Source organism: Paenibacillus sp. FSL E2-0177, assembly GCF_037992975.1.
Taxonomy (GTDB): Bacteria; Bacillota; Bacilli; order Paenibacillales; family Paenibacillaceae; genus Paenibacillus_AQ; species Paenibacillus_AQ odorifer.
Genome location: NZ_CP150307.1, coordinates 6,632,220 through 6,689,890, shown reverse-complemented (window position 1 = coordinate 6,689,890; position 57,671 = coordinate 6,632,220). Strand labels below are relative to the sequence as shown.

General features: G+C 46.2%; 52 protein-coding genes (2 of these 52 cut by a window edge). 32 read left to right on the top strand and 20 right to left on the bottom strand.

Annotated features, from left to right (window positions below; all coding sequences use genetic code 11):
- Positions 1-1,624 carry the 3' portion of a CHASE3 domain-containing protein gene (locus MHI25_RS29755; RefSeq protein ID WP_081393515.1) on the top strand. Its footprint begins 1,094 nt before the window's first position, so only the last 1,624 of its 2,718 coding nucleotides appear in the window; its start codon lies beyond the left edge, outside the window; the stop codon is at positions 1,622-1,624.
- A 457-nt stretch (positions 1,625-2,081) separates the two neighbouring features.
- On the opposite strand, the gene MHI25_RS29750 is transcribed toward MHI25_RS29755, so the two are convergent.
- Positions 2,082-3,122: a stalk domain-containing protein gene (locus tag MHI25_RS29750; protein WP_076305819.1), complete on the bottom strand. Its 1,041-nt coding sequence runs from the start codon at positions 3,120-3,122 to the stop codon at positions 2,082-2,084.
- Between the two features lie 191 nt (positions 3,123-3,313).
- Between MHI25_RS29750 and MHI25_RS29745 the strand changes: the two genes are divergently transcribed.
- The 3 genes from MHI25_RS29745 to MHI25_RS29735 are packed head-to-tail and all read left to right on the top strand — an operon-like array spanning position 3,314 to position 6,634.
- Positions 3,314-5,887, top strand: a complete 2,574-nt coding sequence (locus tag MHI25_RS29745; protein WP_340394729.1) for a DUF2339 domain-containing protein — start codon at positions 3,314-3,316, stop codon at positions 5,885-5,887.
- Positions 5,888-5,921: 34 nt separating this feature from the next.
- Positions 5,922-6,230, top strand: coding sequence for a hypothetical protein (locus tag MHI25_RS29740; RefSeq protein WP_340394728.1), 309 nt, complete (start codon positions 5,922-5,924; stop codon positions 6,228-6,230).
- The gene (locus MHI25_RS29735; protein WP_340394727.1) at positions 6,227-6,634 is read left to right on the top strand and encodes an HAD family hydrolase; all 408 of its coding nucleotides are present in this window, start codon (positions 6,227-6,229) and stop codon (positions 6,632-6,634) included. The genes MHI25_RS29740 and MHI25_RS29735 overlap by 4 nt, the downstream gene beginning before the upstream one ends.
- A 93-nt stretch (positions 6,635-6,727) precedes the next feature.
- Here the strand turns inward: MHI25_RS29735 and gdhA are convergent, their stop codons facing one another.
- Positions 6,728-8,113 (bottom strand): NADP-specific glutamate dehydrogenase, encoded by a 1,386-nt coding sequence (gene gdhA, locus MHI25_RS29730; RefSeq protein WP_036682144.1) that lies wholly within the window; start codon positions 8,111-8,113, stop codon positions 6,728-6,730.
- A gap of 238 nt (positions 8,114-8,351) precedes the next feature.
- Here gdhA and MHI25_RS29725 point away from each other — a divergent pair, with 238 nt between their 5' ends.
- The 3 genes from MHI25_RS29725 to MHI25_RS29715 all read left to right on the top strand — a co-directional run bounded on the left by MHI25_RS29725 (position 8,352) and on the right by MHI25_RS29715 (position 9,439).
- Positions 8,352-8,630 carry a hypothetical protein gene (locus MHI25_RS29725; RefSeq protein ID WP_038573758.1) on the top strand — a complete coding sequence of 93 codons (279 nt, stop codon included), beginning with the start codon at positions 8,352-8,354 and terminating at the stop codon, positions 8,628-8,630.
- A 259-nt stretch (positions 8,631-8,889) separates the two neighbouring features.
- Positions 8,890-9,090 carry a cold-shock protein gene (locus tag MHI25_RS29720; protein ID WP_019914790.1) on the top strand — a complete coding sequence of 67 codons (201 nt, stop codon included), beginning with the start codon at positions 8,890-8,892 and terminating at the stop codon, positions 9,088-9,090.
- 118 nt (positions 9,091-9,208) lie between these two features.
- Positions 9,209-9,439 (top strand): cold-shock protein, encoded by a 231-nt coding sequence (locus MHI25_RS29715; RefSeq protein WP_036682139.1) that lies wholly within the window; start codon positions 9,209-9,211, stop codon positions 9,437-9,439.
- 69 nt (positions 9,440-9,508) lie between these two features.
- On the opposite strand, the gene MHI25_RS29710 is transcribed toward MHI25_RS29715, so the two are convergent.
- The 5 genes from MHI25_RS29710 to MHI25_RS29690 form a co-directional block, all read right to left on the bottom strand.
- On the bottom strand, positions 9,509-9,970 hold the full coding sequence (locus tag MHI25_RS29710) for a VOC family protein (protein WP_076278269.1): 462 nt from the start codon (positions 9,968-9,970) through the stop codon (positions 9,509-9,511).
- Positions 9,967-10,530 (bottom strand): NADPH-dependent FMN reductase, encoded by a 564-nt coding sequence (locus MHI25_RS29705; protein ID WP_340393074.1) that lies wholly within the window; start codon positions 10,528-10,530, stop codon positions 9,967-9,969. The genes MHI25_RS29710 and MHI25_RS29705 overlap by 4 nt, the downstream gene beginning before the upstream one ends.
- 153 nt (positions 10,531-10,683) lie before the next feature.
- A complete protein-coding gene (locus tag MHI25_RS29700; RefSeq protein ID WP_340033791.1) occupies positions 10,684-11,376 on the bottom strand; it encodes a response regulator transcription factor in 693 nt (230 codons plus the stop codon).
- A 16-nt stretch (positions 11,377-11,392) separates the two neighbouring features.
- Positions 11,393-13,066 carry a GAF domain-containing sensor histidine kinase gene (locus MHI25_RS29695; protein ID WP_340394726.1) on the bottom strand — a complete coding sequence of 558 codons (1,674 nt, stop codon included), beginning with the start codon at positions 13,064-13,066 and terminating at the stop codon, positions 11,393-11,395.
- Between the two features lie 152 nt (positions 13,067-13,218).
- Positions 13,219-14,610, bottom strand: a complete 1,392-nt coding sequence (locus MHI25_RS29690; RefSeq protein WP_076124068.1) for an MATE family efflux transporter — start codon at positions 14,608-14,610, stop codon at positions 13,219-13,221.
- 263 nt (positions 14,611-14,873) lie between these two features.
- On the opposite strand from MHI25_RS29690, the gene hxlA reads away from it, so the two are divergent.
- The 3 genes from hxlA to MHI25_RS29675 all read left to right on the top strand — a co-directional run bounded on the left by hxlA (position 14,874) and on the right by MHI25_RS29675 (position 16,524).
- Positions 14,874-15,506 (top strand): 3-hexulose-6-phosphate synthase, encoded by a 633-nt coding sequence (gene hxlA / locus MHI25_RS29685; protein WP_036682127.1) that lies wholly within the window; start codon positions 14,874-14,876, stop codon positions 15,504-15,506.
- Between the two features lie 7 nt (positions 15,507-15,513).
- Positions 15,514-16,062, top strand: coding sequence for a 6-phospho-3-hexuloisomerase (gene hxlB / locus MHI25_RS29680; protein WP_076191679.1), 549 nt, complete (start codon positions 15,514-15,516; stop codon positions 16,060-16,062).
- Between the two features lie 84 nt (positions 16,063-16,146).
- A complete protein-coding gene (locus MHI25_RS29675; protein WP_036682121.1) occupies positions 16,147-16,524 on the top strand; it encodes a helix-turn-helix domain-containing protein in 378 nt (125 codons plus the stop codon).
- Positions 16,525-16,619: 95 nt separating this feature from the next.
- Here the strand turns inward: MHI25_RS29675 and pepT are convergent, their stop codons facing one another.
- From pepT to MHI25_RS29655, 4 genes are all read right to left on the bottom strand, one after another.
- Complete coding sequence (pepT, locus tag MHI25_RS29670; protein ID WP_076181937.1) at positions 16,620-17,852, bottom strand: peptidase T; 1,233 nt, start codon at positions 17,850-17,852, stop codon at positions 16,620-16,622.
- Between the two features lie 95 nt (positions 17,853-17,947).
- A complete protein-coding gene (locus MHI25_RS29665) occupies positions 17,948-18,601 on the bottom strand; it encodes a sortase (RefSeq protein ID WP_340394725.1) in 654 nt (217 codons plus the stop codon).
- A 36-nt stretch (positions 18,602-18,637) separates the two neighbouring features.
- The gene (locus MHI25_RS29660) at positions 18,638-19,714 is read right to left on the bottom strand and encodes a hypothetical protein (protein WP_340394724.1); all 1,077 of its coding nucleotides are present in this window, start codon (positions 19,712-19,714) and stop codon (positions 18,638-18,640) included.
- 477 nt (positions 19,715-20,191) lie between these two features.
- Positions 20,192-21,205: an LLM class flavin-dependent oxidoreductase gene (locus tag MHI25_RS29655; RefSeq protein ID WP_081383185.1), complete on the bottom strand. Its 1,014-nt coding sequence runs from the start codon at positions 21,203-21,205 to the stop codon at positions 20,192-20,194.
- A 258-nt stretch (positions 21,206-21,463) separates the two neighbouring features.
- Here MHI25_RS29655 and MHI25_RS29650 point away from each other — a divergent pair, with 258 nt between their 5' ends.
- The 5 genes from MHI25_RS29650 to pgmB all read left to right on the top strand — a co-directional run bounded on the left by MHI25_RS29650 (position 21,464) and on the right by pgmB (position 29,630).
- Positions 21,464-22,468: a LacI family DNA-binding transcriptional regulator gene (locus MHI25_RS29650; RefSeq protein WP_036682112.1), complete on the top strand. Its 1,005-nt coding sequence runs from the start codon at positions 21,464-21,466 to the stop codon at positions 22,466-22,468.
- A 335-nt stretch (positions 22,469-22,803) separates the two neighbouring features.
- The gene (locus MHI25_RS29645) at positions 22,804-24,225 is read left to right on the top strand and encodes an ABC transporter substrate-binding protein (RefSeq protein WP_076181946.1); all 1,422 of its coding nucleotides are present in this window, start codon (positions 22,804-22,806) and stop codon (positions 24,223-24,225) included.
- A gap of 173 nt (positions 24,226-24,398) precedes the next feature.
- A complete protein-coding gene (locus MHI25_RS29640; RefSeq protein WP_340395718.1) occupies positions 24,399-25,487 on the top strand; it encodes a sugar ABC transporter permease in 1,089 nt (362 codons plus the stop codon).
- Positions 25,487-26,578, top strand: a complete 1,092-nt coding sequence (locus MHI25_RS29635; RefSeq protein WP_248548939.1) for a carbohydrate ABC transporter permease — start codon at positions 25,487-25,489, stop codon at positions 26,576-26,578. Before MHI25_RS29640 ends, MHI25_RS29635 begins: the two co-directional genes overlap by 1 nt.
- Before the next feature lie 46 nt (positions 26,579-26,624).
- Positions 26,625-29,630 (top strand): beta-phosphoglucomutase, encoded by a 3,006-nt coding sequence (pgmB, locus tag MHI25_RS29630; protein ID WP_340394723.1) that lies wholly within the window; start codon positions 26,625-26,627, stop codon positions 29,628-29,630.
- A 51-nt stretch (positions 29,631-29,681) separates the two neighbouring features.
- Here pgmB and MHI25_RS29625 read toward each other — a convergent pair whose 3' ends face one another.
- The 3 genes from MHI25_RS29625 to MHI25_RS29615 are packed head-to-tail and all read right to left on the bottom strand — an operon-like array spanning position 29,682 to position 33,034.
- Positions 29,682-31,073 carry an aldehyde dehydrogenase gene (locus tag MHI25_RS29625; protein ID WP_340394722.1) on the bottom strand — a complete coding sequence of 464 codons (1,392 nt, stop codon included), beginning with the start codon at positions 31,071-31,073 and terminating at the stop codon, positions 29,682-29,684.
- 42 nt (positions 31,074-31,115) lie between these two features.
- Positions 31,116-32,090, bottom strand: a complete 975-nt coding sequence (locus tag MHI25_RS29620; protein WP_076191692.1) for an aldo/keto reductase — start codon at positions 32,088-32,090, stop codon at positions 31,116-31,118.
- 35 nt (positions 32,091-32,125) lie between these two features.
- Positions 32,126-33,034 carry a LysR family transcriptional regulator gene (locus MHI25_RS29615; RefSeq protein ID WP_305953540.1) on the bottom strand — a complete coding sequence of 303 codons (909 nt, stop codon included), beginning with the start codon at positions 33,032-33,034 and terminating at the stop codon, positions 32,126-32,128.
- 61 nt (positions 33,035-33,095) lie between these two features.
- Between MHI25_RS29615 and MHI25_RS29610 the strand changes: the two genes are divergently transcribed.
- The gene (locus tag MHI25_RS29610; RefSeq protein ID WP_340395717.1) at positions 33,096-33,986 is read left to right on the top strand and encodes a DMT family transporter; all 891 of its coding nucleotides are present in this window, start codon (positions 33,096-33,098) and stop codon (positions 33,984-33,986) included.
- 86 nt (positions 33,987-34,072) lie between these two features.
- Here MHI25_RS29610 and MHI25_RS29605 read toward each other — a convergent pair whose 3' ends face one another.
- Positions 34,073-35,179 carry an FUSC family protein gene (locus tag MHI25_RS29605; RefSeq protein WP_080742656.1) on the bottom strand — a complete coding sequence of 369 codons (1,107 nt, stop codon included), beginning with the start codon at positions 35,177-35,179 and terminating at the stop codon, positions 34,073-34,075.
- 303 nt (positions 35,180-35,482) lie between these two features.
- Between MHI25_RS29605 and MHI25_RS29600 the strand changes: the two genes are divergently transcribed.
- From MHI25_RS29600 to MHI25_RS29575, 6 genes are all read left to right on the top strand, one after another.
- On the top strand, positions 35,483-36,592 hold the full coding sequence (locus tag MHI25_RS29600; protein ID WP_036682445.1) for an ABC transporter ATP-binding protein: 1,110 nt from the start codon (positions 35,483-35,485) through the stop codon (positions 36,590-36,592).
- Complete coding sequence (locus MHI25_RS29595) at positions 36,582-37,394, top strand: ABC transporter permease (protein ID WP_036682096.1); 813 nt, start codon at positions 36,582-36,584, stop codon at positions 37,392-37,394. Before MHI25_RS29600 ends, MHI25_RS29595 begins: the two co-directional genes overlap by 11 nt.
- Positions 37,384-38,217: an ABC transporter permease gene (locus MHI25_RS29590; RefSeq protein WP_076099717.1), complete on the top strand. Its 834-nt coding sequence runs from the start codon at positions 37,384-37,386 to the stop codon at positions 38,215-38,217. The genes MHI25_RS29595 and MHI25_RS29590 overlap by 11 nt, the downstream gene beginning before the upstream one ends.
- Positions 38,214-39,287, top strand: a complete 1,074-nt coding sequence (locus MHI25_RS29585; protein ID WP_076181956.1) for an ABC transporter substrate-binding protein — start codon at positions 38,214-38,216, stop codon at positions 39,285-39,287. Before MHI25_RS29590 ends, MHI25_RS29585 begins: the two co-directional genes overlap by 4 nt.
- 169 nt (positions 39,288-39,456) lie before the next feature.
- Positions 39,457-40,131: a response regulator transcription factor gene (locus tag MHI25_RS29580; protein WP_038573732.1), complete on the top strand. Its 675-nt coding sequence runs from the start codon at positions 39,457-39,459 to the stop codon at positions 40,129-40,131.
- Positions 40,128-41,492, top strand: coding sequence for a HAMP domain-containing sensor histidine kinase (locus MHI25_RS29575; RefSeq protein WP_076181958.1), 1,365 nt, complete (start codon positions 40,128-40,130; stop codon positions 41,490-41,492). The genes MHI25_RS29580 and MHI25_RS29575 overlap by 4 nt, the downstream gene beginning before the upstream one ends.
- Before the next feature lie 206 nt (positions 41,493-41,698).
- Here MHI25_RS29575 and MHI25_RS29570 read toward each other — a convergent pair whose 3' ends face one another.
- The 3 genes from MHI25_RS29570 to MHI25_RS29560 form a co-directional block, all read right to left on the bottom strand.
- Positions 41,699-42,520, bottom strand: a complete 822-nt coding sequence (locus MHI25_RS29570; RefSeq protein WP_076181960.1) for a class I SAM-dependent methyltransferase — start codon at positions 42,518-42,520, stop codon at positions 41,699-41,701.
- A 157-nt stretch (positions 42,521-42,677) separates the two neighbouring features.
- Entirely contained in the window at positions 42,678-43,529 is an 852-nt protein-coding gene (locus MHI25_RS29565) for a 1,4-dihydroxy-6-naphthoate synthase (RefSeq protein WP_076181962.1), read from the bottom strand.
- Entirely contained in the window at positions 43,529-44,224 is a 696-nt protein-coding gene (locus MHI25_RS29560) for a futalosine hydrolase (RefSeq protein ID WP_081383981.1), read from the bottom strand. The genes MHI25_RS29565 and MHI25_RS29560 overlap by 1 nt, the downstream gene beginning before the upstream one ends.
- Positions 44,225-44,505: 281 nt before the next feature.
- Here MHI25_RS29560 and MHI25_RS29555 point away from each other — a divergent pair, with 281 nt between their 5' ends.
- The 8 genes from MHI25_RS29555 (at position 44,506) to mprF (ending at position 53,010) form a co-directional block, all read left to right on the top strand.
- A complete protein-coding gene (locus MHI25_RS29555; protein ID WP_312149354.1) occupies positions 44,506-44,976 on the top strand; it encodes a MarR family transcriptional regulator in 471 nt (156 codons plus the stop codon).
- A gap of 196 nt (positions 44,977-45,172) precedes the next feature.
- The gene (locus MHI25_RS29550; protein WP_038573724.1) at positions 45,173-46,021 is read left to right on the top strand and encodes a neutral zinc metallopeptidase; all 849 of its coding nucleotides are present in this window, start codon (positions 45,173-45,175) and stop codon (positions 46,019-46,021) included.
- Positions 46,022-46,136: 115 nt separating this feature from the next.
- Positions 46,137-46,538, top strand: a complete 402-nt coding sequence (locus MHI25_RS29545) for a DoxX family protein (RefSeq protein WP_036682076.1) — start codon at positions 46,137-46,139, stop codon at positions 46,536-46,538.
- Positions 46,539-46,555: 17 nt separating this feature from the next.
- The gene (locus MHI25_RS29540) at positions 46,556-47,506 is read left to right on the top strand and encodes a ring-cleaving dioxygenase (RefSeq protein WP_076305812.1); all 951 of its coding nucleotides are present in this window, start codon (positions 46,556-46,558) and stop codon (positions 47,504-47,506) included.
- Positions 47,503-48,123 (top strand): alpha/beta hydrolase, encoded by a 621-nt coding sequence (locus tag MHI25_RS29535; protein WP_076305811.1) that lies wholly within the window; start codon positions 47,503-47,505, stop codon positions 48,121-48,123. The genes MHI25_RS29540 and MHI25_RS29535 overlap by 4 nt, the downstream gene beginning before the upstream one ends.
- Positions 48,124-48,286: 163 nt before the next feature.
- Positions 48,287-49,510 (top strand): multidrug effflux MFS transporter, encoded by a 1,224-nt coding sequence (locus tag MHI25_RS29530; RefSeq protein ID WP_076303642.1) that lies wholly within the window; start codon positions 48,287-48,289, stop codon positions 49,508-49,510.
- A 115-nt stretch (positions 49,511-49,625) separates the two neighbouring features.
- The gene (locus MHI25_RS29525) at positions 49,626-49,976 is read left to right on the top strand and encodes a FlxA-like family protein (RefSeq protein ID WP_076303563.1); all 351 of its coding nucleotides are present in this window, start codon (positions 49,626-49,628) and stop codon (positions 49,974-49,976) included.
- A 367-nt stretch (positions 49,977-50,343) separates the two neighbouring features.
- Positions 50,344-53,010, top strand: a complete 2,667-nt coding sequence (mprF, locus tag MHI25_RS29520; RefSeq protein ID WP_340394721.1) for a bifunctional lysylphosphatidylglycerol flippase/synthetase MprF — start codon at positions 50,344-50,346, stop codon at positions 53,008-53,010.
- Positions 53,011-53,058: 48 nt separating this feature from the next.
- Here the strand turns inward: mprF and MHI25_RS29515 are convergent, their stop codons facing one another.
- Positions 53,059-54,531, bottom strand: coding sequence for an alpha-amylase (locus tag MHI25_RS29515; protein WP_076124041.1), 1,473 nt, complete (start codon positions 54,529-54,531; stop codon positions 53,059-53,061).
- A gap of 141 nt (positions 54,532-54,672) precedes the next feature.
- A complete protein-coding gene (locus tag MHI25_RS29510; RefSeq protein ID WP_076124039.1) occupies positions 54,673-56,265 on the bottom strand; it encodes a histidine kinase N-terminal 7TM domain-containing protein in 1,593 nt (530 codons plus the stop codon).
- A 282-nt stretch (positions 56,266-56,547) separates the two neighbouring features.
- On the opposite strand from MHI25_RS29510, the gene MHI25_RS29505 reads away from it, so the two are divergent.
- Together MHI25_RS29505 and MHI25_RS29500 are read left to right on the top strand one after the other, a co-directional pair.
- Positions 56,548-57,330 (top strand): ABC transporter ATP-binding protein, encoded by a 783-nt coding sequence (locus MHI25_RS29505; RefSeq protein WP_036682061.1) that lies wholly within the window; start codon positions 56,548-56,550, stop codon positions 57,328-57,330.
- Positions 57,331-57,332: 2 nt separating this feature from the next.
- Positions 57,333-57,671 carry the start of an ABC transporter permease gene (locus tag MHI25_RS29500; RefSeq protein WP_076191718.1) on the top strand. The gene runs 474 nt beyond the window's last position, so the window shows 339 of its 813 coding nt (coding positions 1-339); the start codon lies at positions 57,333-57,335; its stop codon lies beyond the right edge, outside the window.

The window sequence follows — 57,671 nt, the reverse complement described above, 5'->3', positions numbered from 1 at the left end:
TGGGCTGGGTGTTTCTGCGCCGAAGGCGCTTCTGTTAATGCCGATTTCTTTTTCGGGTGAGGTAGTTGCTGTGGTGGAAATCGCCGCCTTTGCTCCACTTACGGAATTGCAGGTTAAGTTCCTAGGGTCTATTTCGAATGCCTTTGGCTCTGCAATTAACAGCACGATTAACAGTATGAAGATTGACCAACTTCTGGCACAATCTCAGCGTCTAAACGAAGAACTACAGGTATATACCGAGGAACTACAGACTCAGTCTGAGGAGCTGCAGATCCAAACGGAGTCACTGCATGCAACAAATAGAAAGCTGGAGGATAAGAATCTGCTGGCGGAACAAAAGTCATTGGAGGCGGAAAGAGCTCAAATGGAGCTTAGTGAATACACAGAGTTATTGCAGCAAAGCTCACAATATAAATCAGAGTTTCTGGCTAATATGTCTCATGAACTGCGAACTCCGCTGAACGGCATTCTGCTGCTCTCCGAATTTCTTATGGAGAACCAGTCGGGAGCTCTAAGCGAAGAGGATATTGAATTCTCAAAAGCCATTCATTCTTCGGGACAAGATCTGCTGGCGCTGATTAACGACATTCTGGATTTGTCCAAGGTTGAGGCAGGAAAGCTGAATATTGAAATTGAAGCGATAAATATATCGGAGATTCCGGAGGCAATGATCCAGAACTTCAGTCAGCTTTCCCGCAAAAAAGAGATTCCTTTGCAAATACAGCTCGGAGAGGACTTACCCCCGCTGTTTTATTCGGATGCTCAAAGAGTACGGCAAATTATTATAAATTTGCTGTCCAATGCGTTTAAGTTTACAGCGGAAGGCGCAGTCACTCTGGAAATCCGTTTAGCAACTAAGGACGAGTTGCTGGATTTGGCAGGTTCGTATACAGGGGAATTTATTGCCTTCGCCATCAAAGATACTGGAATTGGGATTTCAGAAGACAAACAGTCAATTATCTTCGAAGCATTTCAACAGGCGAATGGAAATACAGAACGTCAATATGGGGGAACTGGGCTAGGTTTATCCATATCCAGAGAGCTGGCAACATTACTTGGTGGTAGAATTACGCTGGAGAGCCAAGAGGGTGTGGGCAGTGTCTTTACAGTGTATTTGCCTTTGCAGCTTGAGGCTCCAAGCCTTGAGGAAGTGGCTGATCAAGCGACTGTTATTCAAGAGATCGGGAGTGGAGTGGTACTTGCCGCTACAACGGCTGAGGATACACGTACTGACTTCACTTCTCTGAATCAAAAGCATGTACTTATCGTGGATGATGATGAACGGAATTTGTTCGCTTTATCAAATACCCTAAGAAAGCGCGGGCTGCATGTAACTACAGCTACTAACGGAGAGAGCGGCCTGTATGAACTGGAGCAAGCGGCTTCTATAGATATCGTTCTTATGGATATTATGATGCCAGTGATGAACGGGTATGAGGCAATCAATCGGATCAGACAAATGCCCGCAAAGAAGGATATTCCCATCATTGCACTGACTGCAAAAGCGATGAAGGAAGATAAGGCTAAAATCCTACAGGCTGGGGCAACAGATTATCTCAGTAAGCCTGTTAACTTGGAGCGTTTATTAGCGTTGATGCAATTGATACTGGCTAGCGATTCATGAGCTAGACCTCCAACTTCGGACAACTCGAGTGAAGTTGCGCGAACGAAGTAACTATAATCTGCTCTGCTATCGGACACAGCTGACCGTTAACGCAGCTTTTTACCACATTTGTAATTCTAACGGACCCCACTGACGCTATTGGCATAAAAAACATCGAATATGCCCCTCTTTTTAATGAATAGTGGCGCTGGAGTCCGAAACGCTGCTCTAAAGGCGGAAAAATCGCAAATAACGTCAGCTGGGTCCGTAAGGCTCACGATTATGATCATCCAAAACTCTGCAGCAAGGTGAGCAAAAGTGTACCTAGGCATTCAGCCGGCCTTCGTTTACCTCAAATCGGCTGAAGCGAGTCAGCCAACCTATTGTCTAAAACGCAAAACAGCGATCCTCCCATAACGGAAGGATCGCTGTTTTAATGTCTCTTTGGAATCTTTTTAATAAGATTCCAGTGTCTCTCTTATTGCTGCGCAGAATCTACTACAACTTTGACAGCTGTGCCGATGGGTGGCAGGCTTCTGGTCAGCACTGGGCTGTAGAATCCGATAACTTTTGTGCCTTTAACAAGCTCGCTGCTTTTAACAGCTTCGCCGTCTTTGTTAATGAGCACTGTGTCTTCGCTAATGCGCAGTATTACTTCTTTTTGTGACAATTCGCTCAGGCCACTACCTTTAACAGTGATACTGATATTTCCCTTATCGTCTTTTTGAACTTCTTCAATAGTACCAGCAGTACCTAGAAGATCATCTTGTTTTTGCTTATCCAGAACGGTGATTTTGTAAGTTGGTGTTTGTGGCGGAAGACTCATAGTCATGACCATGGAGTGTTCTGCTTTTACTGTCATCCCGATATGGAGATCTTTGAGTGCAATTTTAGTGCCGTCAGCCATCTCAATAGCCGTATCTTCCCCTACATTTAATACGATTCCATCCGTACCTACACCTTGGATTTGAACGGATTGGTATTTACCACCATCATAGACTGCTGTAATCACACCAGTCTTAGTCATGTGCTGCTCGGCGGCATTTGTGTTGATCACAATGGAATCTCCCTTCACAGTCATGTTTTGATGAATTACTTCGCTTAAAAAGGAAGCTGGGACATACAAAGTGGAGTCAACCAATTGTGGTGCAGTTCCAAGTGTTGTATTCATTTTGTTGATACTATAACGATCTTCTCCAGCTTTCACTGTAGTGAATACAGCGCCATTGATAAGTTCAACGGATTTATTCTGTGCATTCCAGGTTAATTCAAATCCAAGGGCTTCAGTAATTGAACGTAGTGGTACCATCGGTTCTTTACCGCTTGTGCTTTGGAAGCCTGTTTCTTTAATAGTCGATCCGTTGATTTCAATCGCAAACGTCTTTTGATTAACGCTAGCGGAGGTTTGTGTAGCCTCATTTTTAGCAGAAGTTGTGGTGGGTGCAGCATAAGCTGCTCCTGTAGAAAGTGCTAGGGACAAAGTTAAAAGAACTGTACTTGTTTTTAAAATGTTGTTCATGGTTGTGAGCTCCTTTTAAAATCTTTTGTTAGTGTTGTTATTATTCTGACGGGACACCCCTCCAAAATGTTGCAGTTTTTTTGCATCCCGATCGTAATCTTCATTCATTGCAAATATAAAAAAAGCATAAGACCCCCCAGCTATATGTAGTAATATGTAAGTATTAACAATCGCTCACATAAGGAGGCGCTATGGAGTCATTCAAAGATCGACTGAGATTCATGAAGGTACAGCAGGACGGGCTTATTAAGGAATATGAGGCTCTGATTGCGGAATATGAAAGTCACGATCTGGTCAACGAGAATGAATACTTGAAGAAGCAATATGAGAAGCATAAGCTCGCTTTGGTCGAGCTAAAGACTCAGGTAGGTAAGCTTCAAGAAGAGAATACTGAGCTAAGAGTTGCGCTAACGGAACAAATTTTAGATGAAAAGCTGGGCATTCTTAAAGTGTCGAGGCAGAAGCTGCAGACTTATTTTGCCTCTAGAAGCCACGCTCATACGGATCGGCTGACGGCTTTTGAAGTGGAGACGAAACGCCATATTCAGCAGCTGTACCACACAGCCTCCAGGCAGCTGGGTGAGGAACAAGCAGAGATATCCAGTCGACTCGGGGCGTTGGCGGAAGAATTAAATGAGCGTGTGCTGGCACAGCGGCAGAGACTGAGGGAAGCGGAGCTTCGCCTCAACTCGGGCATGGATAATGGATTACATGATTTTGCTTCGGAAGAGATCAGTGAAGAGGTGCTTAAGCGCCGAAGAAAACAAAATCAGATCGAAATGAAGATTGGACTAAGCTGGATTAACAAGCTGGGCATTCTGCTGTTGATTTTGGCGGTGGGGGCAGGCTTCCGGTATACCTATTCCAACTGGTTCACAGGTTATATGAAGGGAAGCGCTTTTTTTCTACTGGGGTTATTGATGCTGGGAGGCGGGGAGTGGCTATACCGCAAAGGAAAAGGCACCTTCGCTTTAGGGCTGCTTGGCGGCGGGATTTCGGTGCTGTATGGCTCTATTTTTTATAGCTATTTTCTGCTTGATATTATTAGTATATATGTAGGTTTATCCTTGTCTGTACTCGTTACTTTAACTGCGGTACTCCTGTCTTTAAGGTATGAATCACGGAGTATTTGTGCGCTTGGCTTAATCGGAGGATATCTGCCCTTATACTCTTATCTGGGGGCGTTTGGCCTTTCGGGCAACGCGGTTTATGTGGCTATGGGTTACTTGTTTCTATTGAATTTATTCATCTTATTGATTTCTTTCCGCAAACGCTGGAACGTTGTCAATTATATCAGCTACTTATTTAATACACCCTCCATGCTCATATTAATAGCTTTGTCGGATAGCAACGGAATTAATATGTGTTATGCTGTTTTGACTTTTGCGATGTATCTGGGAATTACCCTGTGGTACCCCTTCAAATATCGTTCCAAGCTGTCCTGGTGGGATTTCTCTCTCTTAGGATGTAATACGTTTATTAGCTGTCTCACCTTGTATATTTTATTTATGGATGCAGGACTGAAGGATTACAATGGTGCACTGGCGTTGCTTTTCTGCCTGCTGTATCTCGGTCTGGGTCGAGGGCTTGAGAAGCTGATGCCACAGGAAAAAGAAAGCATGCTGCTGTTCTACGCCACTTCACTGACCTTCGGCATATTGATGATTCCTTTTCAATTTGGAGCGGCTTGGTGGTCCATCGGTTGGCTGATTGAGGGCGTCGTTCTTACGCTGTATGGCAATCTGAACCGCTTTAAGGGGATGGAAAGGGCGGGCTGGGGCATTATGATGCTCTGCCTTGTAGTATTCTTCTGTCTAAATGTACCGACGCAGTGGGTCGCAGACTATCAATGGACGAATTTTAGAGATGTCTACTTCCCGCTAAAATATGTCTTTATCACAGCAGGCATGCTGATTGTCGCGGTGTTGTATGCTGTTCAGCATAACCGTAAGGATGCTCTTCAGCGCAGCGAACCTTATGAAATCACCTTAGCGTTGTGGTTTAAATATGCGGCGTTATTAAATTTCTGGATTTACGGCTTGTATGAATCGGGAAGATTGTATCATCTGGTTGTACCGGAGGATTTTGCGCATAGAACCTTCTATAATTTGCTGCTGTCCGCTGTATGGACCTTGGTTCTGGCTTACGTGCTGCCAAAGGTGAAGGTGCTGTATGACACGATTGTTAAATATTTTGTGAGACTTCTGTTTGGGATTGGCTACGTCATTTGTATAGTGATTACAGTAGGTCTGCCAAGTCTGCAAAATAATTTCGCGCAAAATACAGCAGCTGATTATATCGCACTGGCTGTATTGATTATCTTTAATATCTTTGTTTGGTTTAGCGGACGTGATCTGCTGATTGCAGCGCTGAATCGCCATTTTAAGAGTATGGAGATCTATCCTGTTTTCATGGCGATTTATCTACTCGGCATTATCACCGCTTTCCTAGGAGTGCAATTGCAATTGAGTGATGCAGGATTAATTTTTAGTCTCATTTATCTACTATTAGCAGTTCTGTTTATCATGTATGGCTTCCGCAAAAGGTATATGTACATCCGGCGCTTCGGCCTTGGATTAACACTGCTGGCTACGGGCAAGCTGCTGCTCTATGATTTGGGTCTGCTGAATACTGGCAGCAAAATCATAGCCTATGCCAGCTTTGGTATCTGTTTGCTCGGCATCTCCTATCTCTATCAAAAGGTGTCAAACCGTATGGAGGAGGGCCAGACAACCACCGACAATGGCAATGGTACTAAGGGATAAAACACAGAGAGAATAATAGGAAGGAAGACGGTGGATGTACGAGACTTATATTTTCGACCTGTATGGCACATTAATCGATATTCAGACAGATGAGGAGAAGCAGGAGGTATGGGATCGATTATCGCTCCATTTCGGATATCAGGGGATGTCCATAACAGGAAGTGAGCTACAGGCACAATTTCTGCGGGAGAGGGATTTACAGCTCGCCAAAGCCGCACGGAATTGTCAGTATCCAGATTTCGTAATGGAGGATGTGTTTCGTTCTGTGGCCCGTCAATTGGGTGGGAACCGGATCAAGCGTGGTTACATGAAACGGTTAGATGGCTGCGGACATTATCGATGATCCATATCTCGCTTTATGAGGGTGTGGTTGAAATTCTGCAAACATTAAGAGAACGTGGCAAAAAGGTGTTTTTGCTCTCCAATGGCCAGAAAACCTTTATAGAAGCAGAATTAACGATGCTGGGTATTCTTCCTTTATTCGATGGCATTGCCATTTCCTCCGAAGCAGGAGTGAGTAAGCCAGATCCGCTATTTTATCGTTATCTAGTTGAACATTATGGAGCGGACTTGCGTTCGGCCATCATGATCGGGAATGATCCCCGTACGGATATTGCAGGGGCGCTAACGATAGGAATAGATTCCTGTTACATTCGTACGGCTTCTTCACCCCACGATACGACTGTGGAGAGTACTCAATCGATTTGGGACGGGGATTTGCGGAAGATCCCCGGATGGAACGCTTAGACACACAAAAAGTCCCCGTAACCGGATTCTTGCTGACCGGTTACGGGGACTTTTGTATGTCAGGCGTTCGTGACTAGAGCGCCGGTAATTTATTTAGATTACACCTTCAGCCAGCATAGCGTCGGCCACTTTTTTGAATCCAGCGATGTTCGCTCCTGCAACAAGGTTGCCGGACTGTCCATATTGCTCGGATGCATTTACGGATTGTTCGTAGATAGAAACCATGATTTCATGCAGCTTCGTATCTACTTCTTCAAAGCTCCAGGACAACCGCATGCTGTTTTGTGCCATTTCAAGCGCAGATACAGCTACGCCGCCAGCATTAGCAGCTTTAGCAGGTGCGAATAGTACGCCAGCTTGTTGGAACTGATGAATAGCTTCAAGGGTGGATGGCATATTGGCACCTTCGCCTACTGCTTTTACACCATTCTCAATCAGTTTCAATGCCATGGCTTCATCAATCTCATTCTGAGTAGCACTCGGAAGGGCGATATCACAAGGAATGGTCCAAATTTGCGTGGAATCTTCAGTATACACAGCGTTAGGATGTTCATTCACATATTCACTAATCCGTTTTCTTTCGACTTCTTTCAGGCGGCGGACGGTTTCGAGGTTAATCCCATTTTCGTCATAGATATATCCGGCGGAATCACTACAAGCTACGACTTTAGCGCCTAGCTGTACAGCTTTTTCGATCGCATAGATCGCTACGTTACCAGAACCGGAAACAACAACGCGGCTTCCTTCAAAGGAAAGGCCTTTTGCTTTCAGCATCTCGTTTACGAAATAAACTGTACCGTAACCAGTAGCCTCTGTCCGAGCCTGACTTCCGCCGTAACCAATACCTTTACCAGTCAATACGCCAGCCGGATATCCTCCGCGGATCCGCTTGTATTGTCCGTACATGTAGCCGATCTCACGACCACCTACACCGATATCTCCTGCAGGAACGTCTTGGTCAGGACCGATGTAATTTTGCAATTCAGTCATGAAGCTTTGTGCAAAACGCATGATTTCGCCTTCGGATTTACCTTTAGGATCAAAGTCGGATCCGCCTTTACCTCCGCCGATGTGTTGGCCGGTAAGAGCATTTTTGAAGATTTGCTCGAAACCAAGGAATTTGATAATACTAGCATTAACGGATGGGTGAAAACGAAGTCCACCTTTGTAAGGTCCAATTGCACTGCTGAACTGTACACGATATCCACGGTTAACTCTGACCTTACCTTGATCGTCTGTCCAAGGAACACGGAACATAATCAAACGTTCTGGCTCAACCAATCTTTCCAGAATGGCATTTTCCTGATACTTAGGTTCAGCAGCGAGGATTGGAAGCAAAGATTCAAGGATTTCCTTTACGGCCTGATGAAATTCGGGCTCAAAAGGATTACGCGCAACAACCTGTGCGTATACGTCTTCGATATAACGATGTGCCTTGTTGCTGTTTGTGTCTAATTGCTGGGTAGATACAGAGCTCATGAATTCAACCGCCTTTTCTAGTATTCATTTGGTCCAACACTTTTTTTATATTTTGGCACAAGTCAATGTTCCTCACAACTGTTTTTATTAAATAACTTACTTCAAGTGGAACGTTATAGACGCTGGGATGATAAGAAAAGTGTGAATAAACCGCGGTATACTTCGCGTAATGACGCGTTAAAGCGCGAAATATGCTACAATGATTGTGTAATAATTGTAAGGAGATGAAATTTAAAAAATGAGTGACAAAGTAAATGAGCAGGAGCTAGTAAATGTATTATCTGCCAAAACCAAAGTGGATCCGCAAATCATCCGCTTAGTATTGAAGCATGAACAGACCTTTATCAATAAGGCCAAGGCGAACGCCAAGGGTGAGGTAGACATCGATAGCGATGATCTGGTCGACTATGTCACTGCCCAACGTGATGTGAAGCTGGATGAAATCACAGTAGAGACCATTCTTGATGCAGAAATGGATTACTTGATGGATAAAGGATTGGCAGGTTATATCGACTAACATGGGTGTTCGTCCGGCTCGGCTGCTGCTGTTTACAGGCAATAAGAGCCGGAGTGAAAATTAAATAGGCATACGCATTGCTTTTAGTGATTTAGTGTGGTACAATGAAATCAATCATAAATTTAACCCTTAATTCACATATTGTAAAAGGTTATCATTTGTGCGTATGAGTCCTTTTCCAATGTGTGAATTTTTATTTGTTCGTACACTACGTAGGAATAAAAGGACATGTGTTAAATAAAATATTGGAGGTAATATCATGCAAACAGGTACAGTGAAATGGTTTAACGCAGACAAAGGATTCGGTTTTATCGAGGTTGAAGGTGGAAGCGACGTATTCGTACACTTCTCCGCAATCACAGGCGACGGATTTAAATCTTTGGACGAAGGCCAACGCGTTGAGTTCAACGTAACTCAAGGCGCTCGTGGACCACAAGCCGAAAACGTTGTAAAACTGTAGTTTAAAAATCAGGCTGCCCTTAACACAAGTTGAGGGCAGCTTTTTTTATTTTCATAGTATGAATCTGCCCCTAATAGGGTAGCGATATCGTCTCGATTCGATCCAAGGAGGGGTACTTATGTATTTTCGTAAAAAAGCACTGGAGGAACTTCCGCAAGAAGACACAGCTATTTGGTCCTGTACCAAGGAAGGTTGCACAGGTTGGATGCGCGATAATTTCGCCTTTCAATATGTACCTACCTGCTGGCAATGCAACTCTCCCATGACTAGAAGTATGAAGATACTGCCAACGCTTGTGAATACGAATGCAGACATGAAGGCCATGAAGAAGGGCATTTCGATTAAGTAATCGAAGAAGCTAATATACTCAAACAGCTGGACCCTTGGACGGGAGCAGCTGTTTTTTTGTTTGAGTATTTTATTTACTGTGCAGTAATTTCTCCCATTCCGTTAAGGTTATGTTCTCTGAAATAGGCTTCAGATGTTCAGGAACCTCTACGTGGCACATAAATTCCAAGCTGTTGCCGTCAGGGTCGTTGAAGTAGACAGAAGCATTTCCTTGATAAGCCCGGATAAAAGGCTCAACAGAAGTCCGGTTGCGGAACGGAACAGCCTCTACCCCAATCGATTCCAGCCATTGCAGTGATTGCTTCAAGTCCTCGTAAGTGATACGGAAGGCAATATGCCGCAAGGACGGATGGTATGGGGTTTGAACCTCCTGGCCTTCCCAAAGACCAATCCAGCTCCGACCTTCCTCGATCCAGAAGAATACAGTTTCTTCATCCCGCCAAGCCATTTTCAGACCTAATTTCTCATAAAATTCGATGGATACTTCAAGATTGCTTACTGGTAAATGTGCTTCATATAGTCCTTTGATCATTGGATAGCACCTGCCGGTCTGCCGATTTTGCGGGCTAAGTTCAGGAATGCTTCTAATACTAGGTGGATGCGATCTTCGATTTCTTGCCCACCCTCATATCCGTCGTACCCGACCTCGAACCGCTTGCGTTGCAGTCCACCGATGGAGATCCAGTCTGGTGTATTGATGCCGTGCAGGTTGCGTACGATGGCTTGCAATTGAAGTAATGAGCTTATCCCTACCGCTCCCCCGGCTGAACTGGCGGATAACACAACTTTACCATTGAAATGCGCCTGGCCTAGATGATCAATCGCATTTTTTAATACGCCACTTACCGAGCCGTGATATTCCGGAGTAACCAAGATTACTGCATCCGCTGCTAACATCTCTTGTTTAAGCTCGTTTAAATGTTCATGCTCTGTGTAAATCTCGTCTGGTGAATAAAAGGGAAGTGGGCGTTTGTAGAGATCAAACACGGTAACCTTTTCCCCATGCTGACTAATGAAATGGGCAGCATGTTCTGCCAGCTTCGTGCTGGTTGCTTCTTTTCGATTACTGCCTGTCAGGATCATCACTTTCATCTGTATCCACTCCTATGTGAGGTCAATTGCTATAAACCAATGATAGTTGAATCGGCCTCTGTTAACATCAGCACATGGAATGAACATACATAATAAAAACGCTCAGCCATTGTGCTGAGCGTCTAAGGCTAAAGTTGTAGAGGAGTTTTGATTCTAGGCGTTATAGCCGCCTTTCAATGCGAAAATGGCAGCCTGAGTCCGATCCGCTAAGTTTAGCTTTCCGAGAACGTGGCTGACATGGGTCTTAACGGTTTTTTCGGTGATGACCAGCTTGCTGGCAATCTCTTTGTTACTCATACCGAGCGCAATCAGGTCTAATACTTCTTGCTCGCGTGGGGTAAGAAGCTCTAATCCGTTGATCGCAGCAGGTGTTGTGTTTGGGTCATTCGGATCGGAAGTATTAAGTTCCAATTGCTCTAGTGTAGAAGTCGCCATTAGATTCATCAGTTGGCTGGCAGCCTCGGAATGTAGCTCCACTTGACCGTTATGTACCTTGCGGATCGCAACTACCAGCGCTTCTGGTTCTATATCTTTAAGCAAATAGCCTTTGATTCCTACGCGGATAGCCGGGAGTACATGATCCTGATCCGAAAAGGAGGTCAATACAATGACCTTGACCTGCGGGTGGGAGATCCTCAGCGCTTGAGCGGTCTCAATGCCGTCCATAATGGGCATATGCAAATCCATTAATATGACATCCGGGTTCAATTCAGCTGTTCTTTCCAGTGCCTCGCGGCCGTTGGAGGCCTCTCCAATAACCTTGATATCGGGTTGTGTGGAGAGAAATACTTGCAGCCCACGGCGTACCATTGCATGGTCGTCTACTAATAATAAGTTTATCGTCATTTATGATCACCCGACTTCATGTAGATTGGATGGGCAGAGGTATGGTTGCCTCAACCGTTGTGCCTTGATTTTCCACACTGTGGATATGAATACGACCGGTGAGAGCTTCTGCTCTTTCCTTCATAATATGCAGTCCAAGAGATTCATTAGTGTCTGTGTTAGAACGCCGTTTGGCCCCGCCTTTACCTTGGTCGGCAACGCTCAGTACCACCTCGGCTGCATTCAGATGCAGAGATACCTCCGCTTTAGAGGTTCCGGAATGCTTTCGTACATTATTGAGCGCTTCTTGGCCAATGCGCCACAGCCCTTCCTCCACGTTACGGGGAAGTTCGTGAACACCACTCCGTTGCGTCTGTATCAGCAGCCCTAGCTGCTGGCCATGAGCCTGCAGCGCAGTCAATAAACCGGCTTCCAGTCCGGCAGGCCGAAGCTGCATAATTAATGCACGCATTTCTTTGAGTGCAGACTGGGATAAAGCTTGAATATCGCGGACAGCCTCAGTAGCAGGATGGGAGATATGCTCCTGCTTCAGCATACTTTCCACGCCTTTGGCGGTCATTGAGAGGGAGAAGAGGATCTGGTTCACGGAGTCGTGCAGGTCACGGGCCAGACGATTCCGCTCATCAAGACGCGCAATTTCGCGGCGTTTCTCTCCAAGCTGAGCACTTTCCAATGTAGCGGAAATATGCTCAGCGACAGCCTCAAGCACCTCTCCATCCGCAGTTGCGGAAGCTAGTGCTTTGGGTGAGGTGATCAGTAGAATTCCTGCACCTTGTGCGGCAATCTGCCGAAAGGGCACAGCGAGCATCACGACACGCTCCGCGACAGGTTGTTCAGAACAGCAGGACTTCGTAATTTCCTGCTCTTCATCAGGGGTTAATGTCGCAAAGCGTTGTCCTTTTGTGATATCTCCTAGACGTACTTTAAAAGAATCCGAGAGCTCGAAGGGAGCTATTTCAGGCGTTATATTAGCCGCATAGGCAGCATGGACTTCGAATTGCCCTTCATATTGCCCGATAATCGCTGCAAAGGGCCAATCGAAATAGTCGCCAATCAGGGCGGCGCTTTTCTCGATCAGAATACTGGGCGAGATACATTGGTTGGCGGTTAGATTTAAAGCTGCGCTGAATTCGCCTAATTTGGCGTACAGATTCGCGCGGCGCTGCTCGGTGCTATATAACTGCATCCGTTCTATAGCACTGCCAATTTGCAAAGCCACGGATTGCAGCAAAGCCAGCTCGCTGTCGGCGTAATGTGCTTTGCCTGGTGCGGCCACATTCATAAGTCCCAAGTAACGCTCACCTGAATGCAGCGGGACGGTGGCGTGGTGGGTGATGCCCAGCGTGTCGCCCCAGTTATACTGCCTGGCGTTACTCAGCCGCTTGCAGCTTAGAATGTTAACGGCATGCTCGAGCCGACCGTCCCATAGGCGGCTTAGGCACCAGCAGCTTCCGCACTGCATTGGTTGTTTATTGTCGCGCTGTAGTGCAGGTGGCAGGCCTCGATCAGCGGCACACTCATATTCCATGTATTCTTCGCTCAGGAAGATCCAGCCTGCAGTGTTTCCGGTTAACTCAAGTAGCTTGCCCATGACTGTGTCGAGCATGGGTCTGAGCTCATTGGAACTGTTTAAAGTCTCCGCAATCGTTTTGAGCGTCAGTAACTCATGGATTCCGGTTTCCTCCGGCATGAAGTTCTCTCCTTTAGCCTTGTGAATTATGTTCTATCTATTGTAACGTAGAATGGTTCCTTCATTCTCAAATTTTATGTAATGTTGGCGTAAATAAATAGAAGGTTCCTTAAGATCTGATATGACCTTAAAGAACCCTCTGTATATACATATTAATTTACAGCTGCAGGAGTAGCGGAAGGTGTACAGTGTTCTGGAGCTTCGTGTTCGATAAGTCCATGTTTCTCCCAAGCTCGGCTCTTCCAGCGGAAATACATAATGACGGCTCTTACCCACTCATCGACCGCAGTAGCAATCCACACGCCGGCTAACCCGAGATCAAGTTGGAACACCAGGAAATAACCAAGAGGTAAGCTCATGCAGACCATGGAGATCAGTCCCATATATACAGGGAATTTGGCATCGCCCGAGGCGCGTAAAGAGTTAATGATAACCAGATTGGTTGTGCGCCCGGTTTCCAGGAAGAAGCTAAGCAATATGACCTGCGCCCCCATCCTAATGATGTTCTCATTGTCTGTGAAAAGCCCGAATAGCGGTACCCGGAAGAAAATCACCACAGCATCTATTATTACGGTAACCAGCAACGCCCACTTTACACTGGTGAATACACGCTTATAGGCTTCATCAGGTCGTCTAGCTCCCACGAGATGTCCTACAACGATGGAAGTTCCCATAGAGACAGCTACACTGAATAAATAAATATAATTGGAAATATTAAGCGCGTACTGGCGGGTAGCCATAGCTTCAGCGCCTAAATAAGTAATATACAGTGTGAATACAAGCTGGCACGACTGATAAGTGATGGATTCAAAAGCGGACGGGATGCCGATTTTGAGAATTTGCAGCACGTATTTTTTAGAAAGATGAATGTAATAGGTTACTTTCACCCGTACCTCCATCACTCTGTAGAGCAGCAGGAAGAATAGGATCAGGCAGATAAAGCGACTCATCACTGTTGAGATAGCCGCACCCTCCACACCTAACGCCGGAAGTCCGAAATGACCATAAATGAGCAGGTAGTTGCCCACCACGTGAATGATATTCATCAGCAAGGATACGACCATCGTCTGTTTGGTGAAACCGTGAGTACGGATAGTAGTCGCCAGAGCATTAATTAATGCTTGCAGAAAAATACCGCCCCCAACAATATTCATATAGGCTTTGGCGTAAATGAGGATATCCCCTTTTACATTCAGCGCAGTCAGTAGCGACCCTCCGAATATCAGCAAAAACGTACTTAGGAGAATGCCGACTAACAGGTTTAGGGTAATGGCATTGCCGGTCACTTGAGCGGCTTCCAGAGGTTTTTTGGAACCGAGATATTGGGAGACCACAATAGCTGCGCCGTTACCAATTACACTGAGGACTAAAATTGCTATCGCAATGATCTGATTCGCTGCGCCGACACCAGACACGGCATCGTCCGACACTGAACTGATCATAAAAGTATCCACACTGCCCATGAGCATAAAGAGGAATAGCTCGAGGAAAATCGGCCAGGTCAGTTTGACCAGGTTGAATTCCTGGTGATTATTTTGCTTCATTGTGCACCTTCTTATATTATGATGTACTTCCTAAAATTTCATAAACAAACTGTAATATTAGCACAGCTTTCATGGAAATGCAGTATTTTTACAGAAAAATGACAAAACGTTTTTAATTTAAGTCGAAAAGAGCCCTTTAACCGCACATTAGTATCCTCCAGGTAACTACATCACAATAAAGTGCCTACTTCCCTAAAGGGATGTAAGGAACTACAATTTGTACATGACTTACTAAAATATATTAATAAGGAGTGCAAATAAATATGAAATTACAATTAGCGTTAGATTTAGTGGACATTGCGGGAGCGAAAGAGGTTGTCTCAAAAGTTGCCGAATTTATAGATATCGTTGAAATTGGAACACCTATCGTTATAAATGAAGGGTTACATGCAGTGAAGGCAATCAAAGAGGCTTTTCCAGCTTTGACTGTGTTGGCGGATTTGAAAATCATGGACGCAGGTGGATATGAAGTGATGAAGGCTGTGGAAGCGGGCGCGGATATCGTTACTGTACTTGGTGTTTCTGATGATTCTACCATTAGAGGTGCAGTGGAGGAAGCGAAGAAAACCAATAAAGAGATTCTAGTTGATCTGATTAATGTGAAGGATATCCAAACAAGAGCGGCTGAAGTAGACGCACTTGGCGTAGACTATATCTGTGTACACTCTGGATATGACCATCAAGCGGAAGGTAAAAATTCTTTTGCAGATTTAAATGCGATTAAGAGTGTGGTTAAGCAGGCCAAAACAGCTATCGCTGGAGGGATCAAGCTAAGCACACTTCCAGAAGTGATCGCCGCGAACCCTGATCTTGTCATCGTTGGCGGAGGCATCACAGGTGAAGCGGATCAAAAGGCTGCCGCAGCAGAAATGAAACGTCTAGTTAGTCAGGCTTAAGATTACAATGAAATATGCGCAGCAAATTATAGAGGAGCTCCAGCGCTCCATATCTCAGCTTGATGAAGAAGAGACTGAGCGAATGGCTGAGCTGCTGCTTCAGTCCAACAAGATCTTCGTGGCTGGAGCGGGCAGATCTGGATTGATGGGACGGGCCTTTGCTATGCGGTTAATGCATGTTGGTAAAGAGGCTTACGTTGTAGGCGAAACGGTGACTCCGGGGATTGAACAGGGGGATGTGTTAGTCCTCGGTTCCGGTTCCGGTGAGACAAAAGGGTTGATCTCTATGGCTGAGAAAGCCAAAGGGGTAGGCGCAGAAGTTGTTGCCGTTACCATTGCGCCGGATTCGACGGTTGGACGTTTAGCGGGCTACACAGTGAAGCTGCCGGGATCTCCAAAAGATCCGGCCAGTGGAAGCTACAGCACGATCCAGCCGATGGCTTCTTTATTCGAACAGACGATGTTGGTCTTTTATGATGCTATTATTCTGCGAATGATGGAGAAGACGGGGCAGACGAATCAGCAAATGTTCGGCAAGCATGCTAATTTAGAGTGAACGTACAGAAACGAATGCCTTCCAATGAGGAGGTTATTCGTTTTTGTGTTAGTATGATAACAGGAGAGAGGAGGCGCTTTAGGTATGGCAACCGAGATTAAAGATCGCATAAACTTGAAGGAAATTAACTGTGAGAAGGAATTGACGCTTGCGGTGATCGGAGGGAAATGGAAGCTGATTATCCTCTGGCATCTAGGGCTTGAAGGGACAAAGCGATTCAGCGAGCTGAAGAAGCTAATTCCTCATATCACGCAAAAAATGTTGACCAATCAGCTTCGCGAGCTCGAAGAGGACCAGCTGGTTCTAAGAAAAGTGTACGCTGAGGTTCCGCCAAAAGTAGAGTATTCCCTGACATCATATGGCCAAAGTCTGCTTCCCGTCCTTCGATTGATGTATGATTGGGGTAAAAATTACGGAGAAAACGTGATCTGGAAGGACACGCCGCCGGAAGAAAGATGCTAATCGAATAGCCTATGAACATTAATGATCCCTGAGAGGTCTGGATCGGCCTCTACAGGGATTTTTTGGTGTTTTAAAGGAGTGATGCGGATAATGCTTTAGGCTTTCTGTTCGAATAGCTTAGCAATCTCCACGATAACATTTACCGCTTTTACCATATTGTCCGCAGACGCATATTCGAATTTGCCATGGAAATTCTCGCCTCCGGTGAAAATATTAGGTGTCGGCAAGCCCATGTAGGAAAGCTGCGAGCCATCTGTACCTCCGCGAATCGGGCGGATGATCGGTGTGATGTTAAGGTTCTCCATCGCCTCATGGGCAATATCGACGATATGACGCACTGGCTCGATTTTTTCACGCATATTGTAATATTGGTCCTTCATTTCAAGCACGATGTTCTCTTCACCATGGATGCTTTTGAATTCTTCTACGACAGCTGAGAGATATGCTTTACGTGCCTCGAATTTCTCACGGTCGAAGTCGCGGATGATATATTGCAGCTTGCTGAATTCAGGTGTGCCTTCTATAGAGCTTAGGTGATAAAAGCCTTCATAACCGTCTGTATATTCGGGCGCTTCCTCAGCAGGGAGTCTGAGATGAAGTGCCATGGCGATTTTGGCGGAATGAATCATCTTTCCTTTTGCAGTCCCAGGGTGAACATTAACGCCGTAGACTGAGATTTTGGCAGACGCAGCATTAAAGCTTTCATACTCTAATTCTCCGAGTGGACCTCCGTCTACAGTGTAAGCATAGGAAGCATTAAAAGCGGCTACGTCAAATTTATGAGGCCCGCGGCCGATTTCTTCGTCTGGTGTGAAGGCAACTCTAATCTTGCCGTGTTTGATTTCTGGATGTTGAATGAGGTAATGCATGGCGGTCATAATCTCAGCAATACCGGCTTTATTATCTGCGCCAAGCAGGGTCGTGCCATCGGTTGTAATTAAGGTGTGGCCTTTGTATTCCGCCAGCTCCGGAAAGCTCGCTGTGGATAATACAACATTCAGCTCTTTATTCAAAAGAATATCTTGACCATCATAGTTCTCGATAATCTGTGGCTTCACATTCGTTCCGGTAAAATCAGTCGCTGTATCCAAATGGGCTAAAAAACCAATGGTCGGAACATCCTTGTCCGTATTCGCAGGGAGTGTCGCCATAACATAGCCATGCTCGTCCACCTGGACTTCCTCCATGCCGATTTCCTTTAGCTCTTCAACCAGCTTGTGGGCCAGAACCATCTGTCCCGGAGTGGATGGGCAAGTCTCATTATCTTCATTCGACTGGGTATCCATTTGTGCATACGAAATAAACCGTTCTACAACCTCTTTCTTCACCTTGGGTCATCTCCTCTTTACTATTGTATATATATAGTATCACTTTCCATATAAGGTCTCATCCCTGAGGAAGAAGATTGAGGTAATATTTAAGTTTAATGCGGCAATATATCTTGTTTCACTAACTTCGCTGAAAGTAAATAACGGTCCGGTGCAGATCCCACATATGAAAAGGGATAACAGGTAATCAATGTAAGGATGGCCTTATCACTTGGCTTTATAGCGCCACGTTCGTCCCCGTCAACAATTGTGCTGCCTGTTACTTCATAGGTAAAAGTCCCATCGGTACTTTCCAGCTCGATAAGATCTCCAGCGACGAGTTCTCCCAGATTACGGAACACTGTATCGCGGTGGCCTGCGAGCACACTGTTGCCGGTGGCACCGATAGCTGCGCTGCCTTTATAATGTCCGGCTCCCTTTTTTAGCTCGGGGCTTTCCGTGCCTTCTAGCACTGCGATCTTTTTGTTTAATTTGGGGAAACGAATCTCTCCTATGATTTCACCTTCTGAATAGGAATGAGCGGGGTGCGGCTGTTCCCTGGCTGAACTGATCATTCCCATGGGAAGAGGGATTTCTTCGGCAGAAAGGGGGCGGGGAACAGCTTCCTCCCTCTTTTTTGTCCAATCATTTAAAGCCTGTTTAGCTTCGAGCGGTGCTTTGACCACTTGTACAACCGAGTAAATCAACACAACTAAAGAGAGTATGAAGATTAGCTTCACGGCTAGCAAGACACCATTACGCTTCTTCATACTCTCTCACCTCCAGACTTATGCTGCAAAATGTGGTTATTTCTTCGATTTCAATCTGCGCATGATAATCACGCTGAGTACCGCAATGGCTAAGCTGGCAAGAATCAAGTTATACCAAGGCTCAGCGGTATTTGGAAGCTTGTTGCCAACCTCTGGTGCTCCCAGTGGAAGCTCATCATCAGGCAGGGCGATTTCATTGCTTGGCTGCGGTGTTGCACTGGTAGTTTGGCTGCCGGCACTTGGTGATGCTGTCGGCTCATTATCGCCTCCACCCAGTGGGATCGGCGCTTCAGTGACACTAATTTCATCTACTACTGGTGAAGCTGTAGGTATTGGCGATGGTGTTGGCGTCGTTGATTGCCCTGGTGTGGCAGCTGCTGTTGCCGTTGGCGAAGTAGCCGTCGGTGTATTCGTAGGTGCCGCAGTTGGTGAAGCGGTAGTCGTCGGCGGATCTGTAGGTGTCGTGGTTGGTGAAGCTGTTGCGGTCGGCGAAGCTTCAGGTGTAGCTGTAGCTGTAGCCGTGGCAGTAGGTGTCGTAGTTGGCGCTACAGTAGGTGTAGCAGTCGCTGTAGGTGATGGCTCCGGTGTAGGCTGAGCTGTGGCCGTCGCTGTCGGTGAAGGACTAGGTTGAGCGGATGGCTCCGGTCCTCCAGAAGCGGAGAACTCAAAGGCTACAGTGGTGGTTTTCCCTTGATATTCGTTCCCTGCTTCCCACGGGAAAATTACATCCATTTGGATTACACTTTGTTCTCCCCCGGCAAGTGAACCGATGGCAACTCTTCCGGCAGCCTCACTCATCACCCCTGAATAGATGATTACTCCCTCTTTTTCGAGTGTCATTTGGAGAATATCGTATAATTCTGCGTCTCCAGAGATGAATTTGAAGTCCACATAGTAATTAAAGCCCTCACTACCTGCGTTAATAATTGTGTATTCTGAGTTCGTTTCATCACCAGGCTGCATATTGTTCATGGTGGCTGTGCTTGTCGTATGCGAATTCACCGTAAGCTTAATGGTATCTTGCGCACTAACTCCGCCAGCATGCCAGATGACTCCTGCTAGAATAGTCAGGATATAGGCAGCTATGAAAGCCGAGCGATATTTCTTCTTCACTTTACTCGCTCCTTTCTCCTGAACCCCATATTAAATTTTGTAGACATCATTTGCGGGCTTCCGGCAAATTCTTCTCTTCTAATCGGATTTTCCATCAAACATTGTCGAAATAAGTAGTATCTCACAGAACCACTTTCTTGTGCGTATATAGGAATCTCCGTGAAAGTGGAAGGAGAGGGTAGAGATATACCGCCAATTCGTTCGTTATAGCGAATAACTAAAGTATAATCAAAATAATATCTAAACAAAAATGGGATATTAGAAGGAAATCCATCATATTTGATCAAATATAAATTATATTAATGGTTTTACACCAGTTCTCTCTATTTAACTCTTTATTTTTATGTAATTCATTGTTTTTATTGTGTTTTATTGAGAACGATTATGAATGCAAAATAAAAAGGCAAGACATACATCTGGGATAGGGCTCAAACCCCGATACCAGACCTATCGTCTTGCCTTAATTATGATGATAAATTAGATTTCCTTCATAGCGTCGGCTACAATCTCATAAGAGCGTAGACGAGCGTTAGGATCATAAATTCCACCAGAAACAATCAATTCATCGGCCTGTGTCTCTTGCAGGATTTCTTGAAGCCGTTCTTTAATTGCTGCTTTATCACCAGCGAAAGAGTAACGCTGTTTCTCAAGCATGGCTGCTTTTTCTTGCATCGTCCATAGCCCCTCCATACTATCAACCGGTGGTTGTAACTTCCCCGTACGTCCGCGGATGATATTAAGGAATTGCTGCTGCTGCGAGGTAGCCAGTCGTCTTGCCTCATTCACGGTATCGGCTGCTGTAATGCCAACTCCGACCATTACATAAGGTTTGTCGAGTGCTGCTGAAGGACGGAAATTACTATGATAGATGTGTAAAGCTTGTAGTAAATATTCTGGTGCGAAATGGCTGGCGAAAGCAAAAGGTAAACCTAGCTTCCCTGCCAGCTGAGCACTAAAACCGCTGGAGCCTAGCAGCCAGATGGGGATATTCAAGCCTTCACCAGGAACAGCACGAACCCCAGCCGGTCGTGATCCTGCACCTGCAGGATCGAAGTAGGCTCTGAGCTCACTTAACTGCTCGGGGAAGTCACTGCCATCGCTTCCGAGACCACGGCGTAGCGCACGGGAAGCCGGTTGATCGGATCCTGGGGCTCTGCCCAGTCCTAAATCAATCCGTCCTGGATATAGGGATTCGAGGGTCCCGAATTGTTCCGCAATGACAAGTGGTGCGTGGTTGGACAACATGATGCCTCCAGAGCCTACGCGTATGCTTTTTGTGCCGCCAGCAATGTGGCCAATTAAGAGTGAGGTAGCAGAACTGGCAACACCAATCATGTTGTGATGCTCAGCAAACCAATACCGGTGATAGCCCCATGCCTCAGCATGTTGAGCTAAAGCTAAAGAGTTATGAAAAGAGTCTGCCGCTGTGCCACCCTCCACAATAGAGGCTAAGTCCAGTACGGAGAATCGAATATCGCGCTGTTGCTTCAATGTAATCCCTCCTATAATAAACGCTCAGATAGTCTAGAGCAGTATTTGTAGCTGCGAATATTGCTACTCGCCTAGTATACCATGTAATAAAACTATATACACACTTTAAGTAAGTTATACGCACTTTGTAATGATTAGATAAGGAATAAGTATGTCTTTAAAAGAAAATGTAAGCGCTTTAAAATATCTGTTGTTATTTCTTAACGGGCTTGCTATAATCACATCGAAAAGTTACCTGAAAAAAAGGAAGTTATCGTTATGAAGCCAACCATAAGAGATGTTGCCAGAATGGCGGAGGTGTCGATCAGCACCGTATCGCGGGTTATGAATGCACCGAATACGGTCGTAGAGAGCAAACGGAATCGAGTGATGGAGGCTGTAGAACGTTTGCAATATCAACCAAATGCGTTTGCACGCGGCCTGATCTACAAGAAGTCTTTTACACTGGGCCTGCTGATTCCGGATATTGAGAACCTGTATTTCGCAGGGGTTATTCGGGGAATGCAGGATGCATGCATCAAGCTCGGATACAGTTTAATGATCTGCAATACGGACCGCGACAAAGAACGGATGCTGTCTTACATCGATAACTTTCATGAGAAGCAGGTGGATGGGATCGTGTTCGCCAGTGATGTCCTTTATCCTGAGACACATGACAAATTAGTCGGTTGTAGAATTCCTTTTGTGTTGGTATCCTCGCATTCTGATGAGTACGACATTCCATCTGTGGAGGTGGATGATGAACAGGCGGCTTACGATGCGGTAAAGTTTCTGATTGATTTAGGGCATAAGGACATTGGCATGATTGGTTTTAACCATGATAACTCCGTATCTGGCCCGCCTCGTTATGAAGGTTTTGTAAGGGCATTAACAGAGTTTGGACTACAGCAGAATATTGTGAAGAGCAAATATGCCAATCACAGGTTCGAACACGCTTATCAAGCTGCGCATGAGTTGTTTACTGATTATCCCGAGCTGACCGCCGTTTTCTGTGTTGCTGACGAATTTGCAATGGGGACGATTTCTTATCTGAAGGATCGTAATATTCTAGTTCCGGGTCAGGTATCTGTGATTGGATTTGATAATTTGCGGATGTCGAGTATGTTCATTCCAAAGCTGACCACGATTGCGCAGCCGATTTATGAGTTAGGGTATCGTGCGGCGGAGATGCTGCATGAATTGCTCACAACAGGTGGTGTCCAGGTATTGAATGAAAAGATGGAGCATAAGCTGATTGTGCGGGAATCCACGCGGGAAAAATAAAGGCTCTTTATTTTTGTGACCTTCTTCTGAAAAGCTTTTCAGAGCCATGTATCGGTCTTAATTAAAATTTAAATGTTAGGATAGAAAATAGTATGAATTCTTATGAAAAACATCTCATTTTCCGATTGGAAACGGTTACTAATTATGATAATATAAAAAATGTAAGCGCTATTATTAAATTACATTTGTGATGGAGTTTGATTTTAGGATATTTACCTGTCTTCTGAAAAGCTTTGCAAGGAGGTGATCTGCTACAAGCTGCTAATACATGCCAGGGTGCCCGGATGATTGAATAAGATGTTATCTCTATAACCATTAAAGGGGATGTACAAAAGATGAAGAAGATCTCAGGACGTAAAAAGTCGTTGGCTTTAGTACTGTGTTTATCCTTCACAATGACGCTGAGCGCATGCGGCGGAGGCAACAATAATGCGGCGCCTACAGATCCACCGGCGGCAACAGTCAGCCCAACAGCAGATAACACCGAGAAAGCGACAAATACACCTAGTGCTGAACCTTCGGGTTCCCCGTTAGATTTAGCGATGAAAGGTGAATATAAAGGGACTAAAGTAACCATGTTTGGACCCTTCGTAGATGCTGACCAAGTGAAATTTGAGAGCAGCATTAAAGAATTTGAAGAGAAGACAGGGATCGATATTCAATACGAGGGCTCCAAGGAGTTCGAAGCAACAATAAATATTCGGGTGGACGGCGGAAATGCTCCTGATATCGCTGACTTCCCGCAGCCGGGATTGCTGGCATCGATTGCTAAGACGGGCAAGGTTATCGATTTGACCGGTGTGCTGGATCAAGACAAATTGACGGCTAATTACAACAAGAGCTGGCTCGATATGTCTACGATGGACGGAAAAGACGGGAAGATCATGGCGGGGATTTGGAACCGCAGTAATGTAAAGAGCTTGGTATGGTATCCAAAGAAACAATTTGATGATGCAGGTTACAAGGTTCCTGAAACTTGGGATGAGCTGATGGCACTCACTGAACAAATTGCCAAGGATGGCGATCCTGCCTGGGCTATTGGCATTGAGAGTGGTGCTGCAACGGGTTGGCCAGCAACAGACTGGGTCGAAAATATAATGCTTCGTACGACTACGCCTGAGAACTACGATAAGTGGGTAAAAGGTGAACTGCCATTTACTTCACCAGAAGTAAAAAATGCTGTTGAAATCATGTCTAAAATTTGGCTTAACAAGGATTATGTTTACGGTGGTGCTAAGTCTATCGTGACGACATCCTTCGGGGATGCCCCAGCGCCAATGTTCACTGATCCGCCTAAAGCCTGGTTTAATATGCTCGGTAACTTTATTACAAGCTTCTTCCCTGAAACGGCAAAGGTTGATCAGGATTATGATTGGTTCTACTTGCCGCCAATTGATGCGCAATATGGTAAACCAGTGCTGGTTGCAGGTGATATTTACGCTATGTTCAACGATCGTCCAGAGGTTCGTGCAGTCATGGAATTCTTCACCACGGGAGAGTCGATTAAGAGCTGGGTACAATCTGGCGGCGTAATTGCTCCTATGAATGATGCTTCCCTTGATTGGTATACCTCTGAATCTGATCGCCGGATGGCGAAGTTGGTTCAAGATGCTTCCACACTGCGTTTTGATGGCTCTGATTTGATGCCAGGTAAAGTGGGTGCAGGCACCTTCTGGAAAGGGATGACCGACTATGTGAGCGGTACAGCGACACTGGATCAAGCCTTGGAACAAATCCAGTCCGGCTGGAACAACTAACCTAATATTTAAAGCGCACAGTAAAAAGAGGGGCAGTGAGAAAAGAGGATTGTCTGCCCCTCTTTTTGTTTTCTAACTAGTGAGTTCGATGCTTATGATAAGAGTTTTGCTCCGCAAAACTTATAGGAGGAGCTGGAGCTAATATGGGTGCACAATCACAGCCACAGCCACAAATGCCAACACAACCACAAGCTAGACCAACCGTCAGCCTGAAGTCGGTAATGCTGTCCCTAGTTGTGTTGTTAGCGAATATTGTTGTTAACGGCGCAATCTTTTTATTCTTCCGGGATTCCACATTAAATCCGCTGCTAACAGCGGTTCTGGCTGTCCTCTGGGGAGTTCTAGGTGTTTATCTGATTTACTATACGCTGACGTGGGCGGTTGAGCAGTACCCGGATCATATCCGGCGTAAGGTGCTGCCTTATATCTTTATTGGTCCGGCAGTGATTATTCTGGGCTGGTTACTGGTCCTGCCTGCACTGCGAACATTATATTTGAGCTTTTTTAATGCTTCTTCAGAAAAATTTGTGGGTCTGAGCAATTATGCAGCGATCTTTAGCGATCATCTGATGGCAACGGCATTGCGTAACAATTTACTTTGGGTATTCGTTGGCACGCTTGCTTGTGTAGCATTCGGGCTCTTAATTGCTATTCTTGCCGATCGCAGCAGCTATGAGAAAATCGCCAAATCGATCATCTTTATGCCGATGGCTATTTCCTTTGTAGCGGCAGGAGTCATTTGGAAATTCGTATATTACTATCAACCGGGTGACGAACAAATCGGGCTGTTGAACGCAATTGTTACTTATTTTGGGGGAGAACCCCAAGCCTGGACGAGTATGCTTCAGCCATGGAATAACTTTTTCCTCATTATCATTTTGATCTGGATGCAGACGGGATTTGCAATGGTGATTTTCTCGGCAGCAATCAAAGGGGTTCCTGACGACATTTTGGAAGCTGCACGAGTGGATGGAGCAAATGAGGTGAAGATTTTCTTTGGAATCATGATTCCATATATTTCATCAACCATTCTGACAGTGACAACGACCATTATCGTCTTTACGTTGAAAATATTTGACGTCGTCATGGTGATGACAGGAGGTCAATACGATACAGAGGTTGTTGCTACACAGTTCTACCGGCAATTCTTTATGTACCGTAATTTCGGCTACGGCTCCACGCTGGCTATTGTTCTACTGATCGCGGTGCTGCCTGTAATCATAATCAATCTACGTCAGTTCCGTAAGCAGGGGGGATTCTAATGGCTGGCAAAAAGAAGAGAAAAGGCGGCAAAACGGTTGTAAATATCGTGTTGGGTGTGATCTGTTTTATTTGGCTGCTTCCGACTCTTGGGCTATTTATTTCCTCCTTCCGTCCGGCTGCTGACATTCTGCAGACTGGATGGTGGAAAGCTTTTCCTCATCAGGAGTGGAAGGCTGGAGAGACGATTCAGCTATCCAAGGATGTGGATCTTCGGGAGCCAATTGAGGTGAACGGTAAAACTTATACAGATGATGAGTTGAAGGCTGGCGTGAAGGCTGATGGCAGCCGGCTTATGTGGGAGAATCGAAGAGCACGTACCGTAAATGAACAGATACAAGGTTGGAAGATGACACCGGATCTCACGCTGGATAACTATAATAATGTGCTTTCCGGTAAGGAATACAAGCTGAAACAGGCTGATGGTAGTGAAACGGTGCAAAAAGGCTCCGGATTGTCACAGGCCTTCTGGAATACGCTAACGATTGCTGTTCCAGCAACAGTTATTCCGGTGCTGATCGCTTCTTTTGCTGCATATGCTTTTGCCTGGCTGCGGTTTCCTGGGCGCAGAATCCTTTTTGTGATCATTATTGCAATGCTCGTCATTCCGATACAGGTTGCGCTTATTCCAGTGCTTAAGGATTATACCGCACTTGGGCTAAACGGAAGTTATCTGGGAATTTGGCTGGCGCATACGGCTTTTGGATTACCGCTGGTTACGTACTTTATGTACAACTTTATCAGTCAATTGCCGAAGGATTTGTTCGAATCGGCTTTCATGGATGGGGCAAGTCATTTCACTATATTCAGCAGGCTAATTCTGCCTCTATCAGTGCCAGCACTGGCTTCTATCGGAATCTTCCAATTCCTGTGGGTGTGGAATGACTATTTAGTCTCATTGATTTTTATCGGCAATCAACCGTCTGTGCAAGTTATGTCGATGAAAATTGCCGATTTAGTTGGCTCACGAGGCAACGATTGGCATTTACTTACTTCGGCTGCATTTATCTCTATGCTGATGCCGCTCGCTATTTTTTTCCTGCTGCAAAAGTATTTCGTCAGAGGGCTTATGGGTGGGTCGGTGAAAGGTTAATGATTTAGAACCCGAATGAAACTGTGATCAGGGGGAGCTTAGAGAGATGAAGATGAAACCATACGTACATCCGGCGGCGGTATATCCTTACCGGGAGTGGAGTCTTGATGAGGAAGCTTATAGTGAAGAGAACAATCAAAGAAGCGAGAGTATTTTTGCTCTTGGCAATGGATATATTGGTATGCGCGGTAATTTCGAAGAAGGTTACCACGGCAGCTCAGGCTCGTCTGTAACAGGCAATTATTTGAATGGTTTTTTTGATTCGGAGCCCATTGTATATCCAGAAGGAGCGTACGGATATCCATCCCGCAATCAAGCGATGCTGAACGTAACAGATGCCAAGATTATTGAACTGAGTATTGAAGGGCAGACCTTTCAGTTAAACAGTGGGCAAGTGCATCATTATGAACGAAAGCTGGATATGCGAAGCGGGGTTCTGCATCGGCAGGTAGATTGGGAATCTCCAGCTGGTCACCGGGTACAGCTTCATATCCGGCGGATGGTGACTTTGCAGCACAAACATCTGGCGGCGATAGATTATGAGGTTAAAGCGCTGAATTTCAGCGGAGTGCTTACCTTCACTTCATCCATCGACGGCAAGATCCAAAGACCTAAGGTAACGGATGATCCCAGATTGGGCTCGGGAGGCAAGGAGCCCAGTCTGCTCCTGGAGGATACCGGTCATGAACCGGGACAGTCCTTCTTATGGATGAAGCAGCGGACGCGGCATACCCGGTTTGCCCTATTAACAGGGGTAAGTCATAAGCTCGATTCAAGATCTGAGGATAAAAGGACCGTGCAGCATGAGGGGCAGAAATTATCCATGCAGTTTGTCGTCCCGGTGGAGCGTGGGGAAAGCGTCTCACTAACCAAATATATCTCTTACCATACCTCTAAAGATTATCCAGAAGACGAACTACTTAGTAGAAGTACTGAAATATTACACTTAGCAGACCATAGCGGGTTTGAAACGCTTGCCCAGGAACAGCAGGCTTATCTGGAACGATACTGGGCACATACGGATGTGGAGATTCATGGTGATCTTGCGCTTCAGCAGGGCATTCGCTTTAATGCTTTTCAACTGCTTCAATCCGTAGGCCGTGATGGGGTTACGAATATTGGAGCCAAGGGATTAACGGGTGAAGGATACGAAGGGCACTATTTCTGGGATACCGAGATGTATATGCTGCCCTTCTTTACGTTCACACAGCCGGAGATTAGCCGAAAGCTGCTCGAATTTCGTTATGCCACGTTAGACAAAGCAAGGGAGCGTGCAGCGGTAATGTCGCAGAAGGGAGCCTTGTTCCCTTGGAGGACTATAGACGGGGCAGAGAACTCTGCGTATTTCCCGGCAGGCACGGCGCAAATGCATATTAATGCGGATATTGCGTATGCCATCAAGCAGTATGTACTGGCTACCGGAGATTATGATTTTTTGGTTACGAAGGGAGCGGAAATTTTATTCGAAACTTCCCGCTTTTGGTTGGACTTGGGGTACTTTAATCCGGCTAGGGGCGGTGTCTTTTGTATTGATGCAGTAACCGGTCCTGATGAATATACAGCTATCGTCAACAATAATGCATACACCAACTTTATGGTACAGGATCAGCTTTATTATGCACACGAGATGGCAGGGATATTGTCTAAGCAGTATCCTGAGCATTTTGAACGCCTGAAACAAAAAATCGGTCTGACTGAGCATGAGACATTAGTGTGGCTGGAAGCGGCGGACAAAATGTTTATCCCCTTTGATGAGGGACTTGGCATTTATGCTCAAGACGACACGTTTCTCTCCAAGAAAAAATGGGATTTCGAGCATACACCAGCTGACAAATATCCGCTGCTGCTTAACTACCATCCGCTGGTAATTTACCGGCATCAGGTGTTGAAACAGGCGGACTTGGTAATGGCGATGTTTCTGCTGGGTGACCAATTCAGCTTGGCGGATAAGATCCGGAATTATAATTATTATGAGCCGCTGACGACGCATGATTCTTCATTGTCACCGTGCATCCACAGTATAATCTCTGCTGAGATTGGTGATTTGACGGGAGCCTATTCCTATTTTGACCGCACGGTACGGATGGACTTGGATGATATCAACCGCAACGTAAAGGATGGACTGCACACTGCTGCTATGGCAGGCTCCTGGCTGTCGATTGTGAATGGTTTTGGTGGCATGCGCTTATGCGGCGGGATGTTATCATTTAATCCTAGTGTGCCAGCGCAGTGGGAGAGCTATCGGTTTAAAATAACATGCGCTGGACAGCTATTGGATATTTTTGTGAGTGATACAGAAGTGATCTATACGCTGCTGGAGGGCGAAGAGCTTGAGATTATGCATAAGGGAAACCTTATACAGTTGTCTGCACAGAAGCCGCTGAGGCTTTCGAATGTGAAGCAGCTTGAAGCTGTTATTTTCGAGCTGGACGGGATAATTACTGACACTGGAGAGTATCATTATGAGGCTTGGAAGGATCTGGCGGATGAACTTGCGCTTTCTTTTGATCGAGAGAAGCATAAGAGTCTTAAGGGCCTAAGTCGAATGGAATCTTTAGAAGTCATTCTGGAGAGTAGTGGACTGAATTTGCCGCAACCGGTAAAGGGAATGCTCTGCAACAAAAAGAACGAGAAGTATAGACAGCTGGTTCAGCAAATGACGCCTGCTGAGCTGTATCCGGGTATCCACAGCGTGTTGTCCGATTTGCAGCAAAGAGGGATTGCTATCGGACTGGCTTCAGTGAATGAGAATGCGCTGCTGATTCTCGAACGCTTGCAGATCGGGCATTGGTTTCAGGCGGTGGCTGACCCTGGCAACTTGCGTAGAAGCAAGCCAGATCCAGAGATTCACTTGCAGGTTGCGGAGATGCTGGGCATATCCCCAGACTGCTGTGTGGCGATTGAGGATACCGAGGAAGGAATAGCCGCAATTAATGCTGCTGGTATGAGGTCAGTGGGAGCTGGAGTGGCGCTCGTAACCGGGACCGCGGATCTATGTCTGGCTTCCACCGCAGAGATAAGTGTTGAGAAATTGTTAGAGCTGTTTGCGTAGTTACCCTGATAAGCAGCAAACCTCCCGATCATGGGAGGTTTGCTGCTTTGTTTATTTCATTATTTTTCGAACCAGCTTCACTTTATTGCCATAAGGAGGATATACGATTCCGAGGTCGATCCGTGTGCCTCGCTTGACGATGCTTTTACGATGGGAGAAGACCTCAAAGCTATACTTCCCGTGATAACCCCCGATTCCAGAGTTTCCTACTCCACCAAACGGAAGATAAGTGCTCGCCACATGTGAGATCGTATCATTGATACACCCTCCCCCGAATGAGACTCGGGACAGCACCTGTTGTTCTACACTCTTATCCTCCGTAAATAGGTATAGTGCCAGTGGCTTTGGATGTTCATTAATGCTCTGAATGGCCTCATCCAATTGATGATATTCCAATATTGGGAGGATCGGACCGAAGATCTCATCTTCCATAGCAGCATCCGTCCAAGTGGCAGGATAGATTAAAGTAGGCTCAATATAACGTTCTTCTGGCACGATGGTGCCGCCCATAATCACCTTGCTCTGATCACGCGCAATGAGGTCGGCAAGTCTTTGCAGCTGGCGATCATTCACGATCCGGCCGTAATCTGTATTAGGCTGTGCATCCTGACCGTAGAACTCAGTGATGTGATGTTTGATTTTGGTGATCAATTCTTTGGCAATATCCTTGTGGACCCATAGATAATCCGGTGCGATACAGGTTTGGCCCGCGTTCAGCAGCTTGCCCCAGACAATCCGTTTCGCTGCAACATCAAGATTAGCGGTCTTATCAACAATAACCGGACTTTTCCCGCCAAGCTCCAAGGTTACAGGCACTAAATTTTTCGCTGCCGCTTCCATTACGATTTTGCCGACAGGCACACTGCCCGTAAAGAAAATATAATCAAACTTGGCGTGGATCAGCAAATTAGTGGTCTCTTTTTCCCCTTGAATTACGCGGATATACTGCGGCTCGAAGGTCTCCTGAATAAGCTGCTCAACCACGGACGAGATGGCAGGTGTGCTCTCAGATGGCTTGAGGACAGCGCAGTTACCAGCGGCAATGGCGCCGATCAGGGGCTCAATTAGCAACTGAAATGGATAATTAAACGGGCCAATAATGAGCGTTGTGCCGTAAGGCTCACTTAAAATATAACTTTTTGCAGGAAATAAGTGCAGCGGCGATCGAACCTTTACAGGCTTCGCCCAACGCTTAAGATGTTTCATCATGTAGCCGATACTGTCCAGCGTAAAGCCGATTTCTGTGGCATAGGCTTCGAACTCACCTTTTCCTAAATCCTGTTGTAGTGCGGTGATGATACGTCCTTCGTATTGTTTAATAATATTCTTAAGCTTGAGCAGCTGCTGGAGACGAAAAGAAACCTCCTTAGTTACGCCGCTATTAAAAAAATTCTTATGCTCTTCAAGCATTCCTTGAATGCTGTCAGCTGTATAGGTTGTCATTAATCTTTCCTCCATCCTTGTAAGAAGTTAGAGCATACGACTCTATGGGAGCCGGTAAAAAGCGAACGGCTCGCGATAACGGAAGGAATCACTGGCTTCATCCAGCTTGGCCGAAGTTTCTTCATTAAGTACAAGTGAGGTACTAAGCAAATTTTGTTCCAGCTGTTCCACACGCGTAGCCCCGACAATAACCGTCGAGACGGCAGGCCGATTCATAAGCCAAGCTAAGGAGAGCGCGGTAGATGAGGTTTCCATTTCCTCAGCAATTTGACTCACTTGGCTTCCGAGCTTGATCCGGTCAGCATCAAGGAATCTTTTGAAATTAGGATCGGTATCTGCTCTGGACCCCGATGGCGCTGAGTCGCTTGTATTATATTTGCCTGTGAGAATCCCACCAGCTAGTGGAAAGTATGGAATGATCCCTACACCTTGATCCAGGCAGAGCGAAAGGAGCTCATTCTCCGGTGTCCGGTCTGCTAAGGAGTAGCTGCACTGAATTGAAGTGTACTTGGTGAAGTTGCGTGCTTCACTAATCCCAATCGCCTTCATTAATTGCCATGCTGTATAGTTGGAGGCCCCGATATAACGGACTTTCCCCGAGGATACCATATCGTCCAAGGTTCGTAAGGTTTCTTCAAGCGGCGTATAGGGATCAAAGGTATGAATCTGGTATAGATCGATATAGTCCGTCTTAAGGCGGCGAAGGCTATCTTCAAGCTCCTGCAGCAAATGGCGACGGGAGGAGCCGCTACCGTTAGGACCCTCATTTTTGACTAAACCTGCTTTAGTTGCGAGAACAGCCTCATGTCTCCTACCTTCCAAGGCCAGACCGATGATTCGCTCGGATTCTGAGCCAGCGTAAATATTAGCAGTGTCTATGAAATTAATTCCCTGATCAAGCGCAGCATGTACAATCTGAATGGAGGTCTCTTGATCCGCACGTTTGCCGAAAGCGTTCGTTCCCAGTCCTAATGCGGATACCTGTAATCCGCTATTTCCTAGTCTTTTAAAGTTCATCCTCAGCACTCCTTATCATCTATTAATTAATCCATTTATTTTTGAGTGAAAAGATCCAGCGCTGTCTCAATGAAGAGCTTTACAGCAATTGAAGTGTCGGCAAGCGAGCTGACCGCAATTTGGATATCTCTATAAGCATCCGGCTGCAGCTCACGGGTAACCACATTTGGAGGCAGAGATAACAAGGACAGTTCAGACATCACGCCGATCGCCAGTCCCTCCTGAACCATATTAAGAGCTGTTGCAAAGTTATTAACCACATATTTTACATTCAGATGGCTATTACTTCTGCGGAATAGCTCTACAACAGGCGGTTCATATCCTGCTTTGCAAATCAACATGGGCTCGTTCGCTAATTCCTGCACACATACAATGGATCGCTTTTGCAGGGGATGGTCATCTCTAAAAACGGCAAACAATTTCTCTCTATATAATGGAATGGTTTCGAATTCTGCACTGGGAGCGAGCAATAAGCCAACATCAATTTCTTTTGAATCCAGCCATTCTCTGACTTCAGCGATAGAACCCTCCTGTAAGCTAATTGTAATATTTGGATATCTTTTAGTAATAGAGCTAATAATCTTCGGTAGAAAATGAGCCGCTGCCACAGGGAAAGCTCCAATGCGGATACTTCCTTTTTCAAGACCTCTCTCCGCGTAAATCTCCTGATTGACCTTATCAAAGCCCATTAGAATTTCACGGAAAATAACAAGAATACGTTTGCCGATATCCGTAAGCATCAGGCCATTACGCCGGTCTCGAAGCAAGAGCTTCACGTCTAATTCGGCTTCGAGGGACGAGATCGCCCGGCTGACCGCAGGCTGTGTCATATTCAGTTCTACACCAGCTTTAGTAAAGCTGCCGCTTTCGGCGATTTTGACGAATAAACGAATTTGAGTATTGTTCATAACAAATATGATATGCCCCTTATGATTATTATTCATTTCATTTATGCTCTTGTTTATTGTATCATTTGTGATGAATCTACACCAAGGAAGTGAACAAATGAATCAGCAGAAGAAAAGTATAATCCTTCTTATTTTTTTGGTGATTGTATGGGGCATTAATTGGCCTATATCCAAAATCGCCTTAGACTATGCTCCACCTCTATTATTTGCAGGTATTCGAACCGTCGTAGGCGGTATTATTCTGATTCTAATTGCACTGCCCAAGGTGAAGGAGCTTCGCTTCAAGCAGCTCTGGCCGATCTATCTGATCTCGGCGGTACTTAGTATTGTGTTCTATTATGGATTTCAGACAATTGGCTTGCAGTATGTTCCGGCGGGATTGTTCTCATCGATTGTATTTTTGCAGCCTGTATTGTTAGGTATTTTTTCTTGGCTGTGGTTAGGTGAGAGCATGTACGGGCTTAAAATGGCTGGTTTGCTGCTTGGTTTTCTCGGGGTAGCCTCTCTTAGTATCAGCGGAATTAATGGGAGTATCTCCATATGGGGAATTGTGTTGGCTCTAGCCAGTGCCCTAAGCTGGGCATTAGGGACAATATATATGAAACGGAATGCTGTACGTGTGGATATGCTGTGGATGACGGCTATGCAAATCACGATCGGTGGCATCATTCTGCTACTTTCGGGATCAGCTACGGAGAAATGGTCGGATATCACCTGGAGTGGAACCTTTATTGTGGATACCTTGTTTATCGCAATCTTTGTTATTGCTCTGGGCTGGCTAATTTATTTCAAGCTGATTAACGAAGGAGAAGCAGGAAAAGTAGGTTCATTCACCTTCTTGATCCCCCTGATCTCGATAGCAACCAGCGTAGTTTTTTTGAAAGAGCAGATTACCATAAACCTTGTGATCGGATTATTGCTGATTGTCGGCAGTATTGTACTGGTAAATGTGAAGATAGGGCGTGCTGCCAAACAATCAGTCAGTTAAATTTGTTGGATGGTTGTAGTAACCAATCGTGCTAAAGGGCATTATGTCTAATAGGGATTGAACATAAAAAAAGGACACTCCCAAGCTTAGAGCTTCTGGGAGAGTCCTTTTTTAATTAAGCGTATAGCGCGTGTGATTTCAGCTGTTGAAGGCCGAGCTGCAACTACGTAAGTAGCAGAACTAGCACGTTCCACTTCCTCTAGTACCCGGTTTAAGTGACTGAAGAGCGCTCCTAGATCACGAACAGATGACAGTGAGCACCGTCCTTGCAGTTCAGAGAAGCTGGCCGCCTGCAAGTCGCGGGCACGATGCAGACAATCTGTAAGTGAACGTTGGCATTCAGCCTTGGATAAGGTCTTGGTACCATAAACAGCTATACAATCGGCTGTTGCCTCCAGCACTTCCAGCATCCAGTCAGAATTGGCATGATGTGCCGGCAGCAAGCAAATATCGTCGGCAATTTCTTTAACATAGGAATGAATGGTCTTTAGATGTGCCGTGGCTTGTATAAGTCCCTTTAGATCACCACGACACTGATAGTGAGCAATGGTATAGAACATTTCCTTCTGTTGCTGATTGCTGGCAGACAGCAGTTTACCTGCTTGCTCCAGCATATTATTATCCTTTGATGAATCTCTTCTTATGCCTACGAGACCTTTTAAAGCATCCGAAAGTAGAAGGCTTCCATCGAGTGCCAATGCTTTTACCTTGACGAACCTGTTCGGTGGAACGATAATCATATTGATGATTAAGGCAATGAGCACACCAATAAAGGTTTCGGCGACTCTCCACAGCACGTAATCATTGTGATAAAAGGTAAGGGCCAGAACCGAGGTTACCCCCACCTGCGAAACCGCTTGGATATTCATCCGACAGGCTGTGGCAATTCCAATCCCGATGAGCAGAATTAGCAGAATGGAAAATGCACCTACATCGAAGAATTGGCCTACAATCAGGCTGACGATTCCGCCGATAATAATGCCGATCAGGCGGTAGATTCCTTTTTCAAGTGAAGCCTTCACACTGGCTTGAGTAATTAGAATGGCTGCAAGCGGTGCAAAGTATAAATATTGGTCACCATATAAACTGTGTACGGCTACCCAGGATAGTGATGCGGCAAGCGTAATTCGTATCATGTAAAGCGAGAATCCATATTTTTCAAGGCGGTCTAATAACCCCTCGTTCATTATCATTCATCTTCTTTCGCAAAAATAAGAAAACCACACTGGCTTTTCAGTTCGTTTTCATTATAGCACCTCAAAAAGGGCAGGGAAGACTGGACTTTTTACAAACTTGTTAAGTTTATGCTTAGCATTTAACAATGTAAGCTATCGCATATAATGGTACAATCTAATATGCTATATCTATTGGAGCGTCGAAGGAGAGGGAAAATTGTCGCTTATTAGCGCTGAGCATACTCATTTCGATTGTTCTCCGCAAGATGCGGGTAAAATAGTATTGTATTACTAAGGTAAGGGAGGTTGTTAGCTATAGCTATTCAGGAAGGTACCATTATTTCATTTGAAGAAGTTACTAAGCAATATGACGACGAAGATCCGGTGTTAAAAGGAGTCAGCTTTGAGATAGAGCGCGGCAAATTCTATACACTACTTGGTCCATCTGGCTGTGGTAAAACGACTATTCTTCGATTGATCGCCGGGTTCGCTGAGCCAACGAGCGGTTCTATTTATTTAAATGGAAAAGTAATTAACCACATTCCCGCCAATGAGCGGCAGGTCAATACGGTATTTCAGGATTACGCATTGTTTCCACACCTGAACGTATTCGAGAATGTGGCTTTCGGACTGCGCATTAAGAAGCTTAAGAAGGATGTTATCACGAAGAAGGTGCAGGAAGCGCTAAGCTTCGTTAACCTTGTGGGTTATGAGCAGCGTGCGATTAACGAAATGTCCGGCGGTCAGCGCCAGCGGGTTGCCATTGCCCGGGCGATTGTGAATGAGCCACAGGTTCTACTGCTGGACGAGCCTCTATCGGCGCTAGATCTCAAGCTGCGCACGGAGATGCAGTACATACTGCGGGAAATGCAGCAGCGGTTAGGCATTACCTTCATTTTTGTAACTCATGACCAAGAAGAGGCACTCGCGATGTCCGACTGGATTTTTGTCATGAATAAAGGAAAAATCGAGCAAAGCGGCACCCCTAACGATATTTATGATGAGCCGATTAACCGTTTTGTGGCGGATTTTATTGGCGAATCGAACATTGTGCCGGGAGTTATGATCGAGGATTATCTGGTGGAGTTTAACGGCCGCCGCTTCGAATGTTTCGATGCCGGGCTGAAACCGAATGAATCCGTAGAGATTGTTATTCGTCCTGAGGATTTGGAAATTTCTACGCTGGAACAGGGTAAACTACGTGTGCGGGTTGATTCCCAGCTATTCCGGGGCGTGCATTATGAAATCAGCTGTTATGATGAATCCGGGCATGAATGGCTTGTACATTCTACACGTAAGGCGACTGTAGGCAGTGAAATTGGCCTTTATTTTGATCCGGAAGCGATTCATGTTATGCGTTTCGGTGAAACGGAGGAAGAATTCGACAGACGTCTGGAAGCTTATGGCGAGGTGGAGAGTCATGAAGAATAAGGGCAAATCGTACTATCTCATCCCTTATTACCTCTGGATCGCATTGTTTGTAATTGCACCGGTAGTGCTTGTCATCTATTATTCGTTATTTGATTTGGATGGCCATATTACTCTGGATAATTACGTCAGTTTCTTCACCCCTGTATATTTAAAAATGACGCTGACCTCGTTCTGGTACGCGTTTCTGATTACAGCATTCTCATTGCTGGTTGCCTATCCGGCGGCTTATCTGCTGACGAGAACCAAACATAAGCAGCTGTGGTTATTGCTGATTATTTTGCCGACATGGATTAATTTGCTGCTAAAAACCTACGCTTTTATAGGGATATTCGGTACATTTGGTCCGATCAATAATTTCTTTGATCTGCTTGGAATCGGAGAACAGCAAATTCTGTTTACGGGCTTCAGTTTTGTATTTGTATCTGTCTATATTTTTATTCCGTTTATGATCCTGCCGATATACAGCGCTTTGGAGGATTTGAATTTATCCTTGCTGGATGCGGCACGTGATTTAGGGGCTTCGGGCTGGACCACGTTTAGACGTGTTATTTTTCCGCTGACCATTTCGGGAGTACGCTCAGGCTGTATGGCAGTATTCATACCTGCGCTGTCCCTGTTTATGATCACCCGTCTGATTGCAGGCAACAGGGTCATTACGCTGGGCACCGCAATCGAGCAGCATTTCCTGGTCACTCAGGACTGGGGCATGGGTTCTACAGTTGCAGTGTTTCTGATTGCCATTATGGCGCTGTTTATGATTATCACAGGCGGATCGCGGAAAGGGGCGCGGAATGAGAAATAAAAATGGATTCTCTAACCTCTACCTAGTTCTGGTGTTCATTGTTCTGTATGCACCTATCTTCTATTTAATGTACTATTCGTTCAACAGTGGGGGGACGATGCATAAGTTCGAGGGCTTCACGCTGGATTACTACCGTGAGGTGGTCCAAGATAAGCGCCTGATCATCATCGTAATCAATACGCTTGTGATCGCGCTGCTATCCTCGGCTATTGCAACCCTTATCGCTATTATTGGTGCGCTGGCCATTAAAAGTGTGCAGAATCGCCGCGCCAAGAACACCTTGCTGTCTCTGAATAACGTGCTGATCGTCAGTCCAGATGTCATTATTGGTGCTTCGTTCCTTATCCTGTTCACCATTGCTGGCATCAAGCTGGGTTTCGCGTCTGTTCTGCTCTCACACGTTGCATTCAGCGTACCGATTGCCGTATTGATGATTTTGCCGCATCTACAGGAAATGAGCCCTACATTAACGGATGCAGCCCGTGATCTTGGGGCAAGCCGTAAGGATGTGCTGACTAAAGTAATTTTGCCGATTATTAAACCAGGGATATTCAGCGGATTTTTTATGGCGCTTACGTATTCACTGGATGACTTTGCGGTTACGTTCTTCGTAACAGGCAACGGTTATTCGACGTTATCGGTTGAGATATACTCTAGAGCCCGGCAAGGGGTGTCGCTATCGATTAATGCGCTGTCGACAATGATCTTCCTGTTCACCATTCTGCTTGTGGTTGGTTATTACTTCCTGACCCTTAAGAAAAATCGCCATAACACAGCAGAAGCTGTGGCGGAGCCTGTTGCAGAAGCGGGGGTGCCTAGATGAAACAGCTGATAAATGCTTTTCTGGCGATCCTTATCACGGCATTTGCGCTCATGTACTTGGGATCTTGGATGAATTCGAGAGAGGGATATTCGGGTGGAAACACACTGACTATCTATAACTGGGGCGACTATGTCGATCCGGATCTATTGAAGGAATTTGAAAAAGAGACCGGCTTAACAGTCATTTATCAAACCTTCGATTCCAATGAAGCTATGTTGACCAAGGTTGAGCAGGGCGGAACTACCTTTGATGTTGTAATCCCTTCGGATTATGCCATTGCTAAGATGAAAGAAGAAGATCTGCTCATCCCGCTGGATCATAGCAAGATTTCGAATCTAAAGAATATTGATTCACGCTTTATGGACCTCTCGTTTGATCCGGGTAACAAATATTCTGTACCTTATTTCTGGGGGACCGTCGGGATTATTTTCAATCCGGAAATGACCAAGGGCATGGACTTCACCAGCTGGGATTCTCTCTGGGACAGCAGACTGCATAATAACATCTTCCTGGTAGACGGAGCCCGTGAAGTGATGGGCATGGCCTTGAACAGCCTGCATTATTCCGTTAATGACAAGGATGAGGCACATCTGCAGGAAGCACTGACTAAGCTCAACAAGTTGTCTCCTAACGTGAAGGCGATTGTCGGTGATGAGATCAAGATGCTGCTGGCAAATGAAGAAGCTTCGGTTGGGATTGTCTGGTCCGGCGATGCTTCCGAGATCATGGACGAGAATGATAAGCTGGATTATGTAGTGCCGGAAGAAGGCTCGAACAAATGGTTTGATAACATGGTTATTCCTCGGACAGCGAAAAATGTGGATGGAGCGCATCAGTTCATCAACTTCATGCTCCGCCCAGACGTTGCTGCTAAGAATGCAGAATATGTAGGTTATTCCACGCCTAACATTCCTGCACTGGAGCTGCTTCCTGAGGAAACTTCTGAGGATACCCGTTTCTATCCACCAGCCGAAATTACGGACCGGCTTGAAGTATACGATAACCTTGGCAAACGGATGCTTGCTCATTATAATGAGCTGTTCCTAATGTTTAAGATGAATAAGAAGTAAGCTGACTAAAGCTAAAGCGAAACGACATTAAGAGCGTCTACATACGGGTAACCGTGTTAGACGCTCTTTTTCGGTTTGATCATCGTGTAGTCTCAAGACAACAGACAGTTTAGCCGAAAGTATAATATAGTATAATAGTAAGAATGGACAACAGGAAAAGAGGAAACGAATGCCTACTATACTGGTTGCTGACGACGATGCGAACATTCGCGAACTTGTCTGTTTATTTCTCCGCAACGACGGATTCGAAACAGTTGAAGCTGTGGATGGCAAGGAAGCGCTCGCCGTATATGCTGGAACACATGTCGATCTTGTCGTGCTGGATATTATGATGCCAAATATGGATGGTTGGATGCTTTGTAAGGAGCTCCGCAGAGCTAATCCTGATCTTCCATTACTTATATTGACTGCCAGAGGCGAAACCTGGGAGAAAGTGAAGGGCTTCGAATTAGGCACGGACGATTATTTAACTAAACCGTTCGATCCGTTAGAGCTGACGGTTCGTGTTAGGTCATTGCTGAAACGATATCGGATTGGCTCCACGCAGATGATCCAAATTGGCAATGTCATCCTTGATCGGCAGACCTATAAGGTGATGAAAGGTACGGAGTCATTTCCCTTACCCCTTAAGGAGTTCGAGTTGCTGTACAAGCTTGCTGGAACCCCTGGACAAGTATATACGCGCGAGCAGTTGATCGATCAAATTTGGGGAATTGATTATGCTGGAGATGATCGGACGATTGACGTGCATATCAAACGCCTGCGTGAACGGTTTGCGACTACTCCTGATTTTCGTATTGAGACGGTGCGTGGACTTGGCTACAGGCTTGAGGTGCATGAATGATCAGATCTATATATACACGCGTTGTTCTGACCTTCCTAGCCTCCGTAATCGGGGGCACAATCATTGCTTTGTTTGTGGCAACTTGGGTATTTGAAGACAAACTGAAAGAGAACATGCGAATTCCCTTATTGCATTTTGGACAGGATATAGTCAAAATTTACGAAACCTTTCCATTACGTGAAGCCAACTCTTTCGTAAGTGGGATGAAGCAGCTTGATTCCTACTATATCCGAATATTCGATGAAGCGGGTAAATTCCAATCTTACGGACTTAATGGGCACAAGCCGGTCCCTGTAACTATGGAAGAAATAAAAAAAGTTCTCGCAGGAGAAGTTTATCAACCTCATAACAGGAATACTTCTGCGCTTCTCCTAGGCTTGCAGTTGAGAACGGAAGACGGCACCAAAGCGATGTTTGTGGAGACGCTTAATCCCCCTTCCGTCACTGCCAGAAGGAATTTGATATTAAATTTCTTGCTCTATTCATTGATAGCTGGAAGCCTCTTGATTCTGGTAGCTGCGATGTTCTTAGTCAGACCGATCAAGAAGCTAACCAAAGCGACTAGACGAATAGCAGCTGGTGATTTCAACGTCGAGCTGAATATTAAGCAAACCGGTGAGCTAGGTACCTTGGCTCGCAGCTTTGAAGAAATGATGCACGATCTGCAGCAGCTTGAGCAGATGCGTAAGGAGTTTGTATCTAATGTGTCGCATGAGGTCCAGTCTCCGCTCACCTCAATATCTGGTTATGCGATTGCGCTCAAGCGAGTAGATCTTGCAGAACAAGAGAGAAATCGTTATCTTGATATTATTATCGCTGAAGCAGAGCGGATGTCTAAAATGAGCGACAGCCTGCTGAAGCTGAGTTTATTAGAATCGCAGTCACAGCAGCTACGGCTAATTACATTTAACCTGGACGAACAGATAAGAAGAGTAATCGTAGCGATTCAGCCGCAATGGTCGGCTCGTAATATCAGCTTTGACCTTGATCTGAAGCCTATTATCCTACTGGCTGACTACGACCTGTTAAGTCAGGTATGGACCAATCTCCTTGGCAACAGTATCAAGTTCTCTAAGGATAACAGTGTAATTAACGTCAGCCTCAAACAAGATATCAGCAATGTGACCGTTCGGATATCAGACACTGGCATCGGGATTTCACTTGAGGATCAGCAACGTATATTCGAACGGTTCTTTAAGGCTGATCGATCCCACAGTCGTAAATATGGTGGCAGCGGGATGGGACTTGCCATTGTTAAACAGATCGTATCGCTTCATAAAGGGGATATCCGCGTGGAAAGTGAACCCGGCCAAGGAACGACCATCATCGTCACCCTGCCAATTATATCGCCGACAGAATAATCAGTTTCCAAGCGGTACCTTGCGAGAGCTTGAACGCACCCGCATTCTTCATAAAACATAAAGTGCGTAACCTGTTGCTGAAAGTATTAGGAGCAATAGTGATCGTGGAGAACCTCAGGGTTCATGGAAGAAGTTAAATAAAAAAGAAGAAAACGCTCCGAACTCCTCATATGAGGGGGCGGGGCGTTTTTGGTTGCGATCGAAGATTATTTGATGCCGATTCTCATTCGGTAGCTGATTAGAACCTCTAATGTTCTGCCTTTAAAATGCTGTTCAACTGCGGCGGTGTAATCGGCGATGTCTTGCTCAAGCAAGGTAGCGTCTAGTTTCATTACGGTTTGCACTCCCCCTTGACTTAGGGTTAAACCAATATATCGCTGGGCATCGCAGGACTCTAGGTTGTGGAATACGATTTCTCTGGCAAAAGAGAAGGCCCCACTAGCTTTGATCCGTGACAAATGACCTTCTTTGTCCCATTTATGTGCTCTCTCCTCATTAGGTAAAAGCGAAGCCAGCAATTCTTCTGTTTTGGAGATCAGCTGGTTGTATCGTTCTTCTACATTTTGCTGAAGAGATAAAGGCCAATCGCAATCGTAGGCGGCAAAGACTCCGCCTTTTTTTAAGACCCGGGAGATTTCTTGCAGTGTACTTTCAGGATCCATCCAGTGGAATGATTGCGAGCAGGTAACTATGTCTACACTATCTGATGCAAGCGGAAGCTGGTTAGAGTAGCCTTGCACAAAAGTAATTGATTGGGGTTCTTCTAATCTGCTAAGTTTATCGATTGCTTTTCCCAACATATCTGGATTGGGTTCGATACCGATTACGCGTTCTGCGACATCGTTCCAGAGAAAAGTAGACAAACCCGTACCGCAGCCTATATCTGCGACGAGTGAAGGGGTGGTACCTAGGTAATCTGTTAGCAATTTGATAATCATCTCAGGGGCTTCGGGACGGTAGCGGTCATATTCATTTTGAAAGCCCAAAAAGCGGTCGATGTTTTGTTTGCTGTTTTTTTCAGGTATCATGTGATCCTCCCTCATAGATCATGTTTATAGGTCTATTGTATAATCACTGGTTCGATAAGCCAAATAATGTCTGGCTGGAAGGCTACGTAGAATAAATAAAATCCCCGGAGAACACCTTATAGGTGTGGCCGGGGATTGTTAAACTATCTGGTAAATGCTAAAGAAGCAGTGCTGGATCGATTGCAGGCACAAGTCCTTCTGCCGCAGCACGATTAAGCAGGGCAGAGATTGCGGCATAGCCGTCATCACCCAGATTCATCGAGAAGTCATTCACGTAGAGATCGATGTGGGATTTAGCCACTTCAGGAGCCAACTCTTGAGCATGGCTAAGCACATAGTCTCTGGAATCCGTTGGATGATCCCACGCATACTGAAGAGAGCTGCGAATCCAGCTGGTGATAGCATCGGCATCTAAATCACGGCGGGCAATGATAGCGCCGAGAGGAATGGGCAGTCCGGTATCGCTTTCCCACCAGCTGCCTAGATCAGTCAGCATATTAAGACCATAAGAGGCGTAAGTGAAGCGGGCTTCGTGAATTACCAGCCCTGCATCGATATGGCCATCCCGTACGGCAGGCATAATCTCATCGAAAGGCATTACGACTATTTCGCCGATGCCTCCAGTTACATTTTGTGCTGCCCATAATCGGAAAAGCAAATAAGCCGTAGAGCGTTCGCTAGGTACAGCAATCCGGCGTCCGGCTAGCTTTTCTGGGCGTTTGACCGCATGGGGTCCACTTGCTGTAAGCAGCAGCGGGCCGCAGCCGCGTCCTAAAGCGCCGCCGCATGGCAGCAGTTTGTACCGCTCTAGAACCCAAGGCAGAGCAGCGTAGGAGATTTTGAGGACTTCTGGTCCTTCTCCGTCAGCAGCCAGCGTATTGGTAATATCAATGTCGGCATAGGTTACATTCAGCTTAGGTGCATTCGGGACAAGCCCGTGCGCCCAGGCATGAAATACAAAGGTATCGTTAGGGCAAGGGGAAAAAGCGATATTAAGCTCAGTTGTCATTACAGCACCTCCAGTAATATAGCGGCTGCCGCCGTTAATGCTTCCATTGCATCACCGATCTTCCAAGCGGCCCGGTCGCGGGGACCGACCGGGTTCGAGATGGCGCGGAGCTCCAGTACCGGGAGCCCCAGCGCCTGAGCGGCCACGGCAACTCCGTGGCCTTCCATCGCTTCCGCGACGGCATGGGGATGCCGCGCGAGATGGGCGGCGGCCGTCTCCGCGGTGCCGGTCGCCGTCGAGACCGTAAGCACGGTGCCCGTGCTTACGGGTAACCCGGCCGCAGCCAGCGCGGCCGAAACCGCTTGCACCGTGCCGCGGTCAGCCGGCACGGACACGCTGCCGAAGCCGAGCTCGGCAGCGCTGCGGAAGCCCTCCGGCGTCTCGGCCCCGAGGTCGGCGGCAATCATCTCGCTGGCTACAACCAGCGAGCCTAAAGGCGCCAGCCCCGGGAATCCGCCGCCGATCCCGACGCTCAATACGCAGCCGTAAGAACCGGCTGCGAGTGCCGCGGCGGTTCCCGCCGCCGCCGCTGCCGGCCCTGCGCCGGCAGCGATAACATGGAACCTGTCGCTGCCTTGCAGGCCGCGCAGGACCGCGTCACGCTCCGCGTCTACGGCTGTCACGATCAGCACGCGTCGTGCTCCAGCCTGCCCCTCCATAGCTTCTTCGGTAGGGGTTGGATTGAACGAACTCATCAGGTCGCCTCCTTTAGGGTATTGAAATCGCTTACTAAAGAGTCATTCGTAAAGACAAGAATACGCCCTTTTATAGGTCAGGTCAAACTTGGGGTGATTTTTATCACTCCCTGTAAAGTGTCAAAGGAAAACTTACCGGTCTCTAGACGGAAGTGACTTTTTTAGCGATGAGGTTGACAAGGAGGATGGGAAGTCGTATAGTTATCTTAAATTAAAGATACTTAACATAAAGACAAATAAATGGATTGAATACAAGTTTGATTGAAGTGGAGGTGGAATTGATGAGTGATAATCAAATAAATCTGCGTAATACAGAGAGTGCACCTGACGAAGAACAAGCCGCCTCACTGAAATTGTTCGTAGTCTTATCTAAGGCTTATAAAAGCCTAATGGATCATGCGGTGAAGGATATGAAGAGTTATGGCTTGGCTTCGGCTGAATTCATGGTGCTTGAGGTACTTTACCATAGAACGCGGATTCCGCTGCAACAGATTGGGGAGAAAATTCTCGTTACGAGCGGAAGCATTACCTATAATATCGACAAGTTGGAGAAAAAGGGACTGCTGAAACGTGTACCCTGTAGCGAGGATCGCCGCGTTACTTATGCGGAGATTACGGATGCAGGCCGTGAACTGTTTGATGAGATTTTCCCTCGTCATGTAGCCTCAATTCATGATTTGATGGGTGGATTAGATAAGGAAGAGAAAGTCCAGGCTATCGAATTAATGAAAAAGCTTGGCAAAGGTGTATAGGCGCTGCGAACATGACGAATAACTAGGCGCTTCTATAAGGTTGGAAGTAGTTCGGCTCCATCCTCATTCTCCCAACTCCAGTAAGTATAAGTGAAACCCTGCTTTTTTGGGTATATCACTAATAAGATATTTAACTTAACGAAGCCAGGTAGCCATGTACTTAAGATTACCTGATATTTCGACTGGGGGCTTGGCCATGAAATGGCAGGGAAGAAGAGGGAGTTCGAACGTGGAGGACCGCAGAGGCATGAGCGGCGGCGGCAAGATGATTGGTGGCGGGATCGGAGGAATTATCCTTGTCCTGGTCATCACGTTACTCAGTGGAGGCAATGCCGGGGATATCCTGGGAAGTTTGACTTCCACAGGCTCCAGTTCAACGGCCCCTTATGAACAGACCGCAGAGGAGCAAGAGCTTGCGGAGTTTGTATCGGTAGTTCTTGCCGACACAGAGGAGGTTTGGGGTGAGATTTTTCAGCAGCAGGGAATGACCTATACGGACCCCACCTTAGTGCTATACAGTGGGAGTGTAGACTCTGCTTGCGGAACAGCCACCTCGGCAGTTGGTCCCTTCTACTGTCCGGGTGACGCCAAACTGTATATTGATCTGAGCTTTTATGATGAGTTGCAGCAACGCTTCCACGCGCCGGGCGACTTCGCCATGGCTTATGTCATTGCCCATGAGGTTGGACATCATGTACAGACATTACTAGGCACCTCGAAACAGCTCGATTCCCTTCGCCAGACGTTGAGTGAGAAGGAGTACAACAAATATCAGGTTCGTTTTGAGCTGCAGGCTGATTATTTCGCCGGTGTCTGGGCCAATCATGCTCAGGGTATGAATCTGCTGGAGGAAGGCGACTTAGAGGAAGCTCTGGCAGCTGCAAGCGCCGTCGGCGATGATACGATTCAGAAGCAAGCTCAGGGCTATGCAGTGCCGGATAGTTTCACTCACGGTACCTCAGAGCAGAGAAAGCGCTGGTTCTACAAAGGTTTTAACTCGGGTACGATTAAGGGCGGCGATACGTTTAACGCCTCCGAGTTGTAGATAGAAGAGGGAAGAGGAGAGCAGCCCATAGGTTATTCCGGTTCGCCGGGCGCTCTTTTTTACCCAATATCTTAACATTAAGATAATTAAATCAAAGGAATAGGGGAAGGTAAAAATGATAAGTGTAGGACTGTTATTAATGAGATTGGTGATTGGGCTTGCTTTTATAGGACATGGCGCACAAAAGCTATTTGGATGGTTCGGAGGATACGGTCCGAAGGGTACGGGAGGCTGGATGGAGTCCATCGGAATCAAACCGGGTGTGACTATGGCGATTTTAGCAGGGATTATGGAGCTGGTGGGCGGATTTATGTTCGCGGCAGGACTGTTAACGCCTGTTGCAGCGGTGTTAATCGCTGCCACGATGCTGGGGGCAATCGTTAAGGTTCATGCTCCAAATGGTTTCTGGTCCACTTCGAACGGAATTGAGTTTCCACTCACGGTTTTGGTATTTGCGGTAGGTGTGGCGCTTACGGGACCAGGTTCGATTTCTCTAGATGCATTGTTTTTTAACTAAGAAGGGAGTTTATAATAATGACACTTCAAACTGCAGGAATACATCATATTACAGCTTTTGTCGGAGACGCTCAGCGCAATGTTGATTTCTACGCCGGGATTCTGGGCCTACGGCTCGTGAAAAAAACGATTAATTTTGATGCTCCAGAGGTCTATCATTTATACTTTGGGAATGAGCAGGGTTCGCCGGGAACGATTATTACATTTTTCCCTTCACCTGTAGGGCGTAGAGGCAGAATAGGCAGTGGTCAAGTTGGCGTAACGATCTACGCAGTGCCGGTCGGTGCTCTGCAATTCTGGGAACAACGCCTTGCTGAATACGGAATTTCGGTTACAAAAGGAAGTCGGATCTCGGAACCCTATTTATCTTTTGCCGATTACGACGGTCTGCGGATTGAACTGGTGGAACGTGAGGAAGGCCCGCTCAGTAAGTGGTCCTTTGGTGGGATTCCTACTAAATACGCGATCAAAGGTTTTGGCGGGGCTGTGCTGTATAGCAGCAATCCGTTGCAAACAGCCGAGACACTTGTTCATACGCTGGGTATGGAACATATTGCTGACGGAGATGGATATACTCGCTATAGAACCAATGGGGAGCTAGGTAATATTATTGATTTGAAGACATCACCCGTTCCGCTCGGAGCGGGAGGTGCAGGGACAGTTCATCACATCGCGTGGCGGGCAAAGGATAATGCAGAGCAACTGGAATGGTCGCGCCATGTACAGAGTCATGGGCATAGACCTACACCCGTTCAAGACCGTCAGTATTTTAATGCGATCTATTTCCGTGAAAGAGGAGGAATCCTGTTCGAAATCGCTACAGATCCTCCAGGTTTTGCCCGTGATGAAGCCCCAGATGCGTTGGGTGAAAAGTTGATGCTGCCGTCCTGGTTTGAGCCGCATCGCGCGGCCATCGAAGAAAACTTAACGCCTATTCAAGTAAGAGAAATTGAGGTGAAGCAGGGATGATTCATGTATTCCGTAAAGGTAAAGATATAACTAAACCTACATTAGTGTTGTTTCATGGCACAGGTGGTAATGAGCAGGATTTGCTGCCGCTGGCTGAGATGTTATCCCCAGATTCATCGGTGCTAGGTATACGGGGCAATGTGCTGGAGAATGGCATGCCACGATTCTTCCGTCGGCTGGCAGAAGGAGTGTTCGATGAAGCGGACTTAGTTTTCCGTACCCATGAGATTAAGCAGTTTCTGGATGAGGCGGCAGAGAAATACGGGTTTGATGCCAATAATCTGGTAGCGGTTGGTTACTCTAACGGTGCAAACATTGCTGGTAGCCTTCTGTTTCATTATAAGGACATTTTCCGCGCGGCAGTGCTGTTGCATCCGATGGTGCCATTACGCAATGTGGAGCTTCCTTCTCTAGAAGGGGTGTCTATCTTTATTGGGGCAGGTACGAATGATCCGCTAATAACATCTACGGAAACTCAGGAGCTAGAGGGGATTCTGCAGAAAGCAGGCGCTGAGGTTACAACCCATTGGGGCAATCAAGGTCACCGCTTGAGTAGGGCGGAAGCCGAAGCCGCCAAAGATTGGCTACAGGGGTTTAGCACATCTCAAAATGCATAAAACAATTAGGATAACCGCCTTTTGGCGGTTATTTTTAAGTTATTAGCCCCGAATGAGGCCTTATAAAAGGATTGATCATTTGAGTTCCTTTACGTTAGTATGAAGAATACAAAAAAGGCCCCCGGGTTGCTTTAGAAAGGTTGACGTAAGGATCATGATTGGAATGCAAAATGCTAATAAACTTGCTGTAGATGGACCCTCAAGGAAGCAGAGATTGCAACTTGCTGTTATTCTGGGCTCCATTACAACCATTGGGCCGTTGTCGATTGACATGTATTTGCCAGCACTGCCTACACTTGTCGACGATTTCGGTACGACAGCTGCTTTGGTGCAGCTAAGTCTCACCTTCTTTTTATTGGGACTGGCCTCGGGTCAGTTAGTAGCTGGACCACTGAGTGATGTATATGGACGTCGCCGTCCACTGCTTATAGGGATGTTCATCTATGCCGTTTCCTCAGTGCTATGTGCTTTTAGTCCTTCGATTGGACTTTTAATTGTTTTGCGGTTTATTCAAGGTCTTGCTGGTTCAGTGGGTGTAGTTGTCTCTAGGGCGGCTGTGCGTGATCTGTACAGTGGCTCTGAACTAACGAAATTTTTCTCTTTATTGATGATTGTTAATGGTCTGGGTCCGATTTTGGCTCCAGTCATTGGAGGCCAGCTCTTAAGAGTGACTACATGGCAGGGGATATTCCTCGTATTATTTGCTGCCGGAATTATTTTTTGCTTGACGATTCTCCTGCGCTTGCCTGAGACATTGCCGAAGGAGCGGCGCTCCAAGAGTGGGTTGAAGGGTACTTTGCTTACCTTTAAGGTGTTACTTGGCAACCGCAAGTTTATGGGTTATGCCTTGTCCCAAGGTTTTGTTACAGCGTCTATGTTCGCTTATATCTCTGGGTCATCTTTTGTTTTGCAAAATATTTTTGCGGTTACTCCGCAGGTATATAGCTTGATCTTTGCTGTGAACGGGATTGGGATTATTATTACAGGTCAAATTGCCGGCAGACTTGCTGGTAAGGTGAGTGAGACGAAGCTACTGCTTAGCGGGTTGCTGCTCTGTACAATGGGGGGCGTCTTGCTGCTGCTTACGATCCTGATAGGGGGAGGGCTGATTCCTATTCTAATCTGTCTGTTCGCTGTTGTCTCCAGTGTGGGGATTGTCGGCGCAACCAGCTTCTCACTTGCAATGCAGGACCAAGGAGAAGCCGCAGGCAGCGCTTCGGCTTTGATAGGGCTGATCCCGTTGCTGCTTGGTAGCTGTGTAGCACCGCTTGTGGGTCTTGGAGGCGTAGATTCAGCCCTTCCAATGGCGATTGTGATTGCCTGTACGGGTGTTCTCTCTATTCTGTCTTATCTTCTATTGGTCAAACGGGGGAATTCCAATTGTTGACAGCTTATCCTTATAACCTTGAAAGAGAGCAATACTTTCAGCAAACTTTCAGCGGGTTTTAACGTTCCTTATCTGCAAAAGGATTATATTGGAGGTAAGGAAGGGAGGGATGATTATGAGTATATCCGCAGTCTCAGGTTCTACATCGTATACTGCCTCGACGTCTAGTACTACAGATACCAGCGCGCTCGAGAAACAAAAAGCGAAGCTGGAAGCCGAATTGGACAAGATTGATGCCAGCTCGGATGACGCGAAGACCAAAGAAACGAAAACGAAACAAATTGAGCAGCAGATCAAGCAAATCGAGGCACAAATTTCCCAGAAGTCGCAGAGCAGTGCTTCCGCTGCAAGCAGTAGTGCAGAAGCACCTGCCAAACCTGCAAACAACGCGCTTGCTGCGGCAAGCCCGCAAGAAATCGCTACCGCAACAACGAATAGCCAAGGCAGATTTGATATTCGTGTATAAACCATACTAAGTCGTGTTACATAACAAAAAGGGCATCCTTTGCCGTGAGGGATGTCCTTTTTGTTATGTATTTTTAAGTTTAGACTACAATTTAAATGTTCTTTTATCACATTGTTGGCCAATACTAGAAAGATACCCCTAAAATAAAGTTCCGTCATATTGATCTGTCCAGCTTCGTAATATATTAACTATGCTTATCCTCATTTCCCAAAAAATCTTTAACTGTTGCAGGGGTTAGGGATTTGCTGGCAGTCTAATAGAGTAGGTGTTGATTATCACGGGTCTTCTATTCCAAGAATTGCTATAATGGACTAGTTGTAAAAATTGTCTAGCACAACGTGTGTCAGCGGTAAAGGCAGGTGGGCTCATGCATTCAAAGCAACAGACATTAGAAAGATTCAAAATTGTAAGACTGATCTTATCTATCTATCGGATCCGGGCGGTCAGAGCTCTTTTTCCAGTGGCTATCATAGCGTTCGTATACTGGGAGGGGCAACATGAGCTGAAGCAGGTTCATTTAGGACTTATAATGCGTGAACTAAGGCGAGTACCTACGTCTGCTATTTTGCAAATGATTGGTTTTTCACTTCTTTCCGTAGCTGTGATGAGTGCTTATGATTATTTGATTCGGGCACATTTTCGTTTAAAAGTAGGGCTGTGGAGTACCTTTCGGTATGCATGGATTGCTAATACATTTAATAACTTGATTGGGTTTGCAGGTCTGGCTGGAGTTGGTTTAAGGACGCTGCTGTATAAAAAAAGCGGAGTGCCGACCTCCGTGCTAACACCCGCCATTGTATTTCTTTCGCCGCTTATGATTACCGGGTTATCACTACTTTCATGGGCGAATATCTTTGGTTTACTCCCGGCAACGGCTTTGCTGGAAGAACATCGCTGGCTGGTATTTGCAGTATGGGGTATGGCGCTTTATTTGCCGGTTTTTGTGTTTGTGCAGCGCTCATCGCTTTATGCGAAATGGATTAACCGGGGAAAAGGCAGAACATCATGGCTTACAGTCGTTAACTCCGTCGGTGCTTCCTTTCTGGAATGGAGCTTTGCTGGCGTGACGTTTTGGACCATCAGCAGCCATCTCTTGGATGAGGTCCATTTTATAGCTATCTTTGGTATATTTACGATTGCTGCTATTGCCGGAATCTTGAGTATGGCACCCGGCGGTATCGGTGCATTTGACCTTATCGCCTTGCTCGGGCTGACACAGCTTGGCTACCAGACCGATAAGGCGATGGCGGTGCTTGTCATCTTTCGATTGTTTTATTATGTCATTCCTTGGTTGATTGGATTGGTGCTGGCTGCACTGGAAATTGGTCTGCAAGGAAAAAAGGATCAAGATCGTTCAGTTCCAGGGTTCGAACCCTCTCTTAACAAATGGCAGAAGATCTGGGGCTGGCCGGGTCAGTATACCTTTCTGAGCGATCTTGGGATGTGGGCTCTTGGTAAGCTGGTACTAGCTAGCGGGCTTATTCTCTTACTATCTGCAGCAGTACCCGGATTGCTGTATAGGTTGAAGATTACGGAGGAAATATTGCCGTTTCCGGTAATGCAGCTTTCTCATCATCTGTCTGTACTTATTGGTTTTATGCTGATTTTATTGTCGCGGGGCATTACATTGCGGGTCCATAGTGCATATGTATGGACTAGCATACTTCTGTTTATTGGATCATTGTTTGCAGTCACTAAGGGTTTTGATTATGAAGAGGCGCTTTTGCTACTTATAGTAGCGCTTATTCTTTGGATATCCAGATCGCGGTTTTATCGGATTAGTGCGCCAATCAGCAGACAGAGCGCGATCCGGTGGTTTGCCCTCACTTCAGTAATTGCACTAAGCTACTATCTGATGGGCTGTTATGTACATCGTGGATTTCTGAAGCATCTGCCTCCGGGAGTACAGCCTGAATGGTTGCAGCGATATAGTCATGTTGCATTTACGGCAGTGGGAGGATTGGTCTTGTCTTGGGTACTGCTCATAATGTGGGTAAACCTCAGGCCCCATCATAAGGAGAACGAGCTGTTCGGGACCTTGGATGTAGCTAAGCTGAAACATTTTCTAGATGGAGTTCGAGGCAATACCTTAACTCATACGTTGTTTTTGGGTGATAAGGGCTTCTTCTGGGCTCAGAACGATAAAGTGCTGCTCGCTTTCGCCAGAGTTAGGGATAAACTCGTTGTGCTGGGTGATCCGCTGGGAGAGAGCAGCTTAATAAGTGAAGCCATCAGTGAATTTAGACAAGCTGCAGATCAGTATGGTCTGGTTGTAGTTTTCTATCAAGCTTCACCTGCTTTTTTATCGGTCTATCAGGAGCAGGGCTATCGCTTTTTTAAGCTGGGTGAAGAGGCAGTGATAAGCCTTGATAACTTTGCACTCAGTGATCTGAAGAATGGTGATCTGCAAAGGGTAAGCGATCGTTTTGAACGGGAAGGCATGATTGTTGAAATTACAGAAGCGCCGCATGCTGATAGTTTGCTGAGAGAACTGCGAACGATTTCGGACGAGTGGTTGAATGGCCGAGCGGAAAAGGGTTATTCGTTAGGGTGGTTTAAGGTCGAGTATCTGCAACGGGCTCCCATTGTGGTGCTGCGGAACACCAAAGGTACAATACTGGCATTTGCTTCTATTGCCCCAGGGTATGATCAAGGATTGACCCTGTCCGTAGATTTGTTGCGTCAGCGGAAGAATGTGCCAAACGGGACGGTAGATTATTTATTGGTTTGTATGCTGGAATGGGCGAAGTCCAAGGGGTATCGGCGATTTAATCTAGGCAACACTCCTCTATCATCCAGTGGGGGTCAGGACCCCGGAGCTCTGAAGGAGGAGAAGCTGGCTCATCAAGTGTTTAATAGAGGTGGGCATGGGCATGGTTACGGTTTTGCCAGATTGCGTCGTTACAAGGAAAAGTTCAATCCAGAGTGGGAGCCGCGTTACTTAGCTTATCCAGCGTCCCTAACATTACCCGTCTTAACGCTGGATCTGGTGAGGCTTGTATCCCGCCATCCGGAGCATAAAACGAATAACTAAAAAAAGGTGCCCAACGCCAAACGGCGTTGGGCACCTTTTTAATCAGGTTTACTTCTTGTCAGCTTCTGCATCTGGCAAAGCCCAGACGGAGACGCTGCCGCCATTGACCGGGAAGGTCGCCCAACCATCTTTTTCAATGGTTATGGTGGCTTTATGGTTATGGGTGAAATCCACCCATGCTTCATCGGCGCGATGTTCTCCTACGAACATTCTCTTCTGGCCATTCTCACCATTACTGATCACAACCGCACAACCGGAGTGTTCAATATCCTCCACGCCGAGCCGTGTCCAGCCAATCGTGTTAGGATGATCGAAATAATCCTTCTGTTCACCATAAGCTTTGTGATAGCGGGTATACAGCAGAGGGTCAATCGCATCTTTTTTACCTGCTACAGGTGTTGGTCCTTCGATCCCATAATAATCCCCGTAAAAGACCACAGGATATCCATCCCGTCGCAGCAGGATAAGCGCGTAAGCACTTTGCTTGAACCAATCATCTACCCAGGATTCCAGGGCTTCGTGAGGCTGAGAATCATGATTGTCAACGAAGGTTACAGCATTGGTGGGATGGGTCTGCACCAGTGTGTCATCAAGAATTTTGGTCAGATCATAGTTTCTGCCCTCCAAAGAAGCTGAATGCAGCTTGTAGTGAAGGGATACATCGAAGAGGTCAATTTTATAATCGACGGTATTCAGAAATTGTCGACAGGACTCTAAGTCGGAATTCCAGAATTCACCGACGATATAGAAATCCTTCTCGCATTTATTAAACATCTCTACCGCGAATTCTTTAACAAACTCATGGTTGATATGTTTGATGGCGTCCAAGCGGAAGCCGCTGCAGTGGAGGGTATCCACCAGCCATTTTCCCCATTGGATCATTTCTTTTTTGACTTCCGGATGGCTGTAATCAATATTAGCGAACATTAGATAATCATAGTTTCCGAACTCGTCGTCAACATTCTGATTCCACGCTTTATTCTCGCCTACTATACGGAATACGCCGGTTCGCTCTTCTTTGGCGTCAAAGTCAGTGCCGTTAAAATGATTGTGATTCCACTTAAAGGCAGAGTGTTCATTCCCGCGGCCAGGGAAGGTGAATTTTGTCCAGCCCTCAATCTCGAAAGGTTTCGAAATTTCTTTCATCCGATCATTGGGGTCGACCTCGATGACTTGGAATACTTCCTTTTCATCCGCGCCAGCCTTATGATTCATCACCAAATCAACGTAAACGGCGATGCCATTCTTTTGACATTCCGAAATTGCGTTGATCAGTGCTTGTTTGGTGCCATATTTGGTGCGTACCGTACCTTTTTGGTCATATTCGCCCAGATCGTATAGATCATACACGCCATAGCCTGTATCGTCAGCGGAGACGGCCTTTGTCACAGGAGGTACCCAAACAGAATCAATGCCTACGGCTTTTAGCGCGGGTGCAGTTTCTTTTAAGCGATCCCAGTGTTTCCCGTCCGCAGCAACATGCCATTCAAAAAACTGCATCATTGTATGGTTCCTCATTATTTCTTACGCCTCCATATCCCATCAAGCAAATTTTACTCTCAACACTCTGATTAGTTTTTCAGATAACTCTTATTAAACTTAAAAACAGACTATGAAAAATAAGGCCAGTTGTTGAATGCGCAGGAAGGGACATGATTATCATTAAACAGGCTTGAAAAGAATGATTTCTGACCTTTGGGAGAGATGCACAGCGTTGCGTCCATTCCGTTTGGAGCTATACAGAGCATGGTCGGCTTCAGATAGCAGTTCTTCTAGAGTGGCCTCTGGATTTAGGGCCTCCACAACTCCAAAGCTTGCGGTCACATTAATGGGCCCGATGACGGTATATAAGGTGCTTTGTTCAATATCCGCGCGGATAGTTTCGCAGAGCAATGCTGCTTGCTTCAGTGACGTCTCTGGCAGACAGATCACAAATTCCTCACCACCATAACGGCCAAAGAGATCTCCCTCCCGCAGATGTCTGCTGCACACCTGGACAATATGCTGTAGAGCTTGATCTCCATATTGATGCCCATAGCGGTCATTAATGCTCTTGAAGAAGTCCACATCCAGCAAAATCATAGATAATGAGCTTCGCAGGCTGGCAGCCCGGGCAAGCAATGCTTGACTCAGCTCCAAAAAATAGGAGCGGTTATAGATACCCGTTAGGCTGTCCATCGTAGCCAATTGACGCAGCTTCTCCTGAAGCAGTATTCGTTCAGTCACGTCAATCAGCATGATCATCTGTCCTGCTATGTGCCCTTCTTGTTTCTGTACCGGAGAGGAGCGGATTTGATAATAGCAGATCTCCTCTGCTTTGTTCCAAGCCACTTCCCGTTCTTCGCGCAACAGTGGCTCGGCATCCATCACATAGGACAAGGCGTCTTTGCCTGCGTTAAGAAACAATTGTGCTAGCGGTTTGCCAATCGATGAGGAGTTGAGCCCCTCTATCATATCCGCGGCTGCACGATTGTAATCGACGAGCATGTCCGAGCGGTCGGTGACAAGCACTCCCTCCCGCATGCTCTCGAACAGATTCTCACGAGCAATAGGTGCAGCCGTTAACATGCCCCGGGATAAAATAGCCCAAATATATAGGGAGGAGGTTAGGCTCATAATGATCGGGACGGGATCCATTCCGTAAGGAGTCAAGCCTATCAGATACAAAAAAGCGCCGAGGGTTGGAAGGCTTAACCCGATTATTATTGTGATGATCTGCCTGCGGTATACCCTTTTCATCCGGTTCCACTGCCATATCATGAGGCAAATGGCTGCCAGCAGACAGCCGAAAGTAAAGCTGCCGTGAACGATATACCAAGGTCCCATCACAACATCAACGAGTGGGGTGGGCGTATTTTCCCGTAAATAAATGGATTTATAGAAGAGATGATGGTAATCATTGGTCCAGACCAGCAGCGTTGTAATGAATGGAATGATAAATAACGCCGCCCGTATGCCTTTTTTAAACAGCGTTTCCAGCCCAACGAAATGGATCACCATGATTAGACTAGCCGGCGCAATAAAGGGCATCCCCAGATATTCTAACTTAATCCAGAAGCTGATTTCCTCCAGAGTTTTCCCCGATAATTCTAATGCGAAACCGAAGGTGTAAATAGCAGAGGTAAAGGAGCTTATAACAAAAGCCCTGATTCCTAAGAAATCAGTTTTTTTATAATAGGCGAAAAGGGCTAGTAAGACACTCAGCACACCTGATATAGCAACAATTACAATATAATTCGAGATTATAGATCCCATGGGTCTATTGTCACCTACCGAGGAAAGATATGGATAAATATTACCACATATCTGCGGATATAAAAAAAATACTTCGGGTTTGTGGTGAAAAAAATGTCTCCTAGACAAAATGACGCAATTTAACAGGAGCTATTTTACTAATTGTCTAGTGAGAGTCCAGTGAGCAGCGTGTAACATGTTAGTTAATACTACATGCAATAGAAGTTTTCTTTATTTTATCTAAATAGCGTCAGTTTATATAACATTATAAACATGGCTTATTTTGAAAAGGGGGGACTGAGGATGTCATCACTAGCGACAAATATTCCTGAGATTCAGCTGGAGAATGTTGAAATGCGTTATCGGACAGAAGCTGCGGAAGTGCTTGCCCTGCATCAGGTGAGTCTTGATATTGCAAAAGGGGAGTTCGTCTCCCTGCTCGGACCTTCCGGATGTGGCAAAACGACGCTGCTTAGACTGATGGCCGATCTCATAGCACCAACAGGCGGGAACATTGTGGTAGCTGGGAAAAGTGCCAGAGAAGCCAGGCTGGCGCAAAAATATGGCATTGTTTTTCAAAGTCCAGTGTTATACGACTGGCGAAAAGTGAAGCATAACATCACATTGCCACTGGAGCTGATGGGGGTAAAGAAGTCAATCCGTGAGGAAAAGGCGATGGAGCTTCTTGATCTGGTGGGGCTGCAGAGCTTTGCGGATAAATATCCGTGGCAGCTCAGCGGCGGGATGCAGCAGCGTGTAGCGATTGCCAGAGCGCTATCGATGGAGCCGGAAATTCTGCTCATGGATGAGCCGTTCTCTGCGCTGGATGAATTTACGCGTGAGCGATTGAATGAAGAGTTATTGTCTGTCTGGAGTAAAGTGCAGAACACAATTGTTTTTGTAACTCATAGTATTCCTGAATCTATATTCCTCTCTGACCGGGTGTTTGTCCTTTCCCCGCATCCAGGTCGCTTGTCCGCTGTGGTCGAAATTCCTCTGCCACGTCCGCGAACGGCGGAAATGAGAAATAGCCCAGAGTTTTTCGAACTGATCGCACGTATTCGCGACAGCTTCGAAGGGGTGTAGTGATGAAAGGGGGCAGTATCTTTGTGCGAGGCCGTCTGCTGCCGTTGTTCGTCTGGATTTTTGGCCTGCTGCTAGTCTGGGAAGGGACTTCCTGGATGCTGCTCCATGTGGTGGAGACGCCGTTGGCACAGTCCAAGCTGCCATATGTTCATGAGGTGTTAGCTACCTTATGGCAGTATGGAGACACGCTCTTGAAGGAGGGGGCTGCGACCTTCGGTAATGCTGGTGTTGGCTTCCTGATTGGAGCGGTAGCTGGTGCCTCATTGGCGGTGCTGATGAGCTTGTCGAAGACAATAGAGCAATTAACTTTTCCTTATGCTATTGCCTCGCAGATGATTCCG

What these genes read in the sequence shown, in the direction of transcription:
- MHI25_RS29635 (WP_248548939.1), top strand. Translation starts at nt 25,487, where the DNA reads ATGGCTGGCAAAAAGAAGAGAAAAGGCGGCAAAACGGTTGTAAATATC.
- MHI25_RS29745 (WP_340394729.1), top strand. Translation starts at nt 3,314, where the DNA reads ATGGAGTCATTCAAAGATCGACTGAGATTCATGAAGGTACAGCAGGAC.
- pgmB (WP_340394723.1), top strand. Translation starts at nt 26,625, where the DNA reads ATGAAGATGAAACCATACGTACATCCGGCGGCGGTATATCCTTACCGG.
- gdhA (WP_036682144.1), bottom strand. Translation starts at nt 8,113, where the DNA reads ATGAGCTCTGTATCTACCCAGCAATTAGACACAAACAGCAACAAGGCA.
- MHI25_RS29570 (WP_076181960.1), bottom strand. Translation starts at nt 42,520, where the DNA reads ATGATACCTGAAAAAAACAGCAAACAAAACATCGACCGCTTTTTGGGC.
- MHI25_RS29645 (WP_076181946.1), top strand. Translation starts at nt 22,804, where the DNA reads ATGAAGAAGATCTCAGGACGTAAAAAGTCGTTGGCTTTAGTACTGTGT.
- MHI25_RS29620 (WP_076191692.1), bottom strand. Translation starts at nt 32,090, where the DNA reads ATGAACTTTAAAAGACTAGGAAATAGCGGATTACAGGTATCCGCATTA.
- MHI25_RS29590 (WP_076099717.1), top strand. Translation starts at nt 37,384, where the DNA reads ATGAGAAATAAAAATGGATTCTCTAACCTCTACCTAGTTCTGGTGTTC.
- MHI25_RS29735 (WP_340394727.1), top strand. Translation starts at nt 6,227, where the DNA reads ATGATCCATATCTCGCTTTATGAGGGTGTGGTTGAAATTCTGCAAACA.
- MHI25_RS29565 (WP_076181962.1), bottom strand. Translation starts at nt 43,529, where the DNA reads ATGACAACTGAGCTTAATATCGCTTTTTCCCCTTGCCCTAACGATACC.
- MHI25_RS29535 (WP_076305811.1), top strand. Translation starts at nt 47,503, where the DNA reads ATGATTCATGTATTCCGTAAAGGTAAAGATATAACTAAACCTACATTA.
- MHI25_RS29530 (WP_076303642.1), top strand. Translation starts at nt 48,287, where the DNA reads ATGCAAAATGCTAATAAACTTGCTGTAGATGGACCCTCAAGGAAGCAG.
- hxlB (WP_076191679.1), top strand. Translation starts at nt 15,514, where the DNA reads ATGAAATATGCGCAGCAAATTATAGAGGAGCTCCAGCGCTCCATATCT.
- hxlA (WP_036682127.1), top strand. Translation starts at nt 14,874, where the DNA reads ATGAAATTACAATTAGCGTTAGATTTAGTGGACATTGCGGGAGCGAAA.
- MHI25_RS29525 (WP_076303563.1), top strand. Translation starts at nt 49,626, where the DNA reads ATGAGTATATCCGCAGTCTCAGGTTCTACATCGTATACTGCCTCGACG.
- MHI25_RS29700 (WP_340033791.1), bottom strand. Translation starts at nt 11,376, where the DNA reads ATGACGATAAACTTATTATTAGTAGACGACCATGCAATGGTACGCCGT.
- MHI25_RS29690 (WP_076124068.1), bottom strand. Translation starts at nt 14,610, where the DNA reads ATGAAGCAAAATAATCACCAGGAATTCAACCTGGTCAAACTGACCTGG.
- MHI25_RS29725 (WP_038573758.1), top strand. Translation starts at nt 8,352, where the DNA reads ATGAGTGACAAAGTAAATGAGCAGGAGCTAGTAAATGTATTATCTGCC.
- MHI25_RS29610 (WP_340395717.1), top strand. Translation starts at nt 33,096, where the DNA reads ATGAATCAGCAGAAGAAAAGTATAATCCTTCTTATTTTTTTGGTGATT.
- MHI25_RS29715 (WP_036682139.1), top strand. Translation starts at nt 9,209, where the DNA reads ATGTATTTTCGTAAAAAAGCACTGGAGGAACTTCCGCAAGAAGACACA.
- MHI25_RS29705 (WP_340393074.1), bottom strand. Translation starts at nt 10,530, where the DNA reads ATGAAAGTGATGATCCTGACAGGCAGTAATCGAAAAGAAGCAACCAGC.
- MHI25_RS29665 (WP_340394725.1), bottom strand. Translation starts at nt 18,601, where the DNA reads ATGAAGAAGCGTAATGGTGTCTTGCTAGCCGTGAAGCTAATCTTCATA.
- MHI25_RS29510 (WP_076124039.1), bottom strand. Translation starts at nt 56,265, where the DNA reads ATGGGATCTATAATCTCGAATTATATTGTAATTGTTGCTATATCAGGT.
- MHI25_RS29625 (WP_340394722.1), bottom strand. Translation starts at nt 31,073, where the DNA reads ATGACAACCTATACAGCTGACAGCATTCAAGGAATGCTTGAAGAGCAT.
- MHI25_RS29505 (WP_036682061.1), top strand. Translation starts at nt 56,548, where the DNA reads ATGTCATCACTAGCGACAAATATTCCTGAGATTCAGCTGGAGAATGTT.
- mprF (WP_340394721.1), top strand. Translation starts at nt 50,344, where the DNA reads ATGCATTCAAAGCAACAGACATTAGAAAGATTCAAAATTGTAAGACTG.
- MHI25_RS29560 (WP_081383981.1), bottom strand. Translation starts at nt 44,224, where the DNA reads ATGAGTTCGTTCAATCCAACCCCTACCGAAGAAGCTATGGAGGGGCAG.
- MHI25_RS29550 (WP_038573724.1), top strand. Translation starts at nt 45,173, where the DNA reads ATGAAATGGCAGGGAAGAAGAGGGAGTTCGAACGTGGAGGACCGCAGA.
- MHI25_RS29605 (WP_080742656.1), bottom strand. Translation starts at nt 35,179, where the DNA reads ATGATAATGAACGAGGGGTTATTAGACCGCCTTGAAAAATATGGATTC.
- MHI25_RS29555 (WP_312149354.1), top strand. Translation starts at nt 44,506, where the DNA reads ATGAGTGATAATCAAATAAATCTGCGTAATACAGAGAGTGCACCTGAC.
- MHI25_RS29545 (WP_036682076.1), top strand. Translation starts at nt 46,137, where the DNA reads ATGATAAGTGTAGGACTGTTATTAATGAGATTGGTGATTGGGCTTGCT.
- MHI25_RS29585 (WP_076181956.1), top strand. Translation starts at nt 38,214, where the DNA reads ATGAAACAGCTGATAAATGCTTTTCTGGCGATCCTTATCACGGCATTT.
- MHI25_RS29575 (WP_076181958.1), top strand. Translation starts at nt 40,128, where the DNA reads ATGATCAGATCTATATATACACGCGTTGTTCTGACCTTCCTAGCCTCC.
- MHI25_RS29750 (WP_076305819.1), bottom strand. Translation starts at nt 3,122, where the DNA reads ATGAACAACATTTTAAAAACAAGTACAGTTCTTTTAACTTTGTCCCTA.
- MHI25_RS29740 (WP_340394728.1), top strand. Translation starts at nt 5,922, where the DNA reads ATGTACGAGACTTATATTTTCGACCTGTATGGCACATTAATCGATATT.
- MHI25_RS29615 (WP_305953540.1), bottom strand. Translation starts at nt 33,034, where the DNA reads ATGAATAATAATCATAAGGGGCATATCATATTTGTTATGAACAATACT.
- MHI25_RS29675 (WP_036682121.1), top strand. Translation starts at nt 16,147, where the DNA reads ATGGCAACCGAGATTAAAGATCGCATAAACTTGAAGGAAATTAACTGT.
- MHI25_RS29650 (WP_036682112.1), top strand. Translation starts at nt 21,464, where the DNA reads ATGAAGCCAACCATAAGAGATGTTGCCAGAATGGCGGAGGTGTCGATC.
- MHI25_RS29720 (WP_019914790.1), top strand. Translation starts at nt 8,890, where the DNA reads ATGCAAACAGGTACAGTGAAATGGTTTAACGCAGACAAAGGATTCGGT.
- MHI25_RS29595 (WP_036682096.1), top strand. Translation starts at nt 36,582, where the DNA reads ATGAAGAATAAGGGCAAATCGTACTATCTCATCCCTTATTACCTCTGG.
- MHI25_RS29640 (WP_340395718.1), top strand. Translation starts at nt 24,399, where the DNA reads ATGCCAACACAACCACAAGCTAGACCAACCGTCAGCCTGAAGTCGGTA.
- MHI25_RS29580 (WP_038573732.1), top strand. Translation starts at nt 39,457, where the DNA reads ATGCCTACTATACTGGTTGCTGACGACGATGCGAACATTCGCGAACTT.
- MHI25_RS29540 (WP_076305812.1), top strand. Translation starts at nt 46,556, where the DNA reads ATGACACTTCAAACTGCAGGAATACATCATATTACAGCTTTTGTCGGA.
- MHI25_RS29710 (WP_076278269.1), bottom strand. Translation starts at nt 9,970, where the DNA reads ATGATCAAAGGACTATATGAAGCACATTTACCAGTAAGCAATCTTGAA.
- MHI25_RS29695 (WP_340394726.1), bottom strand. Translation starts at nt 13,066, where the DNA reads ATGCCGGAGGAAACCGGAATCCATGAGTTACTGACGCTCAAAACGATT.